Source organism: bacterium (genome assembly GCA_004322275.1).
Classification (GTDB): Bacteria; Desulfobacterota; Deferrisomatia; order Deferrisomatales; family BM512; genus SCTA01.
Window position 1 is genome coordinate 57,346 of record SCTA01000014.1, and the last position, 46,121, is coordinate 103,466.

Consider the following 46,121-nt stretch of genomic DNA (forward strand, 5'->3'; position numbering starts at 1 on the left):
ATATCGCCAACATGGGGTTCGCCCTCGAAGCGAGAGCACCCGTCCTTCTCGCCGGAGACATAAACAAGGGAGGGGTCTTCGCCTCGCTTGTCGGAACGCTTGCCCTGATATCGAAGGAAGAGGCGGACCTCGTAAAGGGGTTCATAATCAACAAATTCCGGGGCGACGCCTCACTTCTCGCGCCCGCTTACGAGGAGATAACCCGGCGGACCGGCAAGCCCTTTCTGGGCACCGTCCCCTGGCTCGGGAACCTCTTCATACAAGAGGAGGACGGTCTCCACCTCGATTCGGCGAGGGCGGGCAAGGGTCCGGCGGTCGTCCGCGTGGCGGTAGTCGTCGCCCGCAGGATGTCGAACTTCACCGATTTCGACCCCTTCCTCGGCGAACCGGGAGTCCGGCTCGACTTCGTGCGGCCCGGCGAAAAACTCGGCCGCGCCGACATAGTGATACTTCCCGGCTCCAAAAACACCATCGACGACCTCATCACCCTGAAAAAATCGGGGCTTTTTGACGAGGTGCTCGAAAACCACAGGGCCGGGGCCACCATCGCCGGGGTCTGCGGCGGCTTTCAGATGCTCGGCAGGGTCGTCCGGGACCCCCACGGCGTCGAAGGAAACATCCCCGAGGAGGCGGGTTTCGGACTCCTTGACGCCGAAACGGTGATGGAGCCCGAAAAGATAACCGCGCAGTCGGAGGGAGTCGTCCGCGAGGGGGCGCTCGACTTCTACGAGGACAGGGGGCTTCTCGCAGGATATGAGATACACATGGGGAGGACCGTTCTGGGCGAAAACACGAAGCCGCTGATGAACCTGCGCCGGAAGGATTCCCCCGATTTTCGCGAGGACGGCGGCGTCGCCGATGGCGGCAGGGTGTTCGGCACCTACCTGCACGGGATCTTCGACAACGACCTCTTCAGAGACGCCCTGCTGGCCCGCCACAGGGGGTATTTTGCGGGGAGCTCCACCTTCCGGGAGCGAAAGGAGGAGGGGTACGAGAAGCTGGCGCAACTCCTTCGCGAGCACCTCGATCTGGACGCCATAAGGGCGATAATTGAAAGAGGGGCCTGACGGCGGCCCTTGTTTTCATGCAGGTCGCCAACCCTTTTATTTTGTGATATTGTTTTTTTAGCGGGTGGGGCGAGTCGGCATAAGCAGGGAGGGAACATGAGGCTTACGGTACGGTTTTTATCGGTATTTGCGGTTTTGCTGGCGCTCGTTTCCTGCGCCGGACGGACCGAGCCGCCCGAGAAGATACAGAAACTGATCTATCCCGGCGCGGCCAACGTCCAGAGCAACCCCGTCGGCGACGGCAGCGGCTGGCAGCTTATCTACGAGGTTACCGCCCCCTATCCTCCCATCAAAGTGCTTGATTTTCTGCGAAAAAACATGCGCGACGCGAACAATTTTCCCAACAAGCTCGGGGAAAAGGGATTCTGGAGCTGGGTCGAGCAGCTCGATACCTCCAAAAAAGAAGAAGCTTACGTCCGCCAGTACATGGCCCCATGGTCTACTCTGGCGGGGCGGGAGACGGCTCTCGTGACCCTCCAGTACTCGCGCATGGCCGAGAGGGATTGGGACGACAAGCTAAAGGTCTTTATTATCGTCAGGTAGTGTTAGAGGCTGTTTAAAACTGCTGCGAGCACCGTTTTCTTCGTCGCGATTCGCTTCTCGCTCGCCTAACGATAAGTTATGTCTCGCTTCTCGTTGCGCGTCTCCTCGAAACCGGAGCTTCTCGCGACGTTTTTAACAGCCTCTTAGACCATGAGAAACTTCACAAGAAGGTAATTCTTTTTACCCTTCCGCAGCACCAGCGTGGTCTCGGTGGCGAGGTCCTCTCTCGTCACGCTTTTTTCCACCCCTTCCAGCTTTTTATTGTTCAGATAGATGCCGCCGCCCTGAAGGTCGCGGCGCGCTTCCCCCTTTGATGCGCAGAGGCCGGACTCGAAAAGAAGGTCGGCTATCGCCATGCCGCTTGCGATTCTTGAGGAATCAAGCGCGACCGAAGGCACGTCGGCGAAGATGTCCGCCAGGTCCGCGTCACTCATTTTTGCAATCTCGGCTCCGAAGAGGACACCGCTTGCCCTTTGCGCCTTTGCGAGCCCCTCCGCTCCGTGAACGAGGAGGGTCGACTCGATGGCGAGGCGGCGCTGCGCCTCCCTCTTGCCGGGGTCTTTGAGGTGGCTTTCCATTATCGCCCGTATCTCCTCAATCGGGAGGAAGGTGAAAAGCCCCAGATACTTCTCCACGTCGCGGTCGTCGGTGTTTATCCAGTACTGGTAATACTTGTAGGGGCTGGTGCGGTTGGGATCCAGCCAGATCGCGTTCCCCGCGCTCTTGCCGAACTTCTCGCCCCTCGCGGTAGTTATGAGGTGAGAGGTCAGGCCGTAGGCGGTCTTCTGGCGGGTTTTCCTGATGAGTTCGATTCCGGCGACGATGTTCCCCCACTGGTCGCTGCCGCCGCCCTGTATGGTGCAGCCGTAAACGTCGTGAAGGTGCAGAAAATCATAGGCCTGCATCGTCTGGTAGCTGAACTCGGTGTAGCTGATGCCGGTCTCGGAGGCCAGCCTCCCCTTGACCGAATCCTTTGAGAGCATGTGGTTGAGGTTGAAGTGCTTGCCCACGTCCCGAAGCCAGTCTATGAAGGTCATCGGGCCTATCCACTCGTGGTTGTCGAGTAGAAAGGCCGGGTTGCCGCCGGTGAAATCCAGGAAAGAGGCGAGCTGTTTTTTTATTCCCGCGGAGTTGACGGCGACCTGCTCCGGGGTAAGGAGGTTTCTCTCCTCGCTCTTGCCGCTCGGGTCCCCGATCATGCCGGTGGCCCCTCCGACCACGGCGAGAACCTTGTGGCCGCACCTCTGGAAGTGGGCGAGGACCATTATCGGAACCATGCTCCCGAGGTGGAGGCTGTCGGCGGTAGGGTCGAAGCCGATGTATATGGTTCTTTTCTCCTTAGAGAGTATGTCTCGGAGGTTTTCGTCTGTGCACTGCGCCAGAAAGCCGCGCTCTTCAAGAATCTCGTATACGGATTTCATCTTGCAAACTCCGGTGAACCGAATTTAAATCGAGGTGAGGTATTATGCCTTTTTACAGGCTTTTTTCAAAAAAATTAATCCTTCCAGCCAAAAAGGAGGCAAAAAATGGCCGTATTGATCGATTCGCCCATGCTGATCGAAGCCGCAGGCACCCCGCCGAAAAACATCTTCGAGTACTTCGGCAGGGCGAGAAGCGGTGACGGCGAGGTCAGCATAGCCCGCATGGTAAGCCCTCCGGGGTGGTCCGAGCCGGCCCAGCGCCCCGGGTTCGACGAGTACACGGTCGTTCTGAAGGGCTTTCTCCGGGTGGAAACGGAAGGGGAGACTCTGGACGTGAGAGCGGGGCAGGCGGTAAAGGCCGGAAAAGGGGAAAAGGTAAAGTACTCAACCCCGGAGGGCGCCGAGTACATTGCGGTCTGCCTCCCTGCTTTTTCGCCTGAAAAGGTCAACAGAGAGAATTCATGAAGAGAGGATTTCGATTTTGCTCCGGGGAAAAACCTTCGCCGTACGGGCTGTATTCAAAAATAGAAAAAATATTTCTCCGCCTGCCCTTGCGGGTATGAGGATGGCGAGCTAAGATGTCCGGGCACTGGGGATTTTTTATATTTATATTTGGTTTAAAAGGTTGGGGATGGATAAGAGACAGTTTTCGAGGGCCAACGTCGCCTTCCCTGCGAAGCTATTGGAGATAGGTGCTGAAGACGATCCCGTGCGGATAGAGGTCCATCAGCTCGGGGAGGGCGGCTGCCTTCTGAAGGGCGACGAATTCCTCGGGGTCGGCAGGGTTTTCAGCATAGACCTTAACGTTTCGGGAAACTACCTGAAGCCCATAGGACGGGTGCTCTACGAGTACAGGGGCAAGAATTCCGAGATTTTTTCAGGCGTGGAATTTTACGGCCTTGAAGAAGAAGCAACCAAGACCGTACCCGGCATCTCGAAATATTTTGAAAGCAAGTGACTTTTCCCGCCATGACGGAGCGATTCGACGGAGTCGGGGTAAGCTTCTTGCGCTTTCGTCCGCCCTTTGGGTACAATAAAACAAAGTTATATTTGCTTTTCAGGCGGGCCAGATGCGCATTTTTCGGATAATGCTTTTACTCCTCGCCTCGCTTCTGCCGGCGCAAGCGGTTTTTTGCGCCCCGGCCGAGTACGACAAGTATTCGAGATCCCTCTATAAAGACGGAATGTCCGCCCTGAAGGCAGGGGAGGACGCCAAAGCCCTCTCCCTTTTCAAGGAAGCGGCCGCCGCTGACCCCAAGGACTTTTTGCCCCTCCTCGGCATCGGCCGCGCCAACCAGATGCTCTTTGAAAGAACCATGCGCAATTACGGCGAGGCCGATCAGGCTTTTACAAAGCTGACGGAAAAAATAATCGCGGCCCCCGCGCCGGAAGTCCCTCCGGAAGCCCTTCAGGTATACCTTTTTCACGGATTTTTGTATCTCAAGGGGGGCGATTACGAAAGGGCCATACCCGCGCTCGAAAAATACCTCGAACTGGACAAGGAAACCGAAAAGGCCGCGCAGATACTGAATGGAATCGGAATCGCCAACTATTATCTGGGGCAGTATGATCTCGCGGTGGTTTACTTCAAAAGAGCGCTTGAGGCCGACCCCGCCTTTTCGGAAGCCCGCTTCAACATGCGCAGCGTATTTACCCGGATAACCGCTTACAGCGAGGCGCAGGTCCTCCTCCGCGCCGGCGACCCTAAAAAAGCTCTCGGCCGCATAGAAAAGCTGAAGGAAATCGCCCCCCGGTACCTTCCGGGCAGGGAACTAGAGGCCAGAGTTCTCCTTATACTCGGGCGTCCCGAGGAGGCGGTCCGGGTTTTCGAGGAGATTCTGGGGTTTTATCCCGCCAATCCCAAGACTTACTGGATAAGGATCGAGATGGGGAGGACGCTGATGACTCTGGGCAAGAGGGACCGCGCGCGCGCCATCCTGCTGGACAATCTCGTCCGCTTCCCCAACCAGCAGGATCAGCAGGCCAGAATGGAGCTGGTAAACCTCTTGGGACAGTTGGGGAACTGACGGATGAGACTGCTGCCGGTACTGGTGTTGCTGGCCGTTTCGGCCGTTCCCGCCTTCGGAGCCCTGGAGCCTCTCACCGGCAGCCACCTGTCTGAGCTTTCCTGCGGCGATTGCCACCCCGGAACAACCTCGGAGAGCAATTTCACAGGAGAGATTACCGACTGCGACGGGTGTCACAAGGCCGAGGAAAACATCCACCCGATAGACATGGTTCCCAAGACCCCGGTTCCGGCGGGCTTTCGCCTTTCCAAGGACGGCAGGATGCTATGCCTTACCTGCCACAAGGTCCACGGAGGCGAAAAAGACTGGGCGTACCTGAACGACGCGGCCTCGGGATACAAGAAGGGGCGCGGTACTTACTGCGCCAACTGTCACGGCTCGGCGCGCGCAAGGACCAATCCGCACAGCGCCAGAACCGGCGACCCGCGCTGCACCTTCTGCCACAAGACTCTCCCCGAGGAGGGGAAATCGGCCGTTAAAACCCTCAGGGTGAGCATCGTAAAGCTTTGCGACTTCTGTCACGGCGCCACGGAGAAACAGCACCCCAAAAACATCGATCCGGTGCTTTCTATCCCGAGCCAGTTGCCCAGAGGCCCGGACGGGAACTGGACCTGCGCTACCTGCCACGACCCTCACGGCACCATCTCGACGACGCATTACACGAGGCCGGTCTATGCAAAATACATGGAGAGGGGGAAGAACGAAAATCCCCACAAACCGGACTATTTCGCCTGCAGCGCCTGCCACACCGAATCGAACACGAAAGGCATCCGCGTACAGGGAGTGAATCTGCGCTACAAGGGCGACATCAACGTCCTTTGCATCTCCTGCCACGTCACCGACAAAGGACATCATCCTTCGGGCTTTGAGCTGCCTCCGGCGATGATGAAAAGGCTTGAAAAGTCGCCCATAAGCCTGCCGCTGGACAGCGAATCCAAAATGGATTGCATCACCTGTCACGACACCGGGTGCACCACCGGCCAAAACACCATGTCCATGCGGTACTACAACTCCAAAACCTATGACACCAGCCTTTGCTGGGGGTGCCACGACAGGGAGGAGTACGCGAAGGTAAACCCCCACGTCACGAACCCGGATCAGTGCACCAAGTGCCACGAGACAAGACCGGTGAAGGGGATGGAAGTCACCCTGATGACGGTTCCGATAATGGTTTGCATTCATTGCCACGAGGTAAAGCCGCACCCCATCGGGAAGAGCCACATGTCCAAGCCGACTTCGGTGATAAAGGTCGATCCCGCCCTGCCCGTCGCCAAAAACGGCGAGGTGGTCTGCATAACCTGCCACGAGCCCCACTATGATCCCGTCGGTCGCCCCCGCCGTCTCCGGGTCGTCACCGAAGAAAAGCAGATCTGCGGCATGTGCCACTGGAAGTCGTAGCTAACCGGTCAGTTATAAACAAAAAAGGGAAAGGTCTGCGCCTTTCCCTTTTCCAATGCTTTGCTGGTGAACACGCTCTCAGGGGAGGGTGCACCCGCACTGCTCGAAAGTCCGCCTGATCTCGACCTGCTCGTGCCTTGTCAGCTCTTTCCAGCGCTTGAGCTGCTGCACTACGTGAATCCGTTTTTGCATCTCCATCCTTCGGAGCCCTTCGAGAAGGTTGGCGAGCTGTTCCTGACGTGTCGGAGGCAGGTTCCGGTAGCGCCTGAGGTTTTGGACGAGCCACTCGCGCTCCTGGGGAGACATGGCCCTCCACCTTTCGATGTTTCTGTGCATGAACTGGCGCTGCTCGGGGGACATCGAGCGCCAGCGGCGGTAGCGCAGGACGATTACCTCCCTCTGGTTTTTCTCCAGTTGCTTGAAGCGCCGGTAGTTGCTCAGCACCCGCGCCTTTTCCGCGTCGGAAAGGGTTTCCCAGCGCAGCCTGGCTTCGGAGGGCGGCTCCGACCTGGCCGTCCGCGGAAAGAAGGCCGCGAGGAGCGCCGCTCCGGCAATGACCGAAAGGGCTTCGCGCCGCGTCAACCCCTCACGGGAGTTTCGGGAACTCATCATTGTCTCCTTCAGGGCCGGGGGGCTTGTCCCAGGACGGATCAACCGCCACCTCGTCCGCAACGTCCATCTCAAGAAAAAATTCCAGATTTTCCGTGATCTCGCGAAGCTCGGCTTCGGTCAGTTTGGGTTCGCCGCCGTTCACGTCAGCTGTCTCCCAGATTTTCAAGGGCGTCCAGAACTTCGAGCATCTCCATCTGTTCCAGAAGTTCCATGTTTTCCAGCACTTCCATATCCACCTCGGCAAAAGACACGGTTTCTTCGGGTATCTCTACTTCGGTGTTCTTTGTGTAAAAAAAGAGCGAAGCCGCCGCCGCCCCTGCCAGAACGGCCGCGGGGAATTTCCAGGCGAAGGGGGCTTTTTCGCGCCTCGTCGTTCTGGCGAAAATCTCCTCGGCCAGCCCTGCCCGGGCTTTCTCCCCGACGTTCAGGGCTGCGCCTCCGGCTTTTTGAAACAGCTTCAGTTCGGTTTCCAGGACTTCCCGGCAAGCGGCGCACCCCGAGAGATGTTCCCTGAGCTCCTCGCCGGTTTCCCCCGACCAGGCTGCGCCGATTATCGGATCCATGTACTCGGGACGGCAGGAAACAGGAATTTTCACCTTGTCTCCCTCCATGCCATAAGCTCCTCTCGAAGCGAACGCACCGCGCGGAAGTAGTGCGCCTTCGCCGCTCCCTCGCTTATCCCGAGGGCTGCGGCGGCCTGTTTCAGCGTCAGTCCGGCGGAGAGGTGAAGAGTGGCGACCTCTCTTTGTCTTTTAGGAAGGGCAGCCAGAGCCTTCTCAAAGTCCGATCGGATGGCGTGGGCTTCGGATATCTCTTCAGGGCCGGGAACGCCGTCCGCGTGGTCCGCTCCGGTTGTTTCCTCGCCGTTTTTCGTGAACACCGAGGTAAACGTCGATATCACTTCCCGCACCTTCCTTTTTCTCAGCACGTCTTTCAGATGATTTACCATTATCCTGTAAAACCAGGTCTTTTCACTGGAGTCTCCGCGAAAGGAGGAGGCGTTTCTGTACGCCTTCACGAAACCCTCCTGCACCGCGTCCCTGGCGTCGTCCCAGTCCTTAAGATAGGAGTATGCAAGGCGAAGGGCGCCGTCCTGGTTTTCCCTCACGAATCTTTCAAATTCGGCGCCAGTCATCGGGCTTCGCTTTTGGAGCGCCTCGGGTTTGTCATACCCCAAAGCCTCCGCAGGAAGGACCGCACCCAGGTTTGCCTGCATCAGACCTCCTTTTTGTTTTTTGACGCAGACCCGGCCGTACGGGGTTACCTTCGGGGTTCAAAAAAAATCCGGATGTGGCGGACGCGGCGCGGCGCGGCGAGGGAAACCGGGGAGTGAGGGTCATTTCGTTACTACCGCAGAGGCGTCTTTGACGAAGGGATTTGTCCTCGCAAAGAAGCTGAAGAGGAAAGGATACCTGTCCTTCATGTATTCCATGTGGTCGAGCCATACCCCCGCAAGCGCTCCGTAGGAGCGGTTTACGTCTCCGACGAGGTGGGTGAGGTCGGGCTCGGGCGGGGAGGTGAGATTTTCTCTGCTCGTGAGCTCGGATTTCAGGTGGAAGACCGCCCGGAGCATATCGGTGAAGCGTTCGTGATCTCCGAGGTTAGGGTTCTCCAGTATCCGAAGAAGGGTGGAGGTGTTGGCGTCGAGAAAGGTTCTCATCCTTTCGAGGTCCAGCAGCCCGGCGTCCACGGTGAAGGAGTGGGAAGCGAGGGCTTTTTTCGCGGCGGAAAAATCTTTCGCCGTCCAGGACTGGTCGAGCGCGAGCCCCTTCGGGGGCGCCGGGTCGGCTTCGGCGAAATAACGCAGAAGCTGGCTGCCGATCTCGGTGAGGAATACCTCTATCGCCATGCAGAGGCGCTCCATGCGGAGCTTTTCCTGCCTGCGTTCGACGAGCAGTTCGGTTCCCCCCATCACGACGCCGAGGAAGGTCGAAACCCCGGTGACGATAAGCATCATCGCCAGGATTTTGCCCCCGGCGGTCGCGGGGTGGAAATCCCCGTACCCCACGGTCGCCACGGTGACCACGGTAAAATAAAGGGAATCGAAGAGGCCGAACCCCTCGATAAGGTGAAAGCCCACGGCGCCGACGGTCAGCACCAGGGCGAGGACGAAGGCGAAGTTGCGAAGGCGGCGGAAGGGTTTCATGGATATCCTTTTTAAAATTTATACGATAAGATTTTACCCTCTTTTGGCGGCGCTTGAAACTATCGGAGGTTTTTTGCATGGGGAAGAGAGCTTGACGCATCGCCTGATTACCGAAAGCCTGAGCCGGGGTGTGGCGAAGATTGCTTTTTCGCCCCCGGTGGTCTGCGTCTACAATCCGCTCGAATACGCCCTTTTGCCTCACCTCCTTTACTGGGACAAATTCGGCGGGGGCAAAAAGGAGGCGGTCTTTCTGGGCATGAATCCCGGTCCCTGGGGGATGGCGCAAAGCGGAGTGCCCTTCGGCGAGATAACGGCGGTAAGGGACTGGATGGGCATATCAGCCCCCGTGGGAAAGCCCTCGTGCGAGCATCCCAAGAGGCGCGTAGAGGGGTTTTCGTGCAAGAGAAGCGAGGTCAGCGGCAAAAGGCTCTGGGGGTGGGCCGCCGGGCGCTTTGGCGACGCAAAGAATTTTTTTGGAAGATTTTTCGTCCTGAACTACTGCCCGCTGATGTTCATGGAAGAGAGCGGTAAGAACCGGACGCCCGACAAACTGATTCCGGCGGAGAAAGAGAAGCTTTTTCAGTGCTGCGACGAGGCTCTGCGGCGTTACGTCGAGCTTCTTGGGGCCGATATGGTGATCGGAATAGGCGGCTTCGCGCGGGAGCGCGCAAGGGCGGTTCTGGCCGGGAGCAAGGTCAGAATCGAGGGGATCACCCATCCAAGCCCGGCGAATCCCGCGGCCAACAGGGGGTGGGCGAAGCTGGCCGACGCGGAACTCTCGGCGATCGGAATAAAGATATAAAAAAGCCGCCGGTTTTTGACCGGCGGCTCCTGAAACTTTTTTAGGTGTAAGTCGTTTTCTCAGCCGGGGATAACGGTAATCGTTCTCGGAGACATCGAAGTGTGGGGGCCTTTTCCCTCTTCGGGTTTTGCCTCGGGTTTCGCCTCTTTTTTCTCCTGCTCCTTGTCGCCGGCGGGAGGCAGCTTGTGTTTGGCGTCGAACTCGTCGGCTTTCAGCACAGAGGCGGCCGACTCCTCCTCCCTGCCCTGCTTCTTTAGCGCTTCCGCGAGCACCCTGTAAGCCTGAACGTATTCTCCGTCCTTGGCTATGGCGTCCTTTGCTGCGGCTTCGGCCTTGGTGTACATCTTCTTCCCGAGGAATTTTTCGGCCATCATCAGATGGCGGACGGCGACGTTGTTCGGTTTGTAACCGCCCTCGTCCTTCTTCGCCACGGCCTCCTCGGCCTTTACGAGGCCGAGAGTCCTCTGGACGTCTTCTTTGAGCATGTCCTTGCCGGTAGAGGAGTAGCCGGTGGTGAGGGCGACGACCTTTCCTTCCTTGTCCAGCAGGACTATGGAGGGGACGACCACTACGCCGTAATCGTTGTAGATGGCGAAATCCTTGTCGATAACCATCGGGTAGGCCGCCGCAGAGTCCGCAATAGCCTGGATTATCTTCGGCTCCTCGGCCTTGTCCCAGACGGGGTGCTCTACGTTGACGCCCATGACCTTCAACCCGTCCTTTTCGTGTTCGGCGAAGATCGACTGGAGGTCCTTCAGCATGGGCTGGCTTCTGGGGCTCCAGGCGGCCCAGAAGGCGATTATCGTAGCCTTGGGCCCCAGAGATTTCGTAAGGGTGAGCTTTTCGCCCTGAAGGGTAGGCAGGGTAAAGTCTCTGGCGGTGTCGCCGACTCCGGTCCGCTTGAAGGCTTCAGCGAGCGACGGCGTCAGGATGAAGGACACGATCGCAAGCGTAAGCGCCGCACAGGTGAGGACACGCGAAAATCTGGTCAAAACCATTCTCCTTGTCAAAGCAATAGCCCACCGCCGAAAGGGCTCTTCCGGTCAGAATAATATCGGCCGCGCTGCGGACGAACTTTACTCCCTCAATAAAATTACCGGTAATTTGGCAAAAGAAATAAAAAAAATGAAGGGCGCTTGGATTTTCCGGGTGTATCCGGAAAAATTTTTAGCCGGTCATTTGCAATGCAAGGGTATATTTGAGTATAAATGTATAAATAATCCATTGGATGCGGCATTTTCAACGGGAATCTTATGAAATCCTTCCGGGACGCGACTTTATTTTTGCGCACGCTTGCGCTGTTGGCGCTCGCCGTTGTCGTGTGCGGTGTAATTACCCGCGCCGCGGCTGCGGAAAAAGATAGCGGGGAGAGCGAGCTCAAGGTGGTGAGCCCCGAGGACACCGACCACGGGCTGCTCAAAAAAACCTGTCTGGTCTGCCACCGCGAAAGCCAGCTTATCTTTTTTATCGTTACGGCCAAGAGCGAGGAGGCCCTTTCAAAGGCCCACGAGACCCTCCTCGGCACGGTTACCCAGAAGACCTCCTCCGCAAAGAGCAACCCCCACGCCAGCACAATGTGCCTCTTTTGCCATTTCACGGCGCCTGAGGAGGGGGAGAAGTCGGAAACCCTTCTCTTCCGCACCCTCGACGGCAACCCGGTGGGGCGCGAGGAGGTGGAAAAACTCTGCATCATGTGCCATCCCGGCACGGTGGAGGTCCATCCCAGAGTGGTGGATTCCATTGCCAAGGCCCTTCCGGACCTCGAAAAGGCCGGGCTTATCAAAAACGGACGTTCGGTAAAGTGCTCCACCTGCCACGACATGCATTCAAAGATCGTCGGAGTCGCCTCGGTGACCCCGGAGTTCAACGATTTCGCTAAAAACTCCACGCACCTCTTCCCTCATTCCAACGCCGCGGGCTGTCTCGCCTGCCATCCCGAGAACATGAAGCCCTTCGGAGAGCCGGTGTTCACCGAGCCCGACCCCGAAGCGCGCTGCGCAAGGTGCCACGTGGCGCGCCATGAATCCATTCACCAGACCAAAGTGGCCTCTTCAAAGAAGACCTACCCGATGGATTTTTCCAGCTTCCCCCTCGGCCCCGAGGCGAAGACCACCTGCTCGACCTGCCACGACGAGCCCTGTAACGAAAAGATAAAGCCGAGGAACCTGAGCTTCCTGCGCGGCGGCCCCTACTCGATGTTCACCGATTTTTGCTACAACTGCCACCCCAAGGCGGGCGAGGGGGGGCTAAGTCCCCACGCGCAGGTGGATTCGGCGGGAAACGTAGTGATGACCTCCTGCATCTTCTGCCACATAAGAGACCCGGACAACTCGCCGGACGATCCGGGGATACTGGCGTACCGCTACTCCCCGCTGGAGCTTTGCGTAAACTGCCACAACACCAGGCCCCATCCGAGCGGTGTGAACCATATCGTCGAAATAGGCGAGCAAAAGAAGAAAAAGCTCGAAGCGTACCAAACCAGGCACAACGTGAGGATGCCGATAGACGCGAAGGGCCGCGTCATCTGCACCTCCTGCCACAACCCCCACGCCAAGGGCGTAACCTCGGGGCAGGCCGCTCTGGGCGCGGAGGAGGAATACCGCTGGCGCGTTCCTTCCTTCGCCGAGCTTTGCACCCCCTGTCACGCCAGATATGACTAGAGCTAAATAGAGGGAAAAATGATAGAGCTTTTCCAAAAAGGCGGCCCGACGATGTGGCCGATTCTCTTCCTCTCCATCATCGGCGTGGCCATAATCGTCGAGAGGGTGATCGTGCTCATGCGCGAGAGAACCGACACCGAGGTCTTCCTGACGAGGATAATGACGGCCCTGGAGGGACAGCGCTACGAGGAGGCCCTCGCCGAAGCCCGCGCGGGCAAGGGCGCGATGGCCAGGATTCTCGCCGCCGGCCTCGAGAAGGCGCGCCGTGGCAGGGGAGAGGTCGAAAAGGCGATAGTGGCCAGGGGCAACATCGAGGTCGCGAAGCTCGAAAGGGGTTTCATGGCGCTTCAGGTCGTCGCGAAGCTCGAACCGCTCCTCGGCTTCTTCGGCACCGTCACGGGCATGATAAATTCCTTCGCCGCCATGGCCAACGTCGGCGCAAGCGACCCCGCCGCCGTCGCCAACGGCATCTCCGAGGCGCTCATAACCACCGCCGCGGGCCTCGCGATAGCGATGCCGGTCTTTTTCGCTCACTCCATGCTGATAAGCATGGTCAACAAGTTCGTCCAGCAGATGGAAGAATCTTCAATACGCATCCTCGACGCGATAGAGGCCGCCGAGGAAAAGCAGGCGAGAAAGCTCTCCCACGACGAAATAGGGGGTCAGTACCTTGAAATTTAAGAGGCGCCGCTTCGAGGACGACGAGCCGATACCGACCGCCTCGATGGCGGACATAACCTTTCTGCTCATCATCTTCTTTATCGTCTCGACGGTTCTGGCGGTAGACAGGGGGCTGAACGTAGAGCTTCCCCAGACCGAGGTCTCCGAAAAAGTCTCTCTTCGCGAACTGATAATCTCGGTGAGCCGCGAAGGGAAGATATACACCGACGGAAACCAGATAGCGCTATCCGATCTTGGCGCTTACGTAAGATCCAAACGGGCGATAAATCCTTCGCGCACCGTCGTAGTGAGGGGTGACAGGCACGTAAGCTACGGCACCGTCGCCGATATAATGGACGAGCTGATAAAGGCGGGCGTCAACGACGTCGCCTTGCCCACCCTCGCGGAAATCGGGGAGAACGGCCTGTAATGCTTGAAAGCGAGCTGGAGCGAAAGCGCGAAAAGCGAAAGAGACGCTTCGCGCTCGCAATAGGGCTTCTACTCGCGCTTTTCGTGCATGCCCTTATCTTCTGGGGGCCGAGGATTCATTACCGTCCCGTCATGGAAAACCTGCGAAGGACAATTATCGCCAAACCCTACAGGGAGGTGTTTCAGCCGCCGCCGCCCACAGGCGCGCCGAAGGAGGTAGAGGCGCCCGACGAGGGAAAAACCGCGCCTCCGCCGAGCACCACGCCGGTTCCCGCCCCGCTCATGGGAAATTCGACGGGGATAGAATCCTCGGTGTCGCAGGAGTCCTCGAACGCTCCTTCCACGAGGTCGGTCACTAGCCACCAGAGCGTCGCCGAGGCCCCGAGGAAGGTTGAAAAGTCCGGCGGGGCGCTCAAGGGCGAGGCGGAAGTCGCCCACGCGGCCGGAAACAGCGGCCAGTGGGAGAATTTGATGGGGGAGATCGCTTCAAAGGGAGCGGAGATCGAAAAGAAAAAAGGCCAGGAGTGGGACGCGCCCAAGGCGGAACCCGTCGCGGTAAACAGACCTCCCCCGCCCCCTCCCGAGAGGGGGGAGGACGAAGACCGGATACTCGATTCGCGTATACGGGTGGTGGTCAACACCTATCCGCCGACGAAGCTCCAGAGAAGCCCGCTTCCCCTCCGTTACCCCGACGCGGTCAAGGTAAAGAAGAAGAATTTCAAGGAAGGCGTTTGCAGGGTCTACTACCGGGTAAAGACGGACAGCCTGGGAAGGATCATAAAAAGAGAGATAAAGACCCCCGCGACGAGCGAGGCGCAGGAACACTTCGCCCTCTTTGTCGATGCGGTCAGGAGCGAGGTCGAAAAGTGGCCTTTCGAGGAAGTCGAAGCGGACGTTCATGTTGACGTTTATTTCACCATCGATATCGATTAAGCGCCTTGGGCTGGCGCTCGGGGTGTTCCTCGTCTTTCTGGGGGCGGCGGAAGCGCGCGCCCTGGAGACCTGCGTCGAATGCCATAACGTTCCGGGCATAGCCGTCGGCGAAAAGTCTCTCTGGATTCATCAGGAGGAGTACGAGGCCTCCCTGCACGGCAGGCTCTCCTGCTCCGACTGCCATAAAAAAGTAGGCTCCTTTCCCCATCTGCCCGAGATGGAGGTGCGCTGCGACCTTCCCTGCCACGCCAGAGAACTGACCCACGCCGTCATCTGGGAAACCGACGCCGGAGGGGTTCACTCCCGCAAGGACCGGCCGAGCTGCATCGGGTGCCACGACGGCGGTCCGGCCAGAAGAAAGCCCGATTCCGGGCCGCTCTGCCGGGGTTGCCACGAAAATCTGGAGCCCGCCGCCGCTATCTATCCCTCCACCCCCGGAGACCTCGCCAGAAGGGGGCACGGAAGGGCCGCCGCCGAGAACCGCGCCCCCGACTGCGACTCCTGCCACGGCCATCACGGAGTGGAGGAATCCGAAAGCGCCCGCAGTTCCTGCATGAAGGAGGGGTGCCACCCCAACGAGAACCCCAAATTCGGCCTCTTCTTCACTCACGCGGCCCAGACGCCGCCAAAGCCGTGGGGCGGGGTAAAGCTCCTCTTTCTGGGGCTGCTGGGGCTGCTGGCGGTCGTTTTCCTCGCTCACTCCCTCAGGTATGAGGAGCCCGCCACGCCGGAGGGCGTTAAAACTCCGCAAAAGGTGGAGGTTCTCGACCAGATAGACCTGATGCTCCACTTTTTCGCCATGGCGGCGGTAGTCATGGCCCTCGCCACGGGTCCCTTCCTCCAGTTCCCCGGCCTTTCCTCCGTGGACCCCTCCTCCTTCGGCTTCGCCCACGGCGCGGCCGGCATAACCGCCCTTTTGGTATGGGTTTTCCACTTTTCGAGGGTTACCATCGAGTGGCTTGAGGGGCGAAACCCCTGGGGGCTTTTGCCGGGAACAAGCGATGCGAAGGCAATGTTTCGGGGCGTCGCCGGAGGCTTCGGAGCGGGAGCCCCGCCGGAGCGCGGGCGCTTTAACTACCGCGAGCGCTTCTCTTACGCCGCTTTTGTGCTGGCTGCTCCGGTTATGGTGTTTACCGGCTACGTTGTCGGCCATCCCTCTCGCTTCTCGGGGCTTCTCGGTCCCTCCGGGGTGATGGGGTCGGCGACGCTCCACTCGGCGCTGGGCCTCCTGATACTGCTGCCGCTCATCTGGCACCTCTATTTCGCCCTCCTCCAGCCGGGTAACCTCTGGTTCAACGGCTCCTTCATAACCGGGAAGATACCCTTTGAACGGGCGCTGCGGGTCAGGCCGGACTGGGCGCGCGGGATTATCGAAGAGATTACGGCGGGTCTGGAGCCCCCGAAAGAGACCGAAGAGGAGGAGGTCACCGTCGAGAGCCTCCTTGAAAAGGGCAACGAGGCGGCGCGCGAGGGGCAGTACAAGGTCGCCTGCTATCACTTCCTCAAGGCCCTCGAACTCTACCCCGGCTACTCCCAGGCTCTCTACAACCTCGGCGTGGTTCTCTACAAGAGCGGCGATTTCAAACGCTCGGCCATAGTCCTCGAAAAGTTCCTGACGCAGGACCCCTTCGGCCCGGCCTCGGGCAAGGCGAGGGAGCTTATCGGCGAGATGAAAAAGAAGGGGGGCGCGCAATGAAAAGCCCGCTTAAGCCGTTTGTCAGCGTCGCCGGTTTTTTGTCCCTCTGCGCTACGGCGTACCTTTTCGTCTCGATTCCCGCAAAGGCGAAACCCGTCGAGATTAAGGGCGCGGAGGCGGCGTCCGTCGGAAGTTTTCACGTCCACGACCGCCACGGCGTCGAAGCGGGGGGCGCCCAGCCGCCCCACAAAGAAAACGTGAGGCTGCGGGCTTTTTTGAATCTCCATATAAAGGCCCTCGACTGCTCCGTCTGCCATCTGGCAGCCTCCGGCGCGAGCATAATAAAACTCAAGGACGGAAAGCTCGCACTGGCGAGAGGCGTTGAGCCCCTTACTGAAAATGACCCCGGAGTGACAAAAATCACTCTGGGCAAGCGGTGCGAGGAGTGCCACAAGAGGGGCAGCCCCCTTCTCACCGGAAATTACTACGGGGCGAAACTCCGGGTGCTCGAAGATCTCTCGGTTTTCAGATACCTCGAGGGGAATTGATGGCTCGCTTCGCCTCTTTGCTTCTTCTCGCCCTCCTCGCGCTGTCCTCACCCGCCGCCGCCGGACAAAGCGCGGCCTCGGGCCTTCCCGCCGCGACGATGCTCGGCGTCGCCTCCCTGTACGGCGCAGAGGAAGGGCTGGCGGTGCTCGACGCAGGGGGCAGGGTACGGGTCGGAAAGTTCGAGGGGAGCAGGGTCGAGAAGTGGCAATTTCTGCCGGGAGTCGAGTCGGCTTCGGCGATAGCGGGAGACGAGACCGGCCTTTTGCTGGTGGTCAGCCGCAAGGGGGAGGATTACTTCCTCTCCTCCTGGCGCATGGGGGAATCCGATAAAACCCAGCGCAAGCTGAAACTGCCCCGCGCCATGAGCGGGCTTTCGGGCGCGGCGGCGGGCAACGGCATGCTCTGGCTGGTTTTTAGAAAACCCGTCGGAGTTCTCTTTTTCGCCTATGACGGAATGCTGCTCGGCGAGGCGGAAGGGACCGAGTTTCTCCGCTCGCCTTACTCGGTGGCGCTTTCCGGGCTGGGGGAGGCTTTCGTGACCGATCCTATGGGCCCCTCCATCGTCCGCTTCCGCAGCACCGGGCAAAAGGAGCAGGTCTACGACCTCACCGGCACCGGGATGACCCGGCCCACGGGAATCGCCGTCGGAAGCGACGGTGCGGTTCTCGTCAGCGACGGCCTCACCGGCGGGCTGGCGCGCCTCAAGACCTCGGGCAGCGTGTGGGACCTGGAGTTTTCCGGTGAGAAGAATTTCGATGAACCCTTGAGAATATGCACCGACAACCTGTCGAACAGGGGCGTTTTCGCCCTGGAGGCGCGTTCCGGCAAGATCGGTTGGTTAAAGGAGTTCGGCAGATGAACAAACGATGGGAATACGGCCAGATCTTCGTACACAACCCCGAGCAGTTCGGCGGCTTTCCGCGCGAGGGGCTGGACCTTGAAAAGGTGCAGCGCGCCGGGGCGGAGGGGTGGGAACTGGTGAGCAGCATACCCTATACGACACCCGAGGGAGAGGTGCGCGGCTCTTTTCTGCTTTTCAAGAGGGAGGCTTCGCCATCCGGAAAATAGTCCGGGCGCTCGCCCTCCTTTCGCTTCTTATTCCCGCCGCCGCCGGAGCGGTCGCGCCCGGGGGGCCCGCCGGGGACCTGCCTTGCGTTCTTTGCCATCCGGGCAGAGACCCGGCCGCTTACCGTATGCTCTCGGGCGCGGCGGGCGTAAAGGAAGGTAACGAATCGGCCAGGGAGTTCGTCTGCTGGTCCTGCCACAACGGAACCGTAACGGACAGCCGCGGCATACTTCAGGGCGGGGGGCAGCACCCCACCGGAGTCGCCGCCTCAAAGGCGGTTAAGGGCTTCCCCCTCTATCAGGGGAGGGTGGAGTGCGGCACCTGTCACACCGCCCACGGAAAGGTAACTGCGGCGGGAGAATGGATGCGCGCCCCCGAACCTTTGAACAGCGTCTGCGAAGGGTGCCACGACGAGGTCGGCCATCTGCACGGCGGAGCGCCCCTGAACGAAAAGCAGGCGGCGGCAGTAAAAAAAGCCGGAGGTCTCGTCGGTGCGGGCGGCAAGATAGGGTGCAGGACCTGCCACAAGGCGCACGGCTCCGCCGGCCCCAAACTTCTAATAATTCCCTCCGAAACCGGGTCTGCCGGAGCGGAGGATATCTGCCTCTCCTGCCACTCGGGACTCACCGTTACCGGGATGACGCCGGACAAGATGACCTCCTGCAGCGAGTGCCACCCTCTTCACAAAGGAAAGGATGGGGCACAGGACGCGAAGCGCTTTTCCTGCGTCCGCTGCCACGAAGACAAGACCGGAGCGGGCAATCACCCCTCGAAATCGGAAGTCTGCGGTGAGTGCCACTCGATACACAACCCGGTCAAGCCCGTCGGCAAGCCATATAAATTTCTAAAGACGATGAACGTCGGCGCGAACATGTGCGCCGGGTGCCACTCCGCCAGCATGGGCCGCCACGGCCCCTCCGCCGTCGTACCGGAGGGGATGCGCCTCTACATTCGCGAAAAGGGGTTCGCCGTGACCGAGGACGGCGCTCTCCAGTGCCCTACCTGCCACGTCACGCACGGCGCCCAAAGCCCCTCGCTGCTTTCCAGAAGCTCCGAAATCTCATGCCTCTACTGCCACTTGCAGCAAAATCCCTTTTCACCGGCGGGGCGCATGGGGGGGACTCACCCTGTGGGGGTATATCTCGAAAGGGATCAGGCATTAAGGATCGAAAACAAAAACGCAACGACGGACAAAGACAAGGGCCATGCGATACTCTCCTGCCGGTCCTGCCATTTCACCCACGACGTTGCGAAAAAGCCCCTCGCAAGGTGCATGGAGTGCCACCCCGAACAGTCAAAAGCCCCGAAGCACGCCGGGGGAGGTTGCGAGGTCTGCCACGAGATACACGGCAGCGAGCCCCCGGGAGTCAGTTGCAAGGGATGCCACGAAGACACTCCTCTGGCGGACCATAAGGGCAAAACCCTGCTTGCCGCGCCGCCGGAGGACTTTCCCCTTTTCGACCGTTTCGGGAAGGCCGCGCCCGCGGGCGCGATAGACTGTCCGACCTGCCATGACCCTCACGGCGAACATAAGAACTTCGTCCGGGCAAAAGACGGGGAAGGGCTCTGCAAGGCTTGCCACCCGGAAAAGAAATCCATAGTGAAAAACGTTCACGACGGGAACAAGCCGGAGATTTTCGGGGCAAAGCTCGGGGGAAAGGAAGGGAAGGGCGACAGGTGCCTTCCCTGCCATCCTCCGCACGTGAAAACCCCCCTGATGAAGGGGCAGACGAAAGCCGGAGACCCCAACGAGCTTTTCTGCCGCGCCTGCCACGGCAAGGCCATGAAGTCCTCGCCCTCCCACTCGATGCTGGGTGCTCCTCCGTGGAAGGATATAACGGTGCCCCTGCCGCTCTTCGCGGTCGACGGCTCGCGCGACGCAAGGGGTTTCATAAGCTGCCCGACCTGCCACGACCTCCACTCGGGAGATGACAAAAAATCCCTCAGGAGGAACCCCGACGAGGCGAAAGGGCTTTGCGCGGGGTGCCATCAGAGCAAGGCCGCGATATTGGGCTCCTCCCACGATCCCATGAGCCGGGGCGCAAAAAAAGTCTGCCTTTCCTGCCACCCCGTACATTCCAAAGAGGGCGAAAGGCCCCCGGTATGGGAGCTTCGCGTCTCTGGCGTGGGTTCGTGGAACGACCGCAAGTGCATGAACGCCTCCTGCCACAGCTACCAGTCCATCGAGGCCTCCCCCTACCACGGCATGCGCTCGCACCCCGTCAACGTATCGATAAAAAAGGAAACCCTGCCGAGCACGATGCTTTACGACCCCTGGGGCCGAAAGGGCGGCAAACTCGTGGTCTGCACAAGCTGCCACGACATCCACGGCTCGGGGGGAGTGGAGGGAGAGGTTCTCGGGAATTTCCTCCGCCTTCCCGTTTCGGGCGGCGCTCTTTGCGGCTCCTGCCACGAGGACAAGCTTTCTCTCCTGCCGAGCCCTCACAATATGGCGGAAACCAGCGAAAACGCGCCCTGCGGCCCCTGCCACAAGACCCACAAGGCGACCTCGAATCAATTTCTCTGGGGGCTCCCTCCCTATCCGGAGGGCAACTACAGGCCGAACCGCCTCTGCCGCTCCTGCCACGCCAAGGCCAAACAGCCCAAGGGTTCCCCCCAGCTGATGCAGTTTCACATGAGAGACGCCGAGGAGGCTTACACCGAGCGCGGGACAATCTTTCTCCAGTGGCCCATGTTCCTTATAGACCCCTGGCCGCTCCGCACAGGCTCCGAGCCGATAATCCCCCTTTACGACACCTCCGGCGCGGTGGTCGGCGACGGCTCGCTACAGTGCATAAGCTGCCACGATCCGCACAAGTTCAATCTGCCGGATGAATTCGCCCCCGGAGAGGCGAGAAACACGGACGGAAAGTTCCTCAAGCTGGGAGACCTGCGGCAGCTCGAATACAGCGTCTGCGGCGACTGCCACGCCAAAGATTCCCAGAAGCACTACAAGGATTACCACAAGGTATGGTGGGACGCCGGGGCGGAATTTCACCCGGACACTTTTTACGACAAGGCGCTGAAGGGTAAGGAAAAGGAGTAATCCCCGGACAGGCTTCCTAGAAGATGGCCGCCAGGCGCTTGTAGGCGTGGGACAAGCGGAGTGAGGAGAGGCCGAGGAGTCTGGTGACGATGGAGAGAGCGGCTTTGGGATTTTCGGCGGAGAGCTTCTCCAGATCAACGCGGCTCAGGGTCAGAAACCGGGAGTCGGTCGCGGAAAGCGCCGATTCCGGCCTCTTCGGGCCATCAGAAACCAGAGCTTCCTCGCCGATGGCGGACCCCGCGCCGAGGAGGCCGATGACGAAGCGGCTCCCCGCGAATTCGGTTTCCTTGAGGAGTTCCACCTCGCCTTCGACGATGAAAAGAACGTAGTCCGCTTCCTGCCCCTCGCACCAGATCGGCTCCCCCGCCTTCAGGCTGAACTCTTTGAGGCAAAGACCGGCGACTTTTTGTTCCTCGCCGGTCAATTCCGCCAGCAGCGGGTGGGAGGCGCAGACTCCGGAGGTCATTTTTTCTTTTCCTCGGCCCTTTGCGCCAGCTTTTCGTCCATCCTCCTGAGGAGGTTGTCGAACCCCTCCTTGTGGATTATCTCTCCGTAGGTCGCGTTGTAATTCCGGGCGAGGCTCACTCCCTCGATCACCACGTCGTAGATGAGCCAGTTATCCCCCGCCAAAAGCAGCTTGTAAGTGATGGGAATGTCCTTGCCCTGCGAAATTATCGCGGTGTCGAGCTTCGCCTTGTCGCCGCGTATCTCTTCGCCGAGGTACTTGACAGTCTCGCTCGAATACTCCTCTATCCTGCTGGCGTAGGTCTGTTCGAGGGTGGAGCTGAACTTCTCTATAAACGCCTTCTTCTGGGTTTCGTTGACCTTTCTCCACGTGGTGGAGAGGACGAACTGGCTCATGGTGTTGAAATCGAACTTCGAGCGCACCTTCTCGATGACGATCGCCCTTCTCGCCGATTTCGGTTTGGATTTGTCGGCCAGGGTCGCGATGACGAAATCGATGGTGGATTTCATCGACTCGGTGGGCGAGGGCGCCGCGAAGGAGGAAGAGGCCGCGAAGATCAGAAGAACGGCGATTGCGAGCAGTTTTTTGGGGCGCATGGTCATCCTTGCCTCGGTCACTTCTTCTGACAGCTTTCACGAAGCTGAAAATAGGCGTTCCTCATGAAAAGGTAGGGGTCTATCGATTCTTTTACTACTTTCTCATATGTGTCTTTGTCAAGGCTAAGAGTGTTTTCTATTTTGGCCGCCTTGAGGGCGATTATCTCTTCGCCCGGGTTGCCCTCGACAACGGCGTAATTGAACGGATGGAGGTAGAAATCCAGAGAATCGCCCACCGTGTCGCGAAGGCTGGAGGGCCCGAGGAAAGGGACGACCAGGTAAAAGCCGTGGCCCACGCCGTATTCCCCGAGCGTCTGGCCGAAATCCTCCTCATCGAGGGGAAGGCCGTTTTTGGCCGCCAGATCGAACCACCCTCCGAGGCCGACCGTCGAATTCGCCAGAAACCTGGTAATCTCCTCGCCAGCGCCGAGGATGTCGAACTGCAGGATGTTGTTCACCAGCCTTATCGGCATCAGGAAGTTGGTCATCACGTTGCCTATGCCGATTCTCGCTTTCTCCGGCATCGCTTTTCGCCACCCTTTGGCTATGGGCTTGGCCACGTAAAAATAAAACTTGTCGTTGAAGGCGAAAAACACACGGTTCAGAGGCTCTATGGGGTCGTGTATGTCGTTGGCGTATTCGCCGGAATCCTCCTCCTTGCTGGCGAAGGGATCTTCAAAATCGCCCTCGTCGCCCTGCGGCGCAGCTACGCCTTCGTCGGCCGGGGCCGGACTTTGCTGGGCCGAAAGGGGCCCGGGGTTGTCGCAACGGGAGGATTTTTTCCCCGAAGCGCAGCCAGCCAGAGCCAGGGAAGCAATTATAAAGAGAAAAAGAAAAAGGTTTTTGCGCCGAATCATCAATCGCTTTCAAACATGTACTTGCTGATCAGTTCTTCGAGGATGATGGCGCTTTCAGTCTCGGTGATCTCGGACCCCTCCGTTAAAGAGGAATCCTGTCCGCCGGGGGTCAGCTTGATGAACTTGTCTCCGATTATCCCGGCGGTGCGGATCGAGGCGATGGAGTCCGAGGGGAGGTTCACCCTTTTTTCCACCGAAAAGACAACCGTCGCTTCAAATTCCTTGGGGTCGATGTCTATAGTCTTGACGGTTCCCACTTTCACCCCCGCCAGTTCCACCGGGGCTCCCTCCTTCAGGCCGGATACCGAGGCGAACCTCGCCGAGAGCAGGTACTTGTCCGTGCTGAGCACCTCGACGTCGCCGAGTTTGATGGCGATAAAGGAAAAACAGGCGAAGCCTATGATGACGAAGAGCCCCACCCACGTCTCTACGTTTAACTTTCTCATGGAGTACTAAACCTCCTCGCTGCTGCTCGAATAGACAGGTCCCATCGTAATCTCCACAAAGGAGCGCACGTGCGCATTCTCGCTCCTCTGGAACTGCTCGGGGGGGAGGCATACCTGGATTTTGCACTCCGCCAGCAGGGCGACCTTGTCGGCCAGTTTGAAGATCTTGGGAACGTCGTGGCTGACGATGACCGCAGTATATCCCAATTCCTTCTGCGCTTTGTGGAAAAGTCTGTAAACTTCGTTCGCCTTGAGTATATCGAGCCCCGTGGTCGGCTCGTCGAAAAAGACGATCTTGGGGTTCAGGGCCAGCGCCCTGGCGAGCCCCGCCCTTTTTTTCATTCCGCCGGAAAGCTGCTCCGGGAATTTCTCCGAGGAATCGGGCAGATCCATCATCTCCAGCAGTTCCCCGACCCTGGCGGCGATCTTGCTCTCGGAAAGCCCTGTGCGCTCCCGTAGCGGCAGGGCGATATTGTCGAAGATATTCATGGAGTCGAGAAGCGCCGCGTTCTGGAAGAGGACGCCGAAATTCTTCCTCACTTCGGTGAGCTCGGCCCTCCCCAGGCGGGCGACGTCTTTTCCGAGGACCATCACCTTGCCGGAGTCGGGGGTGACGAGTCCGAGCATGTGCTTCAATATTACGCTCTTGCCCTGACCCGACGCGCCGACGATGACGAGAGTCTTGCCCTCGCTTACCCCCAGATCCAGGTTTTCGAGAACCACCTGGCTGCCGAAACTTTTGGTTACGCCCTGCAATTCTATGACGTTCACGGGATTCTCCTGCTAACCGTACCGGACACTAGATCATTAAGGCGCTGATGAGGTAATCCCAGACGAGCACGCCTACGGAGGCGAGGACGACGGCGTTTGTCGTCGCGCGGCTGACACCCTCCGCGCCGAAGCCGCCGAGCCTCTCTTTGTGGACGTAATAACCTTTCGAGGTGGATACCCAGACGGTCAGGAGCCCGAAGGCCAGGGCCTTGAACATCCCCATTTTAATGTCCGCGAAAACCACGGAATCGTACATCCCCTCGAAGTAGCTTCCCTGGCTTACGTCGCTGAGAGTGACGGCGACGATGTAACCCCCGAAGATGCCTACCACGTCAAATACGAAGCTCAGCAAAAAAGTTGAAATAACGCATGCAACATATTTGGGAGCCAGGAGGTATTTGATTGGATCGATGGCCATGCATTCGAGGGCGTCGATCTGCTCGGAATTTCGCATTATGCCTATTTCGGCGCACATCGAGGAACCGGCGCGGCCGATAATCATAAGAGCGGTGAGGACCGGGCCGAGTTCGCGGACGAGGCCGTTTCCGACTCCCGCGCCAAGGGCGCTTACCGAGCCGTATTTGCTCAGGAGATGGTAGCCCTGGAGTCCGAGAACCATCCCCGTGAAGAGTCCGGTGAAGATTATTACGAAGAGGGAGCGGGCGCCGATAAAGTTGAGCTGGCCGAGAATCGAGCGCCAGGCGTAAGGCGGTTTTACGGAGGCCCAGAGGCACTGGCCGAGAAAAATCGTCATTCTGCCGGCCATGTTCAGATAAAAAAGGCAGATCTCCCCGAGATTTTCCAAGAATTTCATAATCATTCCACTCAGGAACCCCGCGAAAAACAACGGGAATTTTTATGTTGGCCAATTATGGCAGTGGAGGCGGCGCGAGTCAAATATCCGTTTATATTTCCCGCCCAACCCGGGAGGGTGTTAAAAAACGTGTGTGTCAGGCAAGCGAGAAGCGAATCGCGGCGAAGAACGGAGCCCGCTATAGTTTTTAAACATCCTCCTAGAATTGACGAACACTATTTTGTATAGTATATGGCCTCGGATCAAATGACACGATTAATTCCCCTGGAAAAGGGAAAAATAAGGAGAAAGATCAAGATGAAAACCGCCAGGCTGGTTTTACTGTTTGTTGCGATTGCCGCTCTTTTGACGGCCTGCTCGGGTGGTTCCGGCACTTCGCAGACCGCCCCCGCTCCCACCGAGACAAAGACCGACGCCGGAAGCTGGGGACAGCCCCCCGCAGGCGCGCCCGCTCCCATGGGCGCTGCCCCCGCAGGCCTTCCCAGCATCGGCACCGTCATGGAGACGATGGACTCGGGCGGCTACACCTACGTTCTGCTCGATTCCGGCAACGGCAAGCAGGATTGGGTCGCCGCGCCCCAGGTGGCGCTGAACAAGGGTGAGGTGGTAAGAGTCGAGGGCGCCCAGCCGATGCCGGGCTACACCTCCAAGACCCTTAACAGAACCTTCGACATGCTCTATTTCGCCGGCGCGATTATTCCCTCCGGCTCTCCCATGCCCGCCGGAGGCGCCAACGCGAACCTCGCCGAGGGGCGCACCGTCGTCGCCGCCCAGGCCGTCTCGGGCGTGTCCAAGATGCAGGGCGGCTTCTCCATCGGCGAGGTTTTCTCCAAGAAGAACGACCTGGCCAACAAAGATGTTAAACTGCGCGGGCAGGTTGTCAAGGTCAGCCGGGGCATCATGGGCAAGAACTGGATCCACATCCAGGACGGCACCGGCAAGGACAAGGAAAACGACCTCACCCTCACCACGGCGGGCGACGCCAACAAGGGCGACATCGTCGTCGTCTCCGGCAAGCTCATCAAGGACAAGGACTTCGGGATGGGCTACCGTTACGACCTCATCATCGAAGACGCCGACGTGAAGGTGGAAAAAGCCGCCCAGTAATTTCCGCAACCATTAAGCGAAAAGGGCGTCTCCAAACGGGGACGCCCTTTTTTGCCGGCAAATCCTGCGAGCCGGGCCCGCCTTACATAGAGATATTCGCCGGATTTTCGCTTCGTTCAATCGCGGCCTGCGCAACTCCCTTTCCAATCACAAAAACAACAAGCATCCCTTGGAGAAAATCTCCAGCCGGAAGCTGTTTTCCTTTGTCCTTCCCCCCCTTCCCATGTTAAAGTTCCCGCCTTCTGTGCCGGAGGACGGTTCCTGGACGTTCGCGGCCTAATTTACTTCCAGGGAGGACCATTAAAAAATGAGCAAAGATTTCAACAATTTTCCCGAAGAATCTCTCGACTTCGGCAAACTCCTCGAAGAGAGCGAAAACGTACCCCTTGAAGGCAAGGTCGCCACCGGTACCGTTATCAAGGTCTCCAGCGACTTCGCGGTCATCGACATCGGGTACAAGTCCGAAGGTCTCGTGGCCTTAAGCGAGTTCCGCGACATCGAAGGCAAGGTAACCCTCAAGGAAGGCGATAAGGTCGAAGTTCTTGTCGAGCGCCTTGAGAACGAAGACGGCATGGTGGTTCTCTCCAAGGACAAGGCCGACAAGATCCGCATCTGGGATCGCATCAGCCAGGCCGCCGAGAACGACGAGACCGTCGAGGGCCGCATCATCGCCCGCATCAAGGGCGGCCTTTCGGTCGATATCGGCGTCCGCGCCTTCCTTCCGGGAAGCCAGGTCGCGCTCCGCCCCGTACGCCAGCTCGAAAAGCTCATCGGCGAAACCTTCGACTTCAAGATCATCAAGTTCAACCGCCGCCGCGGCAATATCGTACTTTCCCGCAGGGTCATTCTCGAAAAAGAGCGCGAGTCGATGCGCAAGAACACCCTCGAAAGACTTGCGGAAGGCGAGGTGCTCGAAGGCATCGTCAAGAATATTACCGATTACGGCGCGTTTATAGATCTCGGCGGCATCGACGGCCTCCTCCACGTCACCGACATGAGCTGGGGCAGGGTCAACCACCCGAGCGAAATTCTCCACATCGGCGACGAGATAAAGGTGAAGGTCCTCTCCTACGACCCGAACCGCGAGCGCGTCAGCCTCGGCCTCAAGCAGCTCGAATCCGACCCCTGGCAGAGCGCCGGGGAGAAGTACCCGATCGGCGCGAAGGTCAAGGGCAAGGTCGTCTCCATCACCGATTACGGCTGCTTCGTCGAACTCCAGAAGGGGATCGAGGGGCTCGTCCACATCTCCGAGATGAGCTGGACCAAGCGCATCTCCCACCCGAGCGAGAAGGTCACCATCGGCGAAGAGGTCGAGGTCATGGTCCTCAACCTCGACACCGAGAGAAAGCGCATCTCTCTCGGCATGAAGCAGTGCGAGCCCAACCCCTGGGAGATTCTCGAAGACAGATACCCGGTGGGCACCGTCGTTCGCGGAAAGATCCGCAACATCACCGATTTCGGCGTTTTTCTGGGCGTCGAGGACGGCATCGACGGCCTCATCCACGTCAGTGACATCTCCTGGACCAAGCGCATCACCCACCCCGCCGGGCTCTTCAACGTCGGCGACGAGGTGGAAGCGGTCGTCCTCAAGATCGACAAGGATCAGGAGCGTTTCAGCCTGGGCATCAAGCAGCTTGAGCCCGATCCGTGGACCGGCATCGCCAGCAAGTACCGCGTCGGCTCGATCGTCGAGGGCAAGGTCACGAACGTCGCCGATTTCGGCGTCTTCGTAGAGCTCGAACCCGGCATCGAGGGGCTCGTCCACATCACCGAAGTGGCGGGCGACAAGGCCGCCGAGGTGGCGTCGAAGATGCAGCCCGGCCAGCTCATCACCGCCGAGGTGCTCTCAATCGATCAGGAGGAGCGCAAGATAAGCCTCTCCATGAAGGCGATCGAAAACGCCGAAGTGCGCGCGCAGAAGATAGCCCTCGATACGGCGAACAAGGAAATGGCCGCCCGTTCGAGCGCTACCCTCGGCGACAAGCTGATGGCGGCGAAGGCCAAAAAGGGCAAGGAAGCCGAATAATCTTCCAAAAAACCCTTAACGTATTAAAATGAAAGCCGGAGCCGATAGTGGCTCCGGCTTTTTCTTTTGCTGCTTTTTTGCCCGGCGGCGACCGGCGGAGGTTCGTTTATGCGCTTTATCTTCAAGGTGCTCTTCTGGGTTATGGCAATCGTAGGGATACTGGCGACGATTTCCCACTTCTCCGGCTCCGAGCCGCCTCCACTGGGAGACAGGGTCGGGGTGCTGAAGGTCTCCGGCTTTATTGCCGACGCCGAGGAGTCGGTGAAGGCGCTCGACTATTTCCGCGAGAACTCCGACGTCAAGGCGGTAATCGTGCGGGTAATCTCGCCCGGCGGGGTTATCGCCCCCTCGCAGGAGATACGCGACGCCGTCAAGCGCACGGCAGAGGCAAAGCCGGTGATCGCCTCCTTCGGGGCGGTCGCGGCTTCCGGCGGCTACTACCTCTCCGCCCCCGCGACGAGGATCATAGCCGACCCCGGCTCCATCACCGGCTCCATCGGCGTCATCATGCAGTTCCCCGAGTACGAGGTCCTCCTCGACAAGATAGGTATGCGCACCCGAACCCTCAAGAGCGGCCCCTTCAAGGATACCGGCTCTCCGATGAGGCAGATGACCGACGCGGAAAAGGCGGTCATGCAGTCGGTGGTGGACGACCTCTTCGCGCAGTTCGTGGACGTTGTGGCCGAGGGCAGGAAGATGGACAGGGCGAAGGTGCTTGCCCTCGCCGACGGCAGAATCTACTCCGGCAGGCAGGCGCTCGGGCTGGGCCTCGTGGACGAACTCGGCGGCTTTGACGCTGCCGTGAGAGCGGCGGGAACCCTCGCGGGCCTCGGAGAAAACCCGAGGCTGGAGCGGTGGAAGAGAAAGAGGGACGGAGTTTTGCCGCTCCTTCTCGGCAGCGAGGACGCCGACGCGGTCGGAAACGTTGCCGCGCCCCTCACCGCCTCCCCCGCGCGCTATCTCCTCTCCGGCTGGTAGGAGACTCCTTGGCGAAAAAAGAGCTGGCGCGAACGGCGCTCGCAATCCGGAGCCTCCTTATTCCCGGCTGGGTCCAGAAGGTGTGGCAGGACGAGGAGGAGAGGGTCGCGATGCGGATTCGGGCCGGGCAGAAGAACTTTCTCTGCCTCCTTTGCGCCGCACCCGGAAAAAGCGGTTTCGGAATCGTGGAGGCGAGGCAGCAAAGCGCCCAGCGGCCGCGTGCGCTCCTATCCTACCTTCGCGCCCACCTCGAAGGCGGCACCCTCGTGGGCGCTGCCGCCGACGAAGCGCGAAATCTCCTCGTATTCTCCTTCGTCGCGAAATCAAAGCCCTTTTACCTCGTCCTCGACCTCTCCGACAAAACCCCGGCAATTCTCGCGCTCGACTCCGAAGGGTTCGTACGCGCCTCGACCAAGCCGGGAAAGAGCGGCTATCCGGTGAAGCACGGCGAGAAGTTCCCGCTCCCGCCGGAGTCAAACCCCGGCGTCGAAGCCGGGAGGGACAAAGCGGAAGACCAAAAATTCCTGACGGACGCCGGGGCGCTTCTCTCCGGCGCTTCGCCCGTGGAAGTTTCCGGAGCCGGGCTGGTCCGCAAGCGCTGGGAAAAGAAGGTGCGAAAGCGGATCGAGAATATCAGCGCCGACCTTCTCCGGGCGGGAGACTCCGAAGAGTTGAGAAGGAAGGCCGACCTCCTCTCCGGCGCGCTGGGAAGGGTCAAAAAGGGGATGGAGAGTGTGGAGATAGAGGGGAGCGACGGTCGGAAGGAGATTATTCCGCTGGACCCCGCCAAGACTCCCGGCGCGAACCTCGAACTCCTCTACAAAAAGGCCGCCAAGGCCAAGAGGGCGGTTAAAATCGCGGGCGAAAGGCTCCTCGCCGCGCAGAGCGAACTCGAAGGGATTCCCCCGGAGGAACCTGCGTGCGCGAAAAGGAAATCCAAAAAAGAGGTTTCCCGCCCCTTCCTGCGCTACCGCTCCTCCGACGGCGTAATGATACTCGCCGGGAGAAACGGGCCGGAGAACATGCGCCTCCTTCGCGAGGCGAGGGACTGGGACATCTGGCTCCACGCGAGGGATGGGGCGGGCGCGCATGTCCTGATCGCGAAGCCCGGAAAAGAAGGGAAAGTCCCCGAGAGAACCCTTGTCGAGGCGGCGGGAATCGCCGCTCTGCGCTCCCGGTTCGCCGCCGAGGGGGCGGTGGACGTGATGTACGTCGAGGCGGCGAGGGTGAAAAGGGTCAAGGGGGCGTCGCCCGGAAAAGTCCTTGTCAGCGGCGAAAAAACAATCCGCGTTCCCCCCGGAGCGGGGGCTCCGAAACTCCTTGACCGGTAAAAATTCCTCCGAAGGTTGAATCTTTCCCCTCCCATGCGTAACATAAACCACCACCTTCCGGGTAAGCTTTTCACCCGGCAGGCTGTCTTTTGCGAAACCCGATCTGTGGACGTGCGGATTGAAATTCTATTTAAAGCACAGAAAAGCTCTCCTGAACCTCGCGGCTTTCGCGCTGTCGTTCTGCTTTGTCGGCCGTCCCGACCGGTTCTTCAATTTCGGTCAGACGATCTTCGACGATTCCTCCCTCACCACCCTTTCGGCCATCTCCATGCCCACCTGCGCCGGGGCCGACGAGAACATCTCGCTGCGTCTCGAAGAGGGGGCGAAGCGCACCCTTAAGGCAAAGGTCACGAAGGGGGAGATAAGCCGGGGCGACACCCTCGACGTGATAGCCAGACGCGCGGGAGTCTCCCCCAACCGTTCCCAGTCCTTCACAAGCGCCCTTCGGCCGGTCCTCGACCCGCGCCAGATGCGCCTCGGCGACGATTACACCTTCTGGACGGCCCCTGACGGGGAGATTCTGCGCTTCGAGTACCAGAAGAGCCCGGTCGAGATAATAAGGGGCGATCTCTCCGGCGATTCGTGGGTCGTCAAAAAGGTCAACGTCCCCATCGAGAGGGTGGAGGCGACGATCTCCGGCACCCTCGAAGGCTCCCTCTGGAACTCCTTCATTGAGGCGGGGGCGGACGCCGACCTGATCATGGCCTTCGCCGACCTTTTCGCGTGGGACGTGGATTTCACCCACGAATCGCAGCCCGGCGACCAGTTCCGCGCCGTCTACGAGCGTCTCTACGTCGACGGAAAATTCATCGGCAACGGAAGGATAAAGGCGGCAAGCTACAAGGACCGCGACGAGACCCATTTCGCCTTTTACTTTACCGGGGTTACTACCGGCTATTACGACCTTAAGGGCAACAACATCAGAAAATCCTTCCTGCGGTCGCCGCTGGATTTCACGCGCGTCACCTCGAATTTCAGCTCCGCCCGCAGGCACCCCGTGACCCACGAGGTCAAGGCCCACTACGGGGTGGATTTCGGCGCTCCCACCGGCACGCCTGTAAAGGCCGTCGCCGACGGCTCGGTGTCCTTCGCCGGAACCAACGGAGGCGCGGGAAAGATGATAACCCTGCGCCACGCGATGGGTTACGAATCCAGCTATCTCCATCTTTCCGGCTACGGGAAGGGAATCCGCTCGGGGGCGAGGGTCGATCAGGGGCAGGTGATAGGTTACGTCGGGGCGACGGGCCTCGCCACCGGCCCTCACCTCGACTACCGCCTGAGGATAAACGGAAGCTGGGTTAACCCCCTGAAGCACAAGTTCGAGCCCGGGCCGCCGGTGGCCGCCTCCGACAGACCCGCCTTCGAGGCCGGTTCAAAGGAGTGGATAGCCGTGCTCGACAGGATGCCCCTTCTCGGGGCGGTGGCCGAGGCCAAAAGGTGAGGGGAGTAGTCCAGCGCGTCAAGTGCGCCTCAGTGACCGTTGCGGGCGAGGAGATCGGCAGGGTCGGAAAAGGTTTTCTGGTTCTCCTCGGAGTGGAAGAGGGTGACACGCTTACGGACGTCGAGTATATTGTAGACAAAATCGCCGGTCTGCGCGTCTTCGAGGACCGGGAGAGAAAGATGAACCTTCCCCTCGGCGAGGTGGGCGGCGGAGTCCTCCTCGTCAGCCAGTTCACCCTGCTCGGCGACTGCCGCAAGGGGAGGCGCCCCTCCTTCACGAGGAGCGCGCCGATGGATCTCGCCGAAAGCCTCTACCTGCGTGTAGCCGAGGGGCTCCGCGGCGAAGGGTTTTTCGTCGCCACCGGGAAGTTCCGGGCCGAGATGGAGGTTTCACTCGTAAATGAAGGGCCGGTTACCATGCTCCTTGACTCTCGAAAGGTCTTTTAAGGGATGATACTCGGCGTCATATCCGACACTCACCTCGACGGCGTGACGATGGCTTTTCTGGAATTGCTGGCGGTGCCGCTGGGCAAGGCGGAGGTGTTGATCCACGCCGGAGACCACACCGGGACAAGGATCGTGGACCACCTTGAGCTGGTCGATCCGCGGCCCTACTACGGCGTGGCGGGCAACATGGATTTGGGCGAGGTGGCGAAGAGGCTCCCCCGCGAGCAGACGATAACCCTGGAAGGGTTCACCATCGGCATCGTGCACGGCTGGGGAGCGCCGGAGGGGATGCGGGCGCGCGTGGCGGCGAGGTTCGACCCCCTGCCGGATATCGTCATCTTCGGCCACAGCCACAAGCCCCTCATCGAGCGGGTGGGCAAGACTCTCTTCGTGAATCCGGGCAGCCCCTTCGACAAGAGGTGGGCTCCGACGCGGACGGCCGCCCTGGTGGAGTTGTGCCCCGGCGGCCCCCACGCCAGACTCGTGGACTTGGGCCGATGACAGCCAAAAGGGTTCTCTGGGCTCCCTGGCGGCGCGAGTACGTCGGCAGGCCCAAAACAGGCGGGTGTGTTTTCTGCCGCGCCGCCGAAAACCCCGAAGACCCGGATTCTCTCGTCGTCGCCAGCAAAAAGAACTCGATCGCGGTCCTGAACCGCTACCCCTACGCCAGCGGCCACCTGATGATTATTCCGAAAAGGCACGCCGGAGCGGTTGAAGAGCTTACCGGCGAAGAGATTTCAGAGCTCTGGACCCTTTTTGTCGAGGCTAAAAAGGCTCTGGACGAACTCTACGGACCCGAGGGCTATAACGCCGGGCTCAATCTGGGCAAGGCCGCCGGGGCGGGCATAGGCGAACATATCCATTTTCACCTCGTTCCCCGCTGGAAGGGTGATTCCAATTTCATGCCGGTGCTGGCGGACATCCGCGTGATGCCCGAGCACCTTCTTAAAACTTACGCCGACCTTAAACAGAAAATGGGAGGGTAGTGTGGCCTCATTCGTGCGCAAGCTGATCGGTGCGCTGGTGCTTTGCCTCGCGGTCCTCCTGGCCCTCGAGAACGCCGAAGAGCTAAAGCATTCGGTCAGGTTCACCAGCGATTTTTTCATTCCCGGCTGGAAGTTCGAGACGCCGCCGATACCCCTCTTTTTCGTCATCCTGGTCGCCTTCGTGCTGGGTCTCCTTTATTCGTGGCTGAACGGCCTCATTGCGATAGTAGCCGCCAAATCGGAGTCCTTCTTCCTCCAGAAGAAGATAAAGACCCTCGAAAAAGAGCTTGTCGACGAGCGTTCCTCTTCGGCCAGAGTCGCCGAGGAACCCGCTCCCGAAACGGCGAACTCCAAGAGCGAAGTTTCTTCCGGAGAACCTCCTCCCGGCGTGGAGCCCTCCCCCTGAAAAATATGGAAGATCCGGAGAAGAGGGAGATACCAAGACCGGCGCAGCTCACTCCCATGATGCGCCAGTACCTGGAGCAAAAGGAACTTCATCCCGATTCCATCCTCTTTTTCCGCCTCGGGGATTTCTACGAGATGTTCTTCGAGGACGCCGTCCTGGCCTCGGAGCTTCTCGAAATAACCCTCACGAGCCGCGACAAGGGCGAAAATCCCGTGCCGATGTGCGGCGTCCCCCACCACAGTTCAAGGGGCTACGTAGCCAAACTCATCGAGAAGGGGTACAAAGTTGCCATCTGCGAGCAGGTGGAGGAGCCGGGCCCCGGCAAGACCATCGTAAAGAGGGAAATATCGCAGGTAGTCACCCCCGGCCTCGTCACCGACACCGAGATGATAAGCGCCAAAGAACCGCGCTACCTCTTTGCCCTTCACGAGGGAAAGGGCGGGGTCGGCTACGCCTTTCTGGACATCACCACCGGGGAGTTCTTCGCGGGGCAGCTCGCGGACATGCGCGCCCTTCTGGAGGAGCTCGGGCGCGTGGAGCCCCACGAGCTCATAATCTCAGAGGAGGAGGCCAGGGAAAAGAAACAACTCTTCCCGCCCTCCCTTCCCGTGACCCCCGTTTCCGCCGATTTTTTTCACCCGGAGCGCTCGGCTGAGCGGCTCAGGGAGCATTACGGCGTTGCCGACCTCGGCGGGTTCGGCCTCGACGGAAAACCGCTCGCGGTAGCCGCCGCCGGGGCGCTCCTTTGCTACGTCAAGTCCCGCCACCGCTCGGCGCTTTCGGGGCTTCGGCCCATAGCGAGCCACCTCGGGAGCGATTTCGTCTTCCTCGGAGACGCGACGAAGAGAAACCTCGAACTCTTCTACACCCTCTCGGGCGAGCGGGGGCAGGGGACTCTCCTTCACCTGCTGGACAGGACCAGGACGCCGATGGGAGGAAGGCTCCTCCGGCGCTGGCTCGCCTTTCCGCTGATGGACCTGGCGAAGATAGAGGAGCGGCTCTCTGCCGTAGCCGAGTTTGTCCAGCGCGGCGAGCTTCGGAAGAACCTCCGGGAGACGCTTCGCAAGGTCAGCGATCTGGAGCGTCTCGCAGGCAAAGTCGCCATAGGCTCCGCCAACGCCCGCGATCTCGTCGCCCTCCGCGAATCCCTGGGGTCTGTCCCCGAGCTTCGGGAACTTTTGAGGGGGGCTGACGCGCCGCTGCTCCAAGACGCCCTTAATGATCTCGATCCCCTGACCGGCCTTGCAAAGCTCCTCACGGACTCTCTGGCGGACTCTCCCCCTCCCTCCCTGACGGAGGGGGCGATAATCCGCGAGGGGTACGACTCCGCCGTCGACGAGCTCCGGGAGGTGCAGCGCGGCGGAAGGGGCTGGATAGCCCGCCTCCAGTCCGCCGAACGCGAGCGCACGGGGATAAGCTCTCTTCGCATAGGCTTCAACAAGGTCTTCGGCTACTATATCGAGATCAGCCGCGCCCGCCTCGACAAGGTGCCGGAGGGCTACGAGCGCAGGCAGACGCTGGCCAACGCCGAGCGCTACGTCACCCCGGAACTGAAAGAGATGGAGTCGAAGGTGCTGGGGGCCGAGGAGAGGGCGAACGCGCTCGAATACGGGATTTTCCTCAAAATCCGCGAAGAGACCGGACGCCACGTCGAAAAGATGAGGAGGACCTCGGGGGCCGTCGCCCTTCTGGACACCCTCTCCTCTCTCGCCGACCTCGCGGTGGCGAGAAGGTACGTCCGCCCCCACCTCCACGAGGGGTACGAGCTTTCGATAACCGGCGGACGGCACCCCGTGGTCGAGGCCCTCTCGGGTACGGAGAGGTTCGTCCCGAACGACCTTCTCTTCGACGGCGAGCAAAACCGGCTTTCGGTCATCACCGGCCCGAACATGAGCGGTAAATCGACCATTCTCAGGCAGACGGCGCTTATCGCGCTGATGGCGCAGATGGGCTCCTTCGTCCCGGCGGAAGCGGCAAGGGTGGGGCTCGTGGACCGCATTTTTACAAGGGTCGGGGCTTCCGACGACCTCGCGCGCGGGCGTTCGACCTTCATGGTCGAAATGATGGAGAGCGCTGCAATTCTTCACAACGCAACGGGCCGATCTTTGGTTATACTGGATGAGATAGGGAGGGGGACCTCAACCTTCGACGGGCTCTCCATTGCCTGGGCGGTGGCCGAGTACATACACAAAAAGGGTTCGCGCACCCTTTTCGCCACCCACTACCACGAGCTGACCGATCTGGCGCGCACCCTTCCCGGCGTGGCGAATTTTAACGTCGCCGTGAAACAGTGGCAGGGCAAGATCGTATTCCTGAGAAGGCTGGTCGAGGGCGGGGCGAGCAGGTCCTACGGCATCGAGGTGGCAAAACTCGCGGGTCTCCCCGAAGAGGTCGTAAAAAGGGCCAAAGAGGTTCTGGAAAACCTCGAAACAGGGGAACTCGACGAGACGGGAAGGCCCAGAATCGCCGCCTCGGAGCTTTTGGCGCAAGCGCACGGCAAGCGTCAGCTCGATCTTTTTTCCGGGGCCGAGGACGCGAAAAAGAAGAGGCTCCTTGAGGAGATAGATTCTCTCGTAGTCGAAGAGATGACCCCGATGGAGGCGCTTTTGCGCCTCGACGAATTTCAAAAAAAAGCCCGCGATATTCTTCGCGGAAAGAAAGGATAGCGGATGATGCACCGCCAAAAGCGGTTTGGAGCGGTTCTTTTACTTGGAGCCCTCTTCTTTGCGGCAGCCTGCTCTTCGCAGAAGGGCGAACTGAGGACCGGCGCGGTTCCGGGCCCCGCCGGGGAGGTGGCGCAAAAAGCGGCCCCCCTGCTGGACGTTCTCGGAAAGAATCCCGCCGACGTAAAGACCCGTCTTGAACTGGTAAAACTTCTCGATGAGAGCGGCGACCCGGACGGCTCGCTTCGGGAAGCGAACAAGGGGCTCCAGTACGCTCCGGCGGACCCGAATCTGCTCCTCTACAAGGCCAAGGCGCTTCTGTCGCTCGGCTGGTTCGACCAGGCGGGGGAAAACGCCGCGCTCTCCGCCAAAAACGGCGGCGGCGGCGAGGCGAGCATGCTGGCGATCCAGGTATTCCACAAGATCGAAAGAGTCGGCGACGCGCTCGTCGTCGCGAAGGAATGGGCGGCCGCCGAGCCCCAGAGCGCCGACGCCCACTACTGGTATGCCAGGATTCTCGCAGAAGAGGGCATGGAGGAGGAGGGGCTGGCGGAGTACAAGAGGACCCTGGAGCTCAATCCCAACCACAATCAGGCCCTCTCGGTTCTCTCGCTCTACTATGAGGGCAAAGGCGAGACCGGCCTGGCCCTTGAACTCCTCACCAGACTGATAAAGCAAAATCCCCACGCCGAGATGCAGCGCATCGCCCTTATCGAGCTTCTGGCCCGGCAGGAAAAGTATCAGGAAGCCCATGACTATCTTCAAAAAGGCCTCGACTTTACGGAGAAGCCGGAGACCCTCTCGCGTTTCGCGATGATGGCGGCGGAACTCGGCAATATCCCTCTCGCGGTAAAGTACGCGGAAAAACTTGTCGCCAAAGAGCAGGGCGACGGCAACTGGTTCTTGCTCGGGAACCTTCGCGCCAGAGGCGGCGACAGCGAAGGGGCGGCGGAGGCCTTCACAAAGGTGTCCGGCGGCGAGATGAAGATGCTCTCCGACGTGCTTTTGGCCAAGATATATAAAAAGACGGGCAAGGAGGAGAAGGCCGAGGAGATTATCTCCGGTTACATCGAGAAGTGCCCGAAGGACGAGGACGGCGCGGTGGAGCTTGTCGATTATCTGAAGGGCTCGGGCCGCGCCAGCGAGGGAGTCGAGTATTTCAAGAAATATCTCCGGCTTCACGGCGACCCCGACAACGAGAAATTCCATTTTTCATGGGGAGTGCTCCTCGATTCCCTCGGCAGGTGGGAGGAATCGGTCGAGAGGATGAACCGGGTTCTCGCTATCAACCCCGAAGAACCTTACGCCCTCAACTACATCGCCTATACCTGGTCTTTAAACGGCGTAAAGCTCGAAGAGGCCGAGGCGATGGTTAAAAAGGCGCTGGCCCGCCTGCCGGACAGCGGCCCCTTCCTCGATACCCTCGGGTGGATATATTACAGAATGGGGAAGTACGCCGAGGCGCTGGAGCAGCTCGAACTCGCCGCTGTAAAAATCGATAACGACGCGATCATCTGGGAACATGTGGGGGACGCCGCTGTGGCGCTGGGGGAGGTCGAGAAGGCGAAAGTCGCCTACGAAAAAGCTCTTCACAACGACCCCGGCAACGAAGACGTGAAGAAAAAGCGCGCGGCCCTCAAATGAGAGCGTTTGTAAAAATCCTTCCGGGGTTTCTGGCTCTGGCGCTTCTGCTCGGCGGCTGCGCGGGTGCCCGCCTCGCCTTCCATCCCCAGGGAACGCCAGTCGACGCCGAAATTCCCGGCGGAGAGCTTTCGCGCTATAACGCGGAGTTGCCGCAGGTGCGCGTCAACGGCGAGGCTTTTGTGCCGGAAATCGGCGAAGTGGATTACGGCGCGAGGGTCGAGAGCGGCGTCGGGGCAAGGTTCGACGGCTTCGCGGGCCCCATGGCGAAGCAGGTCTTCGCGGCGGCCTGCTCGGACGCGGGAGAGTGCGAAATCTACCTCCCCGACGAGGAAATACTTTACCGCGACGGCACCAGGGAGTTTTCCGGCTGGTTTTCCGCTCTCCTCGGCGGCAGGGTGCCGATAGAGGGCAGGGTCGTATCGGCGTGGAAAACCGGCGGAGGAGCTGAGGTTCTGAGGCTTGAGGACAATTCCGGAAGGTGGCAGACGGTGCTTATCGGAGTCAGGGGGTTGCCGATAGAGGCGCTTTACGGGGAGGCGGGAGAGAAGCCGAACCTGAAAATAGCCTATTCGGAATACCTGAAGGTCGGAGATTCCGACTACCCCGGCGTTATCTCCCTCAGCGGAGAGAACGGCGAGGAGCGGCTCAGGCTGAAGGCAAAGGTCGTACTGTCCGGGCCGGGGAAGCGCCCCTTGTCGGTGAAGATAAAGACGCCGGAAGATACTAAGATAGATTCGGGCGGGGAGAAACTTTGGGAGAAGCTGGGAATTTTCCGCTAGTCCGGCTTCCTATTTCGGCGAAGGACTTCGTCGCGACTCGGGAGCGCTCCTTGCCGTAGTGGCGCTACTGTCTGCGTCGCGCTCCCTGCGGGCTCCTCGCCCTTCGCCGAAATAGTTTGCCGGAAGTAAAAACGTTGCTTTGCTCCCCGCCTGTAGATATTTTAAATCCCTTTAAATTCAGCCTTGAAATACCTTCCCCGGAGGTTCAGCGCGACGTTGACCAGTCCGATAAGCACCGGCACCTCGACGCCATTTTTATTGCCTTCATCGGGCAGTGAAGTCCACACAGGGGCCGTCAGGCCAAGCCGGTAAAGGTCGTATAAAACAGGATCGCCAGACAGCAGAGCTTTTTTCATGCCGCCCTTCTTTTGGAAAACAAAAACCGCACTCTCTCTAAACCGCTTTTTTGCAGCAGATGTTTTCCCGCCATATGGTTTTAACCCTCTCCCTGAGTTCGAGCGCCTCGGGCTCGGCGAGGGCGCAAAGGCGCACTACCGATAAAAGCCCGCTAACGGCGGGGATTGGCGAGGGGTTGAGTTTGTAGTTTCGCCACTGGCCTTCCTTTTCCGAGGTGACGAATCCCGCCTCCTCAAGAAGCTGGAGGTGGCGCGAGACGGTGGACTGCGCCAGCCCAAGCGCTTCCTGTATCTCGCAGACGCACAGGGGGCGCTCTTCGAGCATCCACAGGATGCGCACCCTCGATTCGTCCCCGAGCGCCTTCAGGGACTTCATTATACCTTCCATCTAGATCTCCATATCGATAAAAAGCGATTTATAGGGAAGCTTACCCATTGACACGCGAGGTGTCAAGAGCGCATGATTGCCGCAATATTTAAGGGAAATTATCTTCAGCGGCCTGCGCCGCCTCTGGTGTTTTGAATGCGGCTATGTCGATTTGAAGTTTTATGCGGAGGTTTTGCGCTTCTTTGCCTTTGCGTGGCCCTGTCCTTGTCCGCCTGCTCGGAGAGCGAGCCGCCCTCCGGCGCCGCTTCATCTTCGTCACAGGCCGCATACGTCAACGGCCGGGTGACTTTTCTCGAACTCGGCGGGGTGGGGTGCAAACCCTGCGATGCGATGGTTCCGGTTCTGGAGGAGGTTAAAAGACGTTACGCGGGGCGGGTGGACGTGGAATTCCACGACGTGAGAAAAGCCCCCGAGACCGCCATGAAATGGCGAGTGGCGATCATTCCGACGCAGGTGTTTCTGGACGGGCAGGGCAAGGAATACTTTCGTCACGAGGGGTTTTTTCCCCCTTGAAGAAGTCGAGGCCGTTCTCAGGAAAGGCGGTGTGAAATGAAAACCGGCAGGTTCCCGTCCCTTTTCGCCGCTCTTTGCGGAATTCTCCTCTTTTCCGGGCTGTCCTTCGCCGACACCCTCGGCGATCTGGCCAGGGCGGCCCAAAAGCCCCTCGTAGCCGATTTCGGCCTGAAGCGCTGTGGCCAGTGCATAGCGCAGGGCAAGGTAATAGACGAACTCGGCGCGAAGATCGGCGACAAGGTCTCCTTCCGCTTTATTCACATCAAGGACGAGGAGAAGGTGGTCGAGGAGTACAAGGTGCTGGTGGTTCCCACCCTCATCTTTTTCGACGCGCAGGGCAAAGAGGTCTTTCGCAACGTCGGGCTGATGCAGGCCGACACGATTACGGCGAAGCTCCGCGAACTTGGGCTTTTAAAGAAATGAAGTCCGGATGCTGAGCGAATTTCTGGATCAGACCCAGGTCCTGATCGACACCAATCCGTGGCTGGCTTTCGCGGCGGTTTTCATCGGCGGTGCGCTGACCGCCTCAAGCCCCTGCGTGCTGGCCATGATTCCCCTCGTCATAGGCTTTGTGGGGGGCTACGAGGGGGCCTCCGGCTGGAAAAAGTCTTTCGCCCTTTCGATGGTCTTCGTGGCGGGGCTTGCCCTCTCCTTTACCGCGATGGGTTTCGCGGCGGTCACCATGGGAAAGCTCTTCGGCGATGTCTGGGAGGGGTGGCCGTGGATTATCGCCCTCGTCTGTCTCGCGATGGCGGCGCACCTCTGGGATCTGTGGTCCTTCAGCGTCCCGGAACGGATTTCAGGGTTTAAACCGCAAAAAGCCGGGTTTTTAGGCGCTTTTTTGCTAGGCCTCCTTTTCGGCCTCGTCTCCGCGCCCTGCGCCGCGCCGATTCTGGTTGTCGTGCTTACCTACATCGCCTCGAAGGGCAACATGGCTTACGGACTTGGATTGCTCTGGACTTACGCGGTGGGCCACTGCCTCCTTATCGTGGCTGCGGGAACCTCGATGGGGGTTGTAAAAAACCTCATAAGTTCGCGCTCCTTCCATAGGGCGAATACTGTACTGAAGCGCGTGGCGGGAGCGCTTATCGCCCTCGTCGGACTTTACATCCTGAAGGCCGCTCTGTACGGCTATTGAGGAGTGACAATGAAAATAGAAGTACTGGGAACGGGCTGCGCGAAATGCAACAAGCTCTATGAGGCGGCCAAAGAAGCAGTGCAAAAAAGCGGCGTTCAGGCCCAAATAACCAAAGTGGATGACCTGGCGCAGATCATGAAGTACGGCGTTATGGTCACTCCCGCGCTCGTAGTCGACGGCAAGGTCGTGGTTTCCGGGAAGGTTCCGTCGCAGGAGGAAATAGCCAGGTTCCTGAAATAGAGGCGGTATGAAAGCCCTCCGGAGTTTTTGAAATGACCAGGGAACGAATTGAACTTGACGTTGTCGAACAGGAAGCCGCGGCCTGCTCCTGCGAAAACCCCGCTGAGGCTTCGCCAGAACCTTCGCGGTACGCCGCTCCGGCAGCGAAGCGGTCACGGCTGTGGATATTTCTTCCGCTGGCGCTGGCTCTATGGTTCGCGATTTATTTTTCCCTCCAGCCTCTTTCCCGCTGGCTGACCTTTGACCTTTTCGGCCTTGAACGGGAGACCCGCCTCGGCAAGGCCGTGGAGTTCTTTCTCTACGACACCCCGAAGGTGCTTTTGCTCCTGACCCTCGTAGTTTTCGCGGTGGGAATAGTGCGCTCCTTCTTCACCCCCGAACGCACAAGGGCGATACTTGCGGGCAGGAGCGAATCAGCGGGAAACGTCTTCGCCGCGCTCCTCGGGGTCGTGACCCCCTTCTGCTCCTGCTCGGCGGTTCCTCTCTTCATCGGCTTCATTACCACCGGTGTACCTCTCGGCGTGACCTTCTCCTTTCTCATCTCGGCTCCGATGGTCAACGAGATCGCCCTCGTCCTCCTCTTCGGACTCTTCGGGTGGAAGATCGCCGCGCTCTACATGGGAACCGGCCTTCTCATCGCGATAGTCTCGGGCTGGATAATCGGAAGGCTAAAGCTGGAGCGCTACGTGGAAGAGTGGGTTTACGGGATGCACTGCGCGGATGGCGCGAAGGAGCGGCAGGCTTTGGACTGGGCCGGACGGGTGCGCTACGGCCTCGGCGCCGTGCGGGAGATTGTGGCGAAGGTCTGGCCCTGGGTCGTCCTTGGGATAGCCGTCGGCGCGGGGATACACGGCTACGTGCCCGAGGACTTCATGGCCGGGATCATGGGGAAGGAGGGCTGGTGGGGCGTGCCCCTCTCGGTCGTGATCGGCATCCCCCTGTACTCCAACGCCGCCGGGATTATCCCCGTGGTTCAGGCTCTTCTTGGCAAGGGAGCCGCTCTGGGCACAGTGTTGGCCTTTATGATGTCGGTAATCGGTTTGTCCCTGCCGGAGATGGTCATCCTCCGTAAGGTGCTGAAGCTGCGGCTGATTATGATATTTGTCGGAGTCGTTGGGGGAGGAATCCTTCTGGTGGGTTATCTCTTCAACGTCTTGCTTTGAACCGGAGCCGACGCCGCTGTTTTGCAATAAGGGCTTGTCCGTTTAAAAAAACGCACCCTTTCACTAGCCAAACCCGATTATTCTGCTACTTCTTTAATATGGGTATTAACTCAGGTTTAAACGAGGAAGGGGCTTTTAGATGTTCCCATGGATTGACCGCCGAAAGCACAAGAGGGTTCAGACTGAAGGCGAAGTGCGCATCCGTGAGCCCGGAGCGCCGGAGGCCGAGGTGCATTACGGCCGCCTTTACGATCTCAGCTCGGGAGGGCTCTCCTTCGGGGATTCCCTGAAACACGAGGTCGGCGCCGAACTTGAGCTCAGCATCTTTTTCGACCAGTCGAACATTGTCGCAAGAGGCCGCGTGGCCTGGGGAAACAAGCTTCGGGAAGACCTGTACCAGTACGGCGTGGAGTTTCTGCACTTTGACGTGATGGCCCGCAAAAAGATAAGCGACTACGTGGAAAGATTCTGACCGCGAAACGGCCGCAGGCCCCGCCTTCCCCGGCATTCTTCGCACCGGCAAAGAATGCCGCCGGAGGCCCCCGCCTTACGGCGGCGGCGCAGGTTTCCCCTCACCTTGTTTTCGCCTTAAAAGTTCATCCTTTCCGATTCAATAATCCTCTCCGGCTCCGCCGGGGACGGCTGTGCGGTTCTCTCACCTGCCGCTTGGCAAGAGGTTAAAAGCGACAAAAGAACCAGAATCGCCGGGAGGTATTTCATCTTTGCGCTCCTTTCCCGTCCCAGGTGGTTTCACAGCGTAAGTATACAGCCTCAAGGCCGATTATTTTGCGGATCCCTTAAAAAATCCCCAAACCGGTTTATATTTATGTAAGAAGACGGATTTGAGGATTATTTCGTAAATAGTCCTTCGGAAAGGGGATTCACATGGAGCGGGTAATCGATTTCAGAAAATATTTCGCCCAGAACGCGGGGCAGGGGTATTTGTCAACGGCCAACGACAAAGGGCTGGTGAATTCAGCCCCCTTTTCCCGGCCGAAGGTGCTCGATGACGGCACCTGGGCCTTCGGAATGACGGCGAGACAATCCCTGAAGAACCTGAGGATGAACCCCAACGCGCTCTACCTCTACGATGCAGGCGATTACAGGGGGTGCAGGGCTTCTCTGGAGCTTTTGAACTGCATCGAGGAAGGAGAGCTTCTGGAGGAGGTCAGAAAAAACGCCGAACGCATAGTGGGGCCGGGCGTAGGCAATTCGGTGAAGTGCGTGGCCGTTTTCCGCGTGAAGAACGTTCGTCCGCTAGTGGGCTCGGCCCCTTTCTGGGCTTGAGCATTACTTCTTCTTAGGTTTTATAATTATTTCGTCGAGGGGGCGCTTCGGGGTGTGTATGACGTCTTCCTTGTCCCGCCAGTAGCGGATCGAGCCGTCGGCCGATTCCAGCTTTACCTTCTCGACCGGAACGCCGAGGGCGAGTACCAGCCGTATCTGAAGATGATCCCTGATGGCGATGACCTGGCGGAGCGCCTCGCGGTCAATGGCGTTTATGATGCAGCCGCCAAGCCCCTTGTAAGTCGCGCCGAGCTTCATCGTCTGGGCCGCTATCCCGTCCTCACAGCCAGCGCTTTTTGTGACCGAATCGTCGTGAAGCACCACTATGTAGCCTGCCGGGCGCTCCCCCTCTGCCGGTCCGTCCCACCCGCGAAAATAGCTCGCCCAGGAGAGCGTGGAGAATATTCCGGCGTTAAGTTCGGGCTCCGAGGAGATGAAGTACTTCAGCGGCTGCTGGTTGGCCCGGCTGGGAGACAGCCTCGCGAGATTGACGAGGTCCAGAAGGTCTTTTCGTTTTATGGGCTTTGACTGGTCGAAACGGCGGAAGGTTCTGCACTTCTCGACCAGCTGGCTGTAGTTCAGTTTCGTCGATTTCGGCCACTCTTTTATTTTTGCCTCGATATCGCTTATCGCCTCGCATTCGCAGATCGCCTGGCAGATTTCGACCCTCTTGGGGTCGAGGCAATATCCCTTGCACTTTTTGGAGCCCGTGTCCCTCTCGTTGAAGACCGGCCCCTCGCCGAGGTCGGAAAAGAGTGTAGCCTCGACCTCGACTTCGTTTTTGCAGATCGGCTGGCTATGGGAAAAGCGAAAAATTCCGAGCCGAAGGATGCGCAGATTGGTCCGGTACTCTATAAATTCAACTTCGGGATCGGCGAGGAATTCCTCTCTTGTCGCCCAGTTAAAACCGCACCGGGGGCAGCGGGTGAAAACATTTTCCGCAGGATTTTCCAAGCACTTCTCCGTATATTTTTCAATGGCCGCCTGCCGCGGTGCGGTGGGTGGCCGGACCTTTTTCGCCGGGTAACGATGGGGATAGTTTAATCGGTTTCGGAGCGGAGGGGACAATTAAAAGCGTTTTACTCCTAAATAAAATATTCACAAACCTGCGGCGGAACGCCGTCTTTTCTGAAAATTACACGTTTTGTTGCGTTTTTCAGGAAATTTAATTTAAAACGGCATTATTTTCCTTGCACATATTGAGGAGAGTCGTTATATTTCAATTGCCGGAGAACGAATAACTCGTTTTCTGGTGCGGATGTACCGATTAGCAAGTACCGAAACGGGAGAGGCAACGGTCTTCTCCCGTTTTTTATTTGCAAAAGTAATCGGCGTCCGCATGGCAATATGTATGGCTCAAGCTCCGGAAGTATGATTCTGACCCCGGTCTGGTTCTTCCGCCATAGTAGTTGCAACAAAAATAAGGGCGTAAGACCCGGAAAAGAAAAAAGGAAAAAAACATGCCTAAAGGTACTGTCAAGTGGTTCAATGATCAAAAGGGTTTCGGTTTCATCTCTCAGGAGAACGGCGGCGGCGACGTCTTCGTACACTTCAGCGCAATCCAGGGCTCAGGCTTCAAGACCCTCACCGAGGGCCAGGAAGTAAAGTTCGACGTAACGCAGGGCGCCAAGGGGCTTCAGGCCACCAACGTACTCCCCGCGTAACTAACCAAAAATTAAAGTTAAGAGGGTGGGCCAGGTCAGAGGCTCACCCTCTTTTTTTGTTTACGGCGCGTCCCTGGACGGCTTCGGCTTTTGCCGCGGGGCTTCGTCGCTATTCGCTCGCGCTCCTTGCCGTAGGCACGCTACTGTCTTCGTCGCGCTCCCTGCGGGCTCCTCGCCCTGCGACAAAACCCAAAGCCGTATTTTAAAACCAGTTACGTGGCTTGTTTGAACCAGAGTAACTCAAGGACTCGCCGTAGCGCTGCTACTGTCTCGCCCTCTCGCTGCGGGATTCCTCGCAGGGAACGAAAAACCGCGCCGGTAAAATCTTTCGCCCTTCCCCCCATACGTGTAAACAAATTACCTTCGAGCCGATAAACAAAGAATTATCCTGTTTATCGGCGAGCCATCCTTTCGTCCTCCCCGTGGCCCGTAGGTGACGCAGGGAGCTTAAGGCGGAAAGGGCGGCGGGGGGGGTCTTAGTAAGCGCAGCGAACGAGTGCCCCCTCACGCCCCCGCCGCAGCGACCGGTCGCTCGTAGAGCGAGCGGAACCTTCCGGGCCGATTTCTTGGGTACTTCTTTCTAAAAGAAGTACCAAGGGGAGTGGGGCAGAGCCCCACAA

At 59.2% G+C, this 46,121-nt stretch carries 51 protein-coding genes (1 of these 51 running past the window's edge); 36 read left to right on the plus strand and 15 right to left on the minus strand.

What is annotated here, in order from left to right; genetic code table 11:
• On the plus strand, positions 1-1,067 hold the 3' portion of the coding sequence (locus tag EPN96_04260; GenBank protein TAL17743.1) for a cobyric acid synthase. The gene continues 436 nt to the left of window position 1, outside the view; only the last 1,067 of its 1,503 coding nucleotides appear in the window; the start codon falls outside the window, past its left edge; it ends in the stop codon at positions 1,065-1,067.
• A gap of 96 nt (positions 1,068-1,163) precedes the next feature.
• Positions 1,164-1,610 carry a hypothetical protein gene (locus EPN96_04265; GenBank protein TAL17744.1) on the plus strand — a complete coding sequence of 149 codons (447 nt, stop codon included), beginning with the start codon at positions 1,164-1,166 and terminating at the stop codon, positions 1,608-1,610.
• 143 nt (positions 1,611-1,753) lie between these two features.
• Here EPN96_04265 and EPN96_04270 read toward each other — a convergent pair whose 3' ends face one another.
• Positions 1,754-3,031 (minus strand): tyrosine--tRNA ligase, encoded by a 1,278-nt coding sequence (locus EPN96_04270; protein ID TAL17745.1) that lies wholly within the window; start codon positions 3,029-3,031, stop codon positions 1,754-1,756.
• A gap of 105 nt (positions 3,032-3,136) precedes the next feature.
• On the opposite strand from EPN96_04270, the gene EPN96_04275 reads away from it, so the two are divergent.
• From EPN96_04275 to EPN96_04290, 4 genes are all read left to right on the plus strand, one after another.
• Positions 3,137-3,496 carry a cupin gene (locus EPN96_04275; GenBank protein ID TAL17746.1) on the plus strand — a complete coding sequence of 120 codons (360 nt, stop codon included), beginning with the start codon at positions 3,137-3,139 and terminating at the stop codon, positions 3,494-3,496.
• Between the two features lie 166 nt (positions 3,497-3,662).
• On the plus strand, positions 3,663-3,989 hold the full coding sequence (locus tag EPN96_04280; protein ID TAL17747.1) for a hypothetical protein: 327 nt from the start codon (positions 3,663-3,665) through the stop codon (positions 3,987-3,989).
• 112 nt (positions 3,990-4,101) lie between these two features.
• Positions 4,102-5,058 carry a tetratricopeptide repeat protein gene (locus EPN96_04285; GenBank protein TAL17748.1) on the plus strand — a complete coding sequence of 319 codons (957 nt, stop codon included), beginning with the start codon at positions 4,102-4,104 and terminating at the stop codon, positions 5,056-5,058.
• 3 nt (positions 5,059-5,061) lie between these two features.
• Positions 5,062-6,456: a hypothetical protein gene (locus EPN96_04290; GenBank protein ID TAL17749.1), complete on the plus strand. Its 1,395-nt coding sequence runs from the start codon at positions 5,062-5,064 to the stop codon at positions 6,454-6,456.
• Positions 6,457-6,534: 78 nt separating this feature from the next.
• Here the strand turns inward: EPN96_04290 and EPN96_04295 are convergent, their stop codons facing one another.
• The 4 genes from EPN96_04295 to EPN96_04310 all read right to left on the minus strand — a co-directional run bounded on the left by EPN96_04295 (position 6,535) and on the right by EPN96_04310 (position 9,214).
• On the minus strand, positions 6,535-7,068 hold the full coding sequence (locus EPN96_04295) for a DUF3106 domain-containing protein (GenBank protein TAL17750.1): 534 nt from the start codon (positions 7,066-7,068) through the stop codon (positions 6,535-6,537).
• Between the two features lie 143 nt (positions 7,069-7,211).
• The gene (locus EPN96_04300) at positions 7,212-7,679 is read right to left on the minus strand and encodes a hypothetical protein (GenBank protein ID TAL17751.1); all 468 of its coding nucleotides are present in this window, start codon (positions 7,677-7,679) and stop codon (positions 7,212-7,214) included.
• Positions 7,661-8,284: a sigma-70 family RNA polymerase sigma factor gene (locus tag EPN96_04305; GenBank protein ID TAL17752.1), complete on the minus strand. Its 624-nt coding sequence runs from the start codon at positions 8,282-8,284 to the stop codon at positions 7,661-7,663. The genes EPN96_04300 and EPN96_04305 overlap by 19 nt, the downstream gene beginning before the upstream one ends.
• Positions 8,285-8,404: 120 nt before the next feature.
• Complete coding sequence (locus EPN96_04310) at positions 8,405-9,214, minus strand: two pore domain potassium channel family protein (protein TAL17753.1); 810 nt, start codon at positions 9,212-9,214, stop codon at positions 8,405-8,407.
• Positions 9,215-9,305: 91 nt separating this feature from the next.
• Between EPN96_04310 and EPN96_04315 the strand changes: the two genes are divergently transcribed.
• Positions 9,306-10,016 (plus strand): single-stranded DNA-binding protein, encoded by a 711-nt coding sequence (locus EPN96_04315; GenBank protein ID TAL17754.1) that lies wholly within the window; start codon positions 9,306-9,308, stop codon positions 10,014-10,016.
• A gap of 59 nt (positions 10,017-10,075) precedes the next feature.
• On the opposite strand, the gene EPN96_04320 is transcribed toward EPN96_04315, so the two are convergent.
• Positions 10,076-11,014, minus strand: a complete 939-nt coding sequence (locus EPN96_04320) for a TlpA family protein disulfide reductase (protein ID TAL17755.1) — start codon at positions 11,012-11,014, stop codon at positions 10,076-10,078.
• Between the two features lie 255 nt (positions 11,015-11,269).
• Here EPN96_04320 and EPN96_04325 point away from each other — a divergent pair, with 255 nt between their 5' ends.
• From EPN96_04325 to EPN96_04365, 9 genes are all read left to right on the plus strand, one after another.
• Positions 11,270-12,676, plus strand: a complete 1,407-nt coding sequence (locus tag EPN96_04325) for a hypothetical protein (GenBank protein TAL17756.1) — start codon at positions 11,270-11,272, stop codon at positions 12,674-12,676.
• An 18-nt stretch (positions 12,677-12,694) separates the two neighbouring features.
• On the plus strand, positions 12,695-13,357 hold the full coding sequence (locus EPN96_04330; GenBank protein TAL17757.1) for a MotA/TolQ/ExbB proton channel family protein: 663 nt from the start codon (positions 12,695-12,697) through the stop codon (positions 13,355-13,357).
• Positions 13,347-13,766 carry a biopolymer transporter ExbD gene (locus tag EPN96_04335; protein TAL17758.1) on the plus strand — a complete coding sequence of 140 codons (420 nt, stop codon included), beginning with the start codon at positions 13,347-13,349 and terminating at the stop codon, positions 13,764-13,766. Before EPN96_04330 ends, EPN96_04335 begins: the two co-directional genes overlap by 11 nt.
• Positions 13,766-14,698, plus strand: coding sequence for a hypothetical protein (locus EPN96_04340; GenBank protein TAL17759.1), 933 nt, complete (start codon positions 13,766-13,768; stop codon positions 14,696-14,698). The genes EPN96_04335 and EPN96_04340 overlap by 1 nt, the downstream gene beginning before the upstream one ends.
• Positions 14,601-16,394, plus strand: a complete 1,794-nt coding sequence (locus EPN96_04345; protein TAL17760.1) for a tetratricopeptide repeat protein — start codon at positions 14,601-14,603, stop codon at positions 16,392-16,394. Before EPN96_04340 ends, EPN96_04345 begins: the two co-directional genes overlap by 98 nt.
• A complete protein-coding gene (locus EPN96_04350) occupies positions 16,391-16,882 on the plus strand; it encodes a hypothetical protein (GenBank protein ID TAL17761.1) in 492 nt (163 codons plus the stop codon). The genes EPN96_04345 and EPN96_04350 overlap by 4 nt, the downstream gene beginning before the upstream one ends.
• Positions 16,882-17,742, plus strand: coding sequence for a hypothetical protein (locus tag EPN96_04355; protein ID TAL17762.1), 861 nt, complete (start codon positions 16,882-16,884; stop codon positions 17,740-17,742). Before EPN96_04350 ends, EPN96_04355 begins: the two co-directional genes overlap by 1 nt.
• Positions 17,739-17,951, plus strand: a complete 213-nt coding sequence (locus EPN96_04360; GenBank protein TAL17763.1) for a hypothetical protein — start codon at positions 17,739-17,741, stop codon at positions 17,949-17,951. The genes EPN96_04355 and EPN96_04360 overlap by 4 nt, the downstream gene beginning before the upstream one ends.
• Before the next feature lie 125 nt (positions 17,952-18,076).
• Complete coding sequence (locus tag EPN96_04365; protein ID TAL17764.1) at positions 18,077-20,995, plus strand: hypothetical protein; 2,919 nt, start codon at positions 18,077-18,079, stop codon at positions 20,993-20,995.
• Between the two features lie 16 nt (positions 20,996-21,011).
• On the opposite strand, the gene EPN96_04370 is transcribed toward EPN96_04365, so the two are convergent.
• The 6 genes from EPN96_04370 to EPN96_04395 are packed head-to-tail and all read right to left on the minus strand — an operon-like array spanning position 21,012 to position 24,948.
• Positions 21,012-21,461 (minus strand): cyclic nucleotide-binding domain-containing protein, encoded by a 450-nt coding sequence (locus tag EPN96_04370; GenBank protein TAL17765.1) that lies wholly within the window; start codon positions 21,459-21,461, stop codon positions 21,012-21,014.
• Positions 21,458-22,063: an ABC transporter substrate-binding protein gene (locus EPN96_04375; protein TAL17766.1), complete on the minus strand. Its 606-nt coding sequence runs from the start codon at positions 22,061-22,063 to the stop codon at positions 21,458-21,460. Before EPN96_04375 ends, EPN96_04370 begins: the two co-directional genes overlap by 4 nt.
• Positions 22,064-22,074: 11 nt before the next feature.
• Positions 22,075-22,914: a VacJ family lipoprotein gene (locus tag EPN96_04380; protein ID TAL17767.1), complete on the minus strand. Its 840-nt coding sequence runs from the start codon at positions 22,912-22,914 to the stop codon at positions 22,075-22,077.
• Positions 22,914-23,360, minus strand: a complete 447-nt coding sequence (mlaD, locus tag EPN96_04385; protein TAL17768.1) for an outer membrane lipid asymmetry maintenance protein MlaD — start codon at positions 23,358-23,360, stop codon at positions 22,914-22,916. The genes EPN96_04380 and mlaD overlap by 1 nt, the downstream gene beginning before the upstream one ends.
• 6 nt (positions 23,361-23,366) lie before the next feature.
• Positions 23,367-24,131, minus strand: coding sequence for an ATP-binding cassette domain-containing protein (locus EPN96_04390; protein ID TAL17769.1), 765 nt, complete (start codon positions 24,129-24,131; stop codon positions 23,367-23,369).
• Between the two features lie 28 nt (positions 24,132-24,159).
• A complete protein-coding gene (locus EPN96_04395) occupies positions 24,160-24,948 on the minus strand; it encodes an ABC transporter permease (protein ID TAL17794.1) in 789 nt (262 codons plus the stop codon).
• Between the two features lie 294 nt (positions 24,949-25,242).
• Between EPN96_04395 and EPN96_04400 the strand changes: the two genes are divergently transcribed.
• The 12 genes from EPN96_04400 to EPN96_04455 all read left to right on the plus strand — a co-directional run bounded on the left by EPN96_04400 (position 25,243) and on the right by EPN96_04455 (position 38,752).
• On the plus strand, positions 25,243-26,052 hold the full coding sequence (locus tag EPN96_04400; protein ID TAL17770.1) for a DNA-binding protein: 810 nt from the start codon (positions 25,243-25,245) through the stop codon (positions 26,050-26,052).
• Between the two features lie 307 nt (positions 26,053-26,359).
• Positions 26,360-28,078: a 30S ribosomal protein S1 gene (locus EPN96_04405; protein TAL17771.1), complete on the plus strand. Its 1,719-nt coding sequence runs from the start codon at positions 26,360-26,362 to the stop codon at positions 28,076-28,078.
• 108 nt (positions 28,079-28,186) lie between these two features.
• Complete coding sequence (sppA, locus tag EPN96_04410) at positions 28,187-29,056, plus strand: signal peptide peptidase SppA (protein TAL17772.1); 870 nt, start codon at positions 28,187-28,189, stop codon at positions 29,054-29,056.
• The gene (locus EPN96_04415) at positions 28,933-30,387 is read left to right on the plus strand and encodes a DUF814 domain-containing protein (protein TAL17773.1); all 1,455 of its coding nucleotides are present in this window, start codon (positions 28,933-28,935) and stop codon (positions 30,385-30,387) included. The genes sppA and EPN96_04415 overlap by 124 nt, the downstream gene beginning before the upstream one ends.
• A gap of 118 nt (positions 30,388-30,505) precedes the next feature.
• Positions 30,506-31,828, plus strand: a complete 1,323-nt coding sequence (locus EPN96_04420; GenBank protein TAL17774.1) for a M23 family peptidase — start codon at positions 30,506-30,508, stop codon at positions 31,826-31,828.
• A complete protein-coding gene (locus EPN96_04425) occupies positions 31,825-32,274 on the plus strand; it encodes a D-tyrosyl-tRNA(Tyr) deacylase (GenBank protein ID TAL17775.1) in 450 nt (149 codons plus the stop codon). The genes EPN96_04420 and EPN96_04425 overlap by 4 nt, the downstream gene beginning before the upstream one ends.
• Before the next feature lie 3 nt (positions 32,275-32,277).
• A complete protein-coding gene (locus EPN96_04430) occupies positions 32,278-32,775 on the plus strand; it encodes a metallophosphoesterase (GenBank protein ID TAL17776.1) in 498 nt (165 codons plus the stop codon).
• A complete protein-coding gene (locus EPN96_04435) occupies positions 32,772-33,260 on the plus strand; it encodes an HIT domain-containing protein (protein TAL17777.1) in 489 nt (162 codons plus the stop codon). The genes EPN96_04430 and EPN96_04435 overlap by 4 nt, the downstream gene beginning before the upstream one ends.
• Position 33,261: 1 nt before the next feature.
• Positions 33,262-33,666: a LapA family protein gene (locus tag EPN96_04440; protein ID TAL17778.1), complete on the plus strand. Its 405-nt coding sequence runs from the start codon at positions 33,262-33,264 to the stop codon at positions 33,664-33,666.
• Between the two features lie 5 nt (positions 33,667-33,671).
• A complete protein-coding gene (mutS, locus tag EPN96_04445; GenBank protein TAL17779.1) occupies positions 33,672-36,332 on the plus strand; it encodes a DNA mismatch repair protein MutS in 2,661 nt (886 codons plus the stop codon).
• 3 nt (positions 36,333-36,335) lie between these two features.
• A complete protein-coding gene (locus tag EPN96_04450) occupies positions 36,336-37,973 on the plus strand; it encodes a tetratricopeptide repeat protein (GenBank protein TAL17780.1) in 1,638 nt (545 codons plus the stop codon).
• Positions 37,970-38,752, plus strand: a complete 783-nt coding sequence (locus tag EPN96_04455; protein TAL17781.1) for a hypothetical protein — start codon at positions 37,970-37,972, stop codon at positions 38,750-38,752. The genes EPN96_04450 and EPN96_04455 overlap by 4 nt, the downstream gene beginning before the upstream one ends.
• A gap of 161 nt (positions 38,753-38,913) precedes the next feature.
• Here EPN96_04455 and EPN96_04460 read toward each other — a convergent pair whose 3' ends face one another.
• Entirely contained in the window at positions 38,914-39,108 is a 195-nt protein-coding gene (locus EPN96_04460; protein ID TAL17782.1) for a hypothetical protein, read from the minus strand.
• A 37-nt stretch (positions 39,109-39,145) separates the two neighbouring features.
• Complete coding sequence (locus tag EPN96_04465) at positions 39,146-39,496, minus strand: ArsR family transcriptional regulator (GenBank protein ID TAL17783.1); 351 nt, start codon at positions 39,494-39,496, stop codon at positions 39,146-39,148.
• Between the two features lie 135 nt (positions 39,497-39,631).
• Here EPN96_04465 and EPN96_04470 point away from each other — a divergent pair, with 135 nt between their 5' ends.
• The 7 genes from EPN96_04470 (at position 39,632) to EPN96_04500 (ending at position 43,837) form a co-directional block, all read left to right on the plus strand.
• Complete coding sequence (locus tag EPN96_04470; GenBank protein ID TAL17784.1) at positions 39,632-40,009, plus strand: thioredoxin; 378 nt, start codon at positions 39,632-39,634, stop codon at positions 40,007-40,009.
• Positions 40,010-40,045: 36 nt separating this feature from the next.
• A complete protein-coding gene (locus EPN96_04475; protein TAL17785.1) occupies positions 40,046-40,432 on the plus strand; it encodes a thioredoxin in 387 nt (128 codons plus the stop codon).
• 7 nt (positions 40,433-40,439) lie between these two features.
• On the plus strand, positions 40,440-41,147 hold the full coding sequence (locus EPN96_04480) for a cytochrome c biogenesis protein CcdA (GenBank protein TAL17786.1): 708 nt from the start codon (positions 40,440-40,442) through the stop codon (positions 41,145-41,147).
• Between the two features lie 9 nt (positions 41,148-41,156).
• Positions 41,157-41,387 carry a thioredoxin family protein gene (locus tag EPN96_04485; GenBank protein ID TAL17787.1) on the plus strand — a complete coding sequence of 77 codons (231 nt, stop codon included), beginning with the start codon at positions 41,157-41,159 and terminating at the stop codon, positions 41,385-41,387.
• A 32-nt stretch (positions 41,388-41,419) separates the two neighbouring features.
• Positions 41,420-42,550 (plus strand): permease, encoded by a 1,131-nt coding sequence (locus EPN96_04490; protein ID TAL17788.1) that lies wholly within the window; start codon positions 41,420-41,422, stop codon positions 42,548-42,550.
• A 139-nt stretch (positions 42,551-42,689) separates the two neighbouring features.
• Positions 42,690-43,022 carry a PilZ domain-containing protein gene (locus EPN96_04495; GenBank protein TAL17789.1) on the plus strand — a complete coding sequence of 111 codons (333 nt, stop codon included), beginning with the start codon at positions 42,690-42,692 and terminating at the stop codon, positions 43,020-43,022.
• A gap of 413 nt (positions 43,023-43,435) precedes the next feature.
• A complete protein-coding gene (locus tag EPN96_04500) occupies positions 43,436-43,837 on the plus strand; it encodes a pyridoxamine 5'-phosphate oxidase family protein (protein ID TAL17790.1) in 402 nt (133 codons plus the stop codon).
• Between the two features lie 3 nt (positions 43,838-43,840).
• On the opposite strand, the gene EPN96_04505 is transcribed toward EPN96_04500, so the two are convergent.
• Complete coding sequence (locus EPN96_04505; protein TAL17795.1) at positions 43,841-44,419, minus strand: nitroreductase; 579 nt, start codon at positions 44,417-44,419, stop codon at positions 43,841-43,843.
• Between the two features lie 878 nt (positions 44,420-45,297).
• On the opposite strand from EPN96_04505, the gene EPN96_04510 reads away from it, so the two are divergent.
• Positions 45,298-45,501: a cold-shock protein gene (locus EPN96_04510; protein TAL17791.1), complete on the plus strand. Its 204-nt coding sequence runs from the start codon at positions 45,298-45,300 to the stop codon at positions 45,499-45,501.
• Positions 45,502-46,121: the final 620 nt, after the last annotated feature.

Bases quoted from the DNA above. Each gene is read 5' to 3' on its own strand.
- EPN96_04375 (TAL17766.1), bottom strand. From the start codon at position 22,063: ATGACCATGCGCCCCAAAAAACTGCTCGCAATCGCCGTTCTTCTGATC.
- EPN96_04320 (TAL17755.1), bottom strand. From the start codon at position 11,014: ATGGTTTTGACCAGATTTTCGCGTGTCCTCACCTGTGCGGCGCTTACG.
- EPN96_04295 (TAL17750.1), bottom strand. From the start codon at position 7,068: ATGATGAGTTCCCGAAACTCCCGTGAGGGGTTGACGCGGCGCGAAGCC.
- EPN96_04355 (TAL17762.1), top strand. From the start codon at position 16,882: ATGGCTCGCTTCGCCTCTTTGCTTCTTCTCGCCCTCCTCGCGCTGTCC.
- EPN96_04460 (TAL17782.1), bottom strand. From the start codon at position 39,108: ATGAAAAAAGCTCTGCTGTCTGGCGATCCTGTTTTATACGACCTTTAC.
- EPN96_04380 (TAL17767.1), bottom strand. From the start codon at position 22,914: ATGATTCGGCGCAAAAACCTTTTTCTTTTTCTCTTTATAATTGCTTCC.
- EPN96_04365 (TAL17764.1), top strand. From the start codon at position 18,077: ATGCTCTCGGGCGCGGCGGGCGTAAAGGAAGGTAACGAATCGGCCAGG.
- EPN96_04340 (TAL17759.1), top strand. From the start codon at position 13,766: ATGCTTGAAAGCGAGCTGGAGCGAAAGCGCGAAAAGCGAAAGAGACGC.
- EPN96_04305 (TAL17752.1), bottom strand. From the start codon at position 8,284: ATGCAGGCAAACCTGGGTGCGGTCCTTCCTGCGGAGGCTTTGGGGTAT.
- EPN96_04325 (TAL17756.1), top strand. From the start codon at position 11,270: ATGAAATCCTTCCGGGACGCGACTTTATTTTTGCGCACGCTTGCGCTG.
- EPN96_04370 (TAL17765.1), bottom strand. From the start codon at position 21,461: ATGACCTCCGGAGTCTGCGCCTCCCACCCGCTGCTGGCGGAATTGACC.
- EPN96_04455 (TAL17781.1), top strand. From the start codon at position 37,970: ATGAGAGCGTTTGTAAAAATCCTTCCGGGGTTTCTGGCTCTGGCGCTT.
- EPN96_04450 (TAL17780.1), top strand. From the start codon at position 36,336: ATGATGCACCGCCAAAAGCGGTTTGGAGCGGTTCTTTTACTTGGAGCC.
- EPN96_04270 (TAL17745.1), bottom strand. From the start codon at position 3,031: ATGAAATCCGTATACGAGATTCTTGAAGAGCGCGGCTTTCTGGCGCAG.
- EPN96_04430 (TAL17776.1), top strand. From the start codon at position 32,278: ATGATACTCGGCGTCATATCCGACACTCACCTCGACGGCGTGACGATG.
- EPN96_04470 (TAL17784.1), top strand. From the start codon at position 39,632: ATGCGGCTATGTCGATTTGAAGTTTTATGCGGAGGTTTTGCGCTTCTT.
- EPN96_04435 (TAL17777.1), top strand. From the start codon at position 32,772: ATGACAGCCAAAAGGGTTCTCTGGGCTCCCTGGCGGCGCGAGTACGTC.
- EPN96_04310 (TAL17753.1), bottom strand. From the start codon at position 9,214: ATGAAACCCTTCCGCCGCCTTCGCAACTTCGCCTTCGTCCTCGCCCTG.
- mlaD (TAL17768.1), bottom strand. From the start codon at position 23,360: ATGAGAAAGTTAAACGTAGAGACGTGGGTGGGGCTCTTCGTCATCATA.
- EPN96_04400 (TAL17770.1), top strand. From the start codon at position 25,243: ATGAAAACCGCCAGGCTGGTTTTACTGTTTGTTGCGATTGCCGCTCTT.
- EPN96_04280 (TAL17747.1), top strand. From the start codon at position 3,663: ATGGATAAGAGACAGTTTTCGAGGGCCAACGTCGCCTTCCCTGCGAAG.
- EPN96_04405 (TAL17771.1), top strand. From the start codon at position 26,360: ATGAGCAAAGATTTCAACAATTTTCCCGAAGAATCTCTCGACTTCGGC.
- EPN96_04360 (TAL17763.1), top strand. From the start codon at position 17,739: ATGAACAAACGATGGGAATACGGCCAGATCTTCGTACACAACCCCGAG.
- EPN96_04330 (TAL17757.1), top strand. From the start codon at position 12,695: ATGATAGAGCTTTTCCAAAAAGGCGGCCCGACGATGTGGCCGATTCTC.
- EPN96_04480 (TAL17786.1), top strand. From the start codon at position 40,440: ATGCTGAGCGAATTTCTGGATCAGACCCAGGTCCTGATCGACACCAAT.
- EPN96_04350 (TAL17761.1), top strand. From the start codon at position 16,391: ATGAAAAGCCCGCTTAAGCCGTTTGTCAGCGTCGCCGGTTTTTTGTCC.
- EPN96_04490 (TAL17788.1), top strand. From the start codon at position 41,420: ATGACCAGGGAACGAATTGAACTTGACGTTGTCGAACAGGAAGCCGCG.
- EPN96_04290 (TAL17749.1), top strand. From the start codon at position 5,062: ATGAGACTGCTGCCGGTACTGGTGTTGCTGGCCGTTTCGGCCGTTCCC.
- EPN96_04485 (TAL17787.1), top strand. From the start codon at position 41,157: ATGAAAATAGAAGTACTGGGAACGGGCTGCGCGAAATGCAACAAGCTC.
- EPN96_04500 (TAL17790.1), top strand. From the start codon at position 43,436: ATGGAGCGGGTAATCGATTTCAGAAAATATTTCGCCCAGAACGCGGGG.
- mutS (TAL17779.1), top strand. From the start codon at position 33,672: ATGGAAGATCCGGAGAAGAGGGAGATACCAAGACCGGCGCAGCTCACT.
- EPN96_04495 (TAL17789.1), top strand. From the start codon at position 42,690: ATGTTCCCATGGATTGACCGCCGAAAGCACAAGAGGGTTCAGACTGAA.
- EPN96_04510 (TAL17791.1), top strand. From the start codon at position 45,298: ATGCCTAAAGGTACTGTCAAGTGGTTCAATGATCAAAAGGGTTTCGGT.
- EPN96_04265 (TAL17744.1), top strand. From the start codon at position 1,164: ATGAGGCTTACGGTACGGTTTTTATCGGTATTTGCGGTTTTGCTGGCG.
- EPN96_04300 (TAL17751.1), bottom strand. From the start codon at position 7,679: ATGGAGGGAGACAAGGTGAAAATTCCTGTTTCCTGCCGTCCCGAGTAC.
- EPN96_04285 (TAL17748.1), top strand. From the start codon at position 4,102: ATGCGCATTTTTCGGATAATGCTTTTACTCCTCGCCTCGCTTCTGCCG.
- EPN96_04275 (TAL17746.1), top strand. From the start codon at position 3,137: ATGGCCGTATTGATCGATTCGCCCATGCTGATCGAAGCCGCAGGCACC.
- EPN96_04465 (TAL17783.1), bottom strand. From the start codon at position 39,496: ATGGAAGGTATAATGAAGTCCCTGAAGGCGCTCGGGGACGAATCGAGG.
- sppA (TAL17772.1), top strand. From the start codon at position 28,187: ATGCGCTTTATCTTCAAGGTGCTCTTCTGGGTTATGGCAATCGTAGGG.
- EPN96_04475 (TAL17785.1), top strand. From the start codon at position 40,046: ATGAAAACCGGCAGGTTCCCGTCCCTTTTCGCCGCTCTTTGCGGAATT.